Source organism: Nocardia sp. NPDC051756 (assembly GCF_040681495.1).
GTDB lineage: Bacteria > Actinomycetota > Actinomycetes > Mycobacteriales > Mycobacteriaceae > Nocardia.
Genome location: NZ_JBFAYV010000004.1, coordinates 1,089,315 through 1,145,269, shown reverse-complemented (window position 1 = coordinate 1,145,269; position 55,955 = coordinate 1,089,315). Strand labels below are relative to the sequence as shown.

General features: G+C 67.7%; 54 protein-coding genes (2 of these 54 cut by a window edge). 30 read left to right on the top strand and 24 right to left on the bottom strand.

Going from position 1 to position 55,955, the window contains the following annotated elements; genetic code table 11:
* From AB0M22_RS22185 to AB0M22_RS22170, 4 genes are all read left to right on the top strand, one after another.
* Window positions 1–167 carry the end of a bifunctional adenosylcobinamide kinase/adenosylcobinamide-phosphate guanylyltransferase gene (locus AB0M22_RS22185; protein WP_364729729.1) on the top strand. The gene continues 379 nt to the left of window position 1, outside the view, so 167 of the gene's 546 nt are visible here — the last part of the coding sequence; the start codon falls outside the window, past its left edge; its stop codon occupies window positions 165–167.
* Between the two features lie 103 nt (window positions 168–270).
* On the top strand, window positions 271–1,422 hold the full coding sequence (gene cobT, locus AB0M22_RS22180; RefSeq protein WP_364729727.1) for a nicotinate-nucleotide--dimethylbenzimidazole phosphoribosyltransferase: 1,152 nt from the start codon (window positions 271–273) through the stop codon (window positions 1,420–1,422).
* Window positions 1,423–1,546: 124 nt separating this feature from the next.
* A complete protein-coding gene (locus AB0M22_RS22175; protein ID WP_364729724.1) occupies window positions 1,547–2,293 on the top strand; it encodes an adenosylcobinamide-GDP ribazoletransferase in 747 nt (248 codons plus the stop codon).
* Between the two features lie 498 nt (window positions 2,294–2,791).
* Window positions 2,792–3,505: an MBL fold metallo-hydrolase gene (locus AB0M22_RS22170; RefSeq protein ID WP_364729721.1), complete on the top strand. Its 714-nt coding sequence runs from the start codon at window positions 2,792–2,794 to the stop codon at window positions 3,503–3,505.
* Between the two features lie 324 nt (window positions 3,506–3,829).
* Here the strand turns inward: AB0M22_RS22170 and AB0M22_RS22165 are convergent, their stop codons facing one another.
* The 3 genes from AB0M22_RS22165 to AB0M22_RS22155 form a co-directional block, all read right to left on the bottom strand.
* Entirely contained in the window at window positions 3,830–4,927 is a 1,098-nt protein-coding gene (locus tag AB0M22_RS22165) for a branched-chain amino acid aminotransferase (RefSeq protein WP_364729719.1), read from the bottom strand.
* A gap of 202 nt (window positions 4,928–5,129) precedes the next feature.
* Window positions 5,130–6,230, bottom strand: a complete 1,101-nt coding sequence (gene gcvT / locus AB0M22_RS22160; protein WP_364729716.1) for a glycine cleavage system aminomethyltransferase GcvT — start codon at window positions 6,228–6,230, stop codon at window positions 5,130–5,132.
* Between the two features lie 234 nt (window positions 6,231–6,464).
* Window positions 6,465–7,070 carry a GNAT family N-acetyltransferase gene (locus AB0M22_RS22155; protein WP_364729714.1) on the bottom strand — a complete coding sequence of 202 codons (606 nt, stop codon included), beginning with the start codon at window positions 7,068–7,070 and terminating at the stop codon, window positions 6,465–6,467.
* 110 nt (window positions 7,071–7,180) lie between these two features.
* Between AB0M22_RS22155 and AB0M22_RS22150 the strand changes: the two genes are divergently transcribed.
* On the top strand, window positions 7,181–7,978 hold the full coding sequence (locus AB0M22_RS22150; RefSeq protein WP_364729712.1) for a TetR/AcrR family transcriptional regulator C-terminal domain-containing protein: 798 nt from the start codon (window positions 7,181–7,183) through the stop codon (window positions 7,976–7,978).
* Complete coding sequence (locus tag AB0M22_RS22145; protein WP_364729710.1) at window positions 7,975–9,486, top strand: leucyl aminopeptidase; 1,512 nt, start codon at window positions 7,975–7,977, stop codon at window positions 9,484–9,486. Before AB0M22_RS22150 ends, AB0M22_RS22145 begins: the two co-directional genes overlap by 4 nt.
* A 110-nt stretch (window positions 9,487–9,596) precedes the next feature.
* Here AB0M22_RS22145 and AB0M22_RS22140 read toward each other — a convergent pair whose 3' ends face one another.
* A complete protein-coding gene (locus AB0M22_RS22140; protein WP_364729707.1) occupies window positions 9,597–9,959 on the bottom strand; it encodes an oxidoreductase in 363 nt (120 codons plus the stop codon).
* Between the two features lie 261 nt (window positions 9,960–10,220).
* Here AB0M22_RS22140 and sucB point away from each other — a divergent pair, with 261 nt between their 5' ends.
* From sucB to lipA, 5 genes are all read left to right on the top strand, one after another.
* On the top strand, window positions 10,221–11,999 hold the full coding sequence (sucB, locus tag AB0M22_RS22135; RefSeq protein WP_364729705.1) for a 2-oxoglutarate dehydrogenase, E2 component, dihydrolipoamide succinyltransferase: 1,779 nt from the start codon (window positions 10,221–10,223) through the stop codon (window positions 11,997–11,999).
* A gap of 13 nt (window positions 12,000–12,012) precedes the next feature.
* Entirely contained in the window at window positions 12,013–12,921 is a 909-nt protein-coding gene (locus tag AB0M22_RS22130; protein WP_364729703.1) for a TIGR01777 family oxidoreductase, read from the top strand.
* Complete coding sequence (locus tag AB0M22_RS22125; RefSeq protein WP_364729700.1) at window positions 12,918–13,454, top strand: N-acetyltransferase family protein; 537 nt, start codon at window positions 12,918–12,920, stop codon at window positions 13,452–13,454. Before AB0M22_RS22130 ends, AB0M22_RS22125 begins: the two co-directional genes overlap by 4 nt.
* Before the next feature lie 230 nt (window positions 13,455–13,684).
* Window positions 13,685–14,416 carry a lipoyl(octanoyl) transferase LipB gene (lipB, locus tag AB0M22_RS22120; RefSeq protein WP_364729697.1) on the top strand — a complete coding sequence of 244 codons (732 nt, stop codon included), beginning with the start codon at window positions 13,685–13,687 and terminating at the stop codon, window positions 14,414–14,416.
* Between the two features lie 24 nt (window positions 14,417–14,440).
* Window positions 14,441–15,457, top strand: coding sequence for a lipoyl synthase (lipA, locus tag AB0M22_RS22115; RefSeq protein ID WP_364729694.1), 1,017 nt, complete (start codon window positions 14,441–14,443; stop codon window positions 15,455–15,457).
* A gap of 111 nt (window positions 15,458–15,568) precedes the next feature.
* Here lipA and AB0M22_RS22110 read toward each other — a convergent pair whose 3' ends face one another.
* Window positions 15,569–16,909, bottom strand: a complete 1,341-nt coding sequence (locus tag AB0M22_RS22110; protein WP_364729691.1) for an MFS transporter — start codon at window positions 16,907–16,909, stop codon at window positions 15,569–15,571.
* 184 nt (window positions 16,910–17,093) lie between these two features.
* Here AB0M22_RS22110 and AB0M22_RS22105 point away from each other — a divergent pair, with 184 nt between their 5' ends.
* Window positions 17,094–17,504, top strand: a complete 411-nt coding sequence (locus AB0M22_RS22105; protein ID WP_364729688.1) for a RidA family protein — start codon at window positions 17,094–17,096, stop codon at window positions 17,502–17,504.
* 185 nt (window positions 17,505–17,689) lie between these two features.
* Window positions 17,690–19,843, top strand: coding sequence for an elongation factor G-like protein EF-G2 (locus AB0M22_RS22100; RefSeq protein WP_364729685.1), 2,154 nt, complete (start codon window positions 17,690–17,692; stop codon window positions 19,841–19,843).
* Between the two features lie 61 nt (window positions 19,844–19,904).
* Here the strand turns inward: AB0M22_RS22100 and AB0M22_RS22095 are convergent, their stop codons facing one another.
* The 4 genes from AB0M22_RS22095 to glnA form a co-directional block, all read right to left on the bottom strand.
* Window positions 19,905–20,804, bottom strand: a complete 900-nt coding sequence (locus tag AB0M22_RS22095) for a tyrosine-protein phosphatase (protein WP_364729682.1) — start codon at window positions 20,802–20,804, stop codon at window positions 19,905–19,907.
* Window positions 20,805–20,982: 178 nt separating this feature from the next.
* Window positions 20,983–21,423 carry a PIN domain-containing protein gene (locus AB0M22_RS22090; protein ID WP_364729679.1) on the bottom strand — a complete coding sequence of 147 codons (441 nt, stop codon included), beginning with the start codon at window positions 21,421–21,423 and terminating at the stop codon, window positions 20,983–20,985.
* Window positions 21,405–21,692, bottom strand: coding sequence for a hypothetical protein (locus AB0M22_RS22085; protein ID WP_364729676.1), 288 nt, complete (start codon window positions 21,690–21,692; stop codon window positions 21,405–21,407). The genes AB0M22_RS22090 and AB0M22_RS22085 overlap by 19 nt, the downstream gene beginning before the upstream one ends.
* Window positions 21,693–21,803: 111 nt before the next feature.
* Entirely contained in the window at window positions 21,804–23,240 is a 1,437-nt protein-coding gene (gene glnA / locus AB0M22_RS22080; protein WP_364729673.1) for a type I glutamate--ammonia ligase, read from the bottom strand.
* 252 nt (window positions 23,241–23,492) lie between these two features.
* Here glnA and AB0M22_RS22075 point away from each other — a divergent pair, with 252 nt between their 5' ends.
* Window positions 23,493–23,948, top strand: coding sequence for an RDD family protein (locus tag AB0M22_RS22075; RefSeq protein ID WP_364729670.1), 456 nt, complete (start codon window positions 23,493–23,495; stop codon window positions 23,946–23,948).
* Between the two features lie 181 nt (window positions 23,949–24,129).
* Entirely contained in the window at window positions 24,130–24,498 is a 369-nt protein-coding gene (locus tag AB0M22_RS22070; RefSeq protein ID WP_364729667.1) for a YrdB family protein, read from the top strand.
* 317 nt (window positions 24,499–24,815) lie between these two features.
* On the opposite strand, the gene AB0M22_RS22065 is transcribed toward AB0M22_RS22070, so the two are convergent.
* The 4 genes from AB0M22_RS22065 to AB0M22_RS22050 form a co-directional block, all read right to left on the bottom strand.
* Window positions 24,816–25,550, bottom strand: coding sequence for a DUF4191 domain-containing protein (locus tag AB0M22_RS22065; protein WP_191094453.1), 735 nt, complete (start codon window positions 25,548–25,550; stop codon window positions 24,816–24,818).
* 77 nt (window positions 25,551–25,627) lie between these two features.
* A complete protein-coding gene (locus AB0M22_RS22060) occupies window positions 25,628–26,077 on the bottom strand; it encodes a hypothetical protein (protein ID WP_364729663.1) in 450 nt (149 codons plus the stop codon).
* 151 nt (window positions 26,078–26,228) lie between these two features.
* A complete protein-coding gene (locus tag AB0M22_RS22055; RefSeq protein ID WP_364729660.1) occupies window positions 26,229–26,675 on the bottom strand; it encodes a DoxX family protein in 447 nt (148 codons plus the stop codon).
* Between the two features lie 125 nt (window positions 26,676–26,800).
* Window positions 26,801–27,655, bottom strand: coding sequence for a sigma-70 family RNA polymerase sigma factor (locus AB0M22_RS22050; protein ID WP_364729657.1), 855 nt, complete (start codon window positions 27,653–27,655; stop codon window positions 26,801–26,803).
* Between the two features lie 405 nt (window positions 27,656–28,060).
* Between AB0M22_RS22050 and AB0M22_RS22045 the strand changes: the two genes are divergently transcribed.
* Window positions 28,061–28,783, top strand: a complete 723-nt coding sequence (locus tag AB0M22_RS22045; protein WP_364729654.1) for a polysaccharide deacetylase family protein — start codon at window positions 28,061–28,063, stop codon at window positions 28,781–28,783.
* A 115-nt stretch (window positions 28,784–28,898) separates the two neighbouring features.
* Window positions 28,899–30,020, top strand: coding sequence for a glycosyltransferase (locus tag AB0M22_RS22040; protein ID WP_364729651.1), 1,122 nt, complete (start codon window positions 28,899–28,901; stop codon window positions 30,018–30,020).
* A gap of 648 nt (window positions 30,021–30,668) precedes the next feature.
* On the opposite strand, the gene AB0M22_RS22035 is transcribed toward AB0M22_RS22040, so the two are convergent.
* Complete coding sequence (locus tag AB0M22_RS22035) at window positions 30,669–31,595, bottom strand: DMT family transporter (RefSeq protein ID WP_364729648.1); 927 nt, start codon at window positions 31,593–31,595, stop codon at window positions 30,669–30,671.
* 306 nt (window positions 31,596–31,901) lie between these two features.
* On the opposite strand from AB0M22_RS22035, the gene AB0M22_RS22030 reads away from it, so the two are divergent.
* The 4 genes from AB0M22_RS22030 to AB0M22_RS22015 are packed head-to-tail and all read left to right on the top strand — an operon-like array spanning window position 31,902 to window position 36,312.
* Window positions 31,902–33,572 (top strand): CocE/NonD family hydrolase, encoded by a 1,671-nt coding sequence (locus AB0M22_RS22030; RefSeq protein WP_364729645.1) that lies wholly within the window; start codon window positions 31,902–31,904, stop codon window positions 33,570–33,572.
* A complete protein-coding gene (locus AB0M22_RS22025) occupies window positions 33,569–34,945 on the top strand; it encodes a M20/M25/M40 family metallo-hydrolase (RefSeq protein WP_364729642.1) in 1,377 nt (458 codons plus the stop codon). The genes AB0M22_RS22030 and AB0M22_RS22025 overlap by 4 nt, the downstream gene beginning before the upstream one ends.
* Window positions 34,942–35,850: a lysophospholipase gene (locus AB0M22_RS22020; protein ID WP_364729639.1), complete on the top strand. Its 909-nt coding sequence runs from the start codon at window positions 34,942–34,944 to the stop codon at window positions 35,848–35,850. Before AB0M22_RS22025 ends, AB0M22_RS22020 begins: the two co-directional genes overlap by 4 nt.
* 9 nt (window positions 35,851–35,859) lie before the next feature.
* Complete coding sequence (locus AB0M22_RS22015; protein ID WP_364729636.1) at window positions 35,860–36,312, top strand: 6,7-dimethyl-8-ribityllumazine synthase; 453 nt, start codon at window positions 35,860–35,862, stop codon at window positions 36,310–36,312.
* Window positions 36,313–36,316: 4 nt separating this feature from the next.
* On the opposite strand, the gene AB0M22_RS22010 is transcribed toward AB0M22_RS22015, so the two are convergent.
* Entirely contained in the window at window positions 36,317–37,771 is a 1,455-nt protein-coding gene (locus AB0M22_RS22010; protein ID WP_364729633.1) for a metallopeptidase, read from the bottom strand.
* Window positions 37,772–37,937: 166 nt separating this feature from the next.
* On the bottom strand, window positions 37,938–38,882 hold the full coding sequence (locus AB0M22_RS22005) for an endonuclease/exonuclease/phosphatase family protein (RefSeq protein ID WP_364729630.1): 945 nt from the start codon (window positions 38,880–38,882) through the stop codon (window positions 37,938–37,940).
* 284 nt (window positions 38,883–39,166) lie between these two features.
* Here AB0M22_RS22005 and AB0M22_RS22000 point away from each other — a divergent pair, with 284 nt between their 5' ends.
* Together AB0M22_RS22000 and AB0M22_RS21995 are read left to right on the top strand one after the other, a co-directional pair.
* The gene (locus tag AB0M22_RS22000; RefSeq protein ID WP_364729627.1) at window positions 39,167–39,988 is read left to right on the top strand and encodes a hypothetical protein; all 822 of its coding nucleotides are present in this window, start codon (window positions 39,167–39,169) and stop codon (window positions 39,986–39,988) included.
* 73 nt (window positions 39,989–40,061) lie between these two features.
* Window positions 40,062–40,340, top strand: coding sequence for a hypothetical protein (locus AB0M22_RS21995; RefSeq protein WP_364729624.1), 279 nt, complete (start codon window positions 40,062–40,064; stop codon window positions 40,338–40,340).
* Between the two features lie 69 nt (window positions 40,341–40,409).
* Here AB0M22_RS21995 and AB0M22_RS21990 read toward each other — a convergent pair whose 3' ends face one another.
* Together AB0M22_RS21990 and AB0M22_RS21985 are read right to left on the bottom strand one after the other, a co-directional pair.
* Window positions 40,410–41,051: a cysteine hydrolase gene (locus AB0M22_RS21990; RefSeq protein ID WP_364729621.1), complete on the bottom strand. Its 642-nt coding sequence runs from the start codon at window positions 41,049–41,051 to the stop codon at window positions 40,410–40,412.
* 10 nt (window positions 41,052–41,061) lie between these two features.
* The gene (locus tag AB0M22_RS21985; protein WP_150408215.1) at window positions 41,062–41,388 is read right to left on the bottom strand and encodes a hypothetical protein; all 327 of its coding nucleotides are present in this window, start codon (window positions 41,386–41,388) and stop codon (window positions 41,062–41,064) included.
* Between the two features lie 111 nt (window positions 41,389–41,499).
* Here AB0M22_RS21985 and AB0M22_RS21980 point away from each other — a divergent pair, with 111 nt between their 5' ends.
* Window positions 41,500–41,853, top strand: a complete 354-nt coding sequence (locus AB0M22_RS21980) for a helix-turn-helix domain-containing protein (protein WP_364729617.1) — start codon at window positions 41,500–41,502, stop codon at window positions 41,851–41,853.
* Between the two features lie 145 nt (window positions 41,854–41,998).
* On the opposite strand, the gene AB0M22_RS21975 is transcribed toward AB0M22_RS21980, so the two are convergent.
* The 3 genes from AB0M22_RS21975 to AB0M22_RS21965 form a co-directional block, all read right to left on the bottom strand.
* Window positions 41,999–45,010 carry a bifunctional [glutamine synthetase] adenylyltransferase/[glutamine synthetase]-adenylyl-L-tyrosine phosphorylase gene (locus AB0M22_RS21975; protein ID WP_364729614.1) on the bottom strand — a complete coding sequence of 1,004 codons (3,012 nt, stop codon included), beginning with the start codon at window positions 45,008–45,010 and terminating at the stop codon, window positions 41,999–42,001.
* A gap of 78 nt (window positions 45,011–45,088) precedes the next feature.
* Window positions 45,089–46,429: a glutamine synthetase family protein gene (locus AB0M22_RS21970; RefSeq protein ID WP_150408211.1), complete on the bottom strand. Its 1,341-nt coding sequence runs from the start codon at window positions 46,427–46,429 to the stop codon at window positions 45,089–45,091.
* Between the two features lie 95 nt (window positions 46,430–46,524).
* The gene (locus AB0M22_RS21965) at window positions 46,525–48,060 is read right to left on the bottom strand and encodes an alpha/beta hydrolase (protein ID WP_364729610.1); all 1,536 of its coding nucleotides are present in this window, start codon (window positions 48,058–48,060) and stop codon (window positions 46,525–46,527) included.
* Window positions 48,061–48,334: 274 nt separating this feature from the next.
* Here AB0M22_RS21965 and panB point away from each other — a divergent pair, with 274 nt between their 5' ends.
* From panB to AB0M22_RS21940, 5 genes are all read left to right on the top strand, one after another.
* Window positions 48,335–49,192 carry a 3-methyl-2-oxobutanoate hydroxymethyltransferase gene (panB, locus tag AB0M22_RS21960; RefSeq protein ID WP_364729607.1) on the top strand — a complete coding sequence of 286 codons (858 nt, stop codon included), beginning with the start codon at window positions 48,335–48,337 and terminating at the stop codon, window positions 49,190–49,192.
* Between the two features lie 10 nt (window positions 49,193–49,202).
* A complete protein-coding gene (locus AB0M22_RS21955) occupies window positions 49,203–50,057 on the top strand; it encodes a phosphotransferase (protein ID WP_364729604.1) in 855 nt (284 codons plus the stop codon).
* Between the two features lie 98 nt (window positions 50,058–50,155).
* Window positions 50,156–50,614, top strand: a complete 459-nt coding sequence (locus tag AB0M22_RS21950) for a hypothetical protein (RefSeq protein WP_364729601.1) — start codon at window positions 50,156–50,158, stop codon at window positions 50,612–50,614.
* The gene (gene pip / locus AB0M22_RS21945; protein ID WP_364729598.1) at window positions 50,614–51,591 is read left to right on the top strand and encodes a prolyl aminopeptidase; all 978 of its coding nucleotides are present in this window, start codon (window positions 50,614–50,616) and stop codon (window positions 51,589–51,591) included. Before AB0M22_RS21950 ends, pip begins: the two co-directional genes overlap by 1 nt.
* Before the next feature lie 2 nt (window positions 51,592–51,593).
* On the top strand, window positions 51,594–52,487 hold the full coding sequence (locus AB0M22_RS21940) for a CHAD domain-containing protein (protein ID WP_364729595.1): 894 nt from the start codon (window positions 51,594–51,596) through the stop codon (window positions 52,485–52,487).
* Between the two features lie 186 nt (window positions 52,488–52,673).
* Here AB0M22_RS21940 and AB0M22_RS21935 read toward each other — a convergent pair whose 3' ends face one another.
* Both AB0M22_RS21935 and AB0M22_RS21930 read right to left on the bottom strand, forming a co-directional pair.
* Window positions 52,674–54,107 carry an RNB domain-containing ribonuclease gene (locus tag AB0M22_RS21935; RefSeq protein WP_364729592.1) on the bottom strand — a complete coding sequence of 478 codons (1,434 nt, stop codon included), beginning with the start codon at window positions 54,105–54,107 and terminating at the stop codon, window positions 52,674–52,676.
* Window positions 54,108–54,123: 16 nt separating this feature from the next.
* Window positions 54,124–54,456 (bottom strand): hypothetical protein, encoded by a 333-nt coding sequence (locus AB0M22_RS21930; RefSeq protein WP_364729589.1) that lies wholly within the window; start codon window positions 54,454–54,456, stop codon window positions 54,124–54,126.
* 429 nt (window positions 54,457–54,885) lie between these two features.
* On the opposite strand from AB0M22_RS21930, the gene AB0M22_RS21925 reads away from it, so the two are divergent.
* Complete coding sequence (locus tag AB0M22_RS21925; RefSeq protein WP_364729586.1) at window positions 54,886–55,266, top strand: hypothetical protein; 381 nt, start codon at window positions 54,886–54,888, stop codon at window positions 55,264–55,266.
* Between the two features lie 193 nt (window positions 55,267–55,459).
* Here the strand turns inward: AB0M22_RS21925 and AB0M22_RS21920 are convergent, their stop codons facing one another.
* On the bottom strand, window positions 55,460–55,955 hold the 3' end of the coding sequence (locus AB0M22_RS21920; protein WP_364729583.1) for a slipin family protein. 509 nt of this gene lie beyond the right edge of the window; 496 of the gene's 1,005 nt are visible here — the last part of the coding sequence; the start codon falls outside the window, past its right edge; its stop codon occupies window positions 55,460–55,462.

The window sequence follows — 55,955 nt, the reverse complement described above, 5'->3', positions numbered from 1 at the left end:
CGCGGCACCTGGTCATCGTGAGCCCCGAGGTCGGCATGGGGATCATCCCCGCCACCCGCTCCGGTCGCCTGTTCCGCGACGAGATCGGCACGCTGAACCAGCGCCTGGCCCACGCCTGCGACGAAGCCTTCCTCGTCGTGGCCGGACTCCCCCTGCGGCTCAAGTGAATCGCACCGATTGGGGACGGGTGATGTGGGCCGCGTGGGTCGCGGCGGGCAAGATTGAGCGGCGTATGAGTGTTTGGACCGCCCTTACCGGAAAGGCTCGACAGTGACACACGGATTTGGACCGGTGACGCCTCCTGACGCACAGGTCCGGGTGGCGGCCGAGCAACGGCAGGCGCAGTTGACCAAGCCCGGCGGGTCGCTCGGGCGGCTGGAGGAGATCGGCAACTGGGTAGCGGCCTGTCAGGGTGTGTGCCCGCCCAAGCAGTTCGAGCGGGCCAGGGTTGTGGTGTTCGCCGGGGATCACGGCGTTGCGCGGCACGGGGTTTCGGCGTATCCGAGTGAGGTCACCGCGCAGATGGTGGCGAACTTCCTCGGTGGTGGGGCGGCGGTGAATGCGCTCGCGGTGGTCGCGGGGGCGACCGTTCGGGTGGCGGATATTTCCGTCGACGGTGAGACCGATTCGCTCATCGCCAAGCACAAGGTGCGGCGTTCCAGCGGGTCCATCGATCGCGAGGACGCGCTGACTGTCGAGGAGGTCGAGGCCGCCCTCGCCGCGGGCAAGGCGATCGCCGACGAGGAGATCGACGCGGGCGCCGATGTGCTCATCGCGGGCGATATGGGCATCGGCAACACCACGCCCGCCACCGCCTTGATCGCGACGCTGACCGACACCGAACCCGTTGCCGCTGTCGGGCGCGGCACCGGCGTCGATGATGCCGGCTGGGCGCGCAAGGTCGCCGCGATCCGTGACGCGATGCGCCGGGCACGCCCGGTCGTCAAGGACCCGGTCGAACTGCTGCGCGTCGCCGCGGGCGCCGACTTCGCCGCCATGGCCGCGTTCCTCGCGCAGGCCGCTGCCCGCCGCACACCGGTCATCCTCGACGGCGTGGTCGTCACGGCCGCCGCGTTGGTCGCCGAGGACCTGGCCGCAGGCTCGTCGGCGTGGTGGCTGGCCGGTCACCGCTCCACCGAACCCGCCCACAACCTGGCCCTGCAACGCCTCCGCCTCGACCCCCTCCTCGACCTGAACATGCGCCTAGGGGAAGCCTCCGGTGCCCTCACCGCCCTCCCCCTCGTCCGCGCCGCGGTCGCCACTCTCGCGGAGATGTCCACGTTCGCCGAAGCGGGCGTCAGCACCGCCGACACCGACACCGCCGAAAACACGGACCTCACTGTGCCCGCCGACATTGCGGAGAACACCGAAATCGGCACGCCCGCAGAGACTTCCCCGTCCACCCCAGACTTGCGCAAATGAGCGACCGGCCGTCGCTGATCGAAGCCTGCACCACTGAGTCTGGCAAGCTCATCGTCGGCCGTGGTTATCTCCTTGCAGCACAGCATCTTCCGAGTGCAGCAGAGCGTCGCCCGGGAGTACCCGGATGAACGGGTTGCGGCTCGCAGTTTCGTGGCTCACCGTTTTGCCGGTGCGTGGGCCGGACAATGTCGACCGGGCGGCGGCCGGGCGGGCAATTGCGTTGGCGCCGTTGGTCGGTGGACTGCTCGGGGCGGGGGCGGCTGGGCTGCTGTGGGTGTTGATGTGGGCGGGGGCCAGTTCGGTGCTGGCCGGGCTGCTGGTGGTCGGGGCGTTGGCGTTGATCACGCGGGGCATGCATCTGGACGGGCTCGCCGACACTATGGACGGGCTCGGCAGTTACGGTCCGCCTGAGCGCGCCAGGCAGATCATGAAGAGCGGTGGCGCCGGCCCGTTCGGTGTCGCCGCTCTCGTGTTCTCCATTGGTGTCCAAGCGTTTTCCTTCGCCGCCCTCGCCGAGGCAGACCGCTGGTTCGCCGTAGCTCTCGCCGTCACCGTGGGCCGCGTCGCGGTAGTCCTCGCCTGCCGCAAAGGAATCGACGCCGCCCCCGACGCCACCTTCGGCGCCCTCGTAGCCGGCACCCAACCCCCACTCACCGCCGGCGCCTGGTCCATCGCAGCCTTCGCCGCCGCCCTTCTCGCCACCCCCAACCACTGGCAAGGCCCCCTCGCCACCCTCCTCGCCCTGGCCGCCTCAACCATCCTCATCCGCCACACCACCCGCCGCTTCGCCGGCCTCTCCGGCGACACCCTCGGCGCCACCATCGAACTAACCGTCTCCCTAACCGCCGCCACCCTCTCCCTCAACCTCTAACGTCCGGCCACGCGAACGTCCGGCCACACGCCCAAAGGGGACACGACAGATCCGCCACCCACACCTCACCGCAACCAAGTCCCGCCGACCATGGTCCGGCTCGACTAACGGGACATCACGGCGCACCTTCTCGCACTCCGCCACGGCAAATGCCCGTCGAGCATGTTCTGACTCGACCAACGGGACACGACGGAGCACCTTCTCGTACTTCGCCGCGGTGACGTCCCGTTGAGCGTGGTTCGGCTCGGCATGTGGTGTGTGATTCGGGCACGGGCGTGGATCAGCGCTCGAATGCCTGTCTTGCTGACCGGCTTTCGTGATCGACGGCACATGTCGGCGGTATCGGGCGCGGGAGGTCTGGGGTCGTGTTTCGTTGATCTTGGTTTGGGGATTGGTGGGCGGATGTCCAGGTTTTCCGGGGGGTGGGGAGGAGGGCGCAGCAAACTATTTGCGGCTGCGGCGCGCGGATCGTCTGGGTCGGGCAATAAGGTGTGCGGTATGTCTTCTGAGCGCCTGTATTTTCGCCAGCTGTTGTCGGGGAGGGACTACGCCGTCGGCGATCCGATTGCGACGCAGATGCGGAATTTCGCGTATCTGATCGGGGATCAGGAGACGGGCGAGTGTTTGGTGGTCGATCCGGCTTATGCGGCCGGCGATCTGGTCGATATCGCAGAGGGGGACGGGCTACGGCTGACGGGGGTGCTGGCGACCCATCACCATCCGGACCATGTGGGTGGGACGATGCTCGGGTTCACCCTGGGCGGAGTGCGTGAGCTGCTCGAAAAGACAAGTGTCCCAGTGCATATCAACGCGCAGGAGCTTTCCTGGGTGGCAAATGTCACCGGCATCGCGCCGAGCGAACTCACCGGCCACGAGCACGGCGACAAGGTGAGCGTCGGCGCCTTCGACATCGAACTGCTGCACACTCCGGGCCACACGCCGGGCAGCCAATGCTTCCTGTTCGATGACCGGCTCATCGCGGGCGACACCCTGTTCGTCGACGGCTGCGGCCGCACCGACTTCCCGGGCGGCGACTCCGACGAAATGTTCCGCAGCCTGCGATATTTGGCCGAGTTATCCGGCGACCCGGTCGTCTACCCCGGCCACTGGTATTCGCAGCAACCCCACGCCCCGCTGTCCACTGTCCGGGACAAGAACTACGTGCTGCGCCCCAAGACCCTCGACGAGTGGCACATGTTCATGCCCAGCTGAGTTGGCGCGCAAGTAGGCATCGCCGGCACGATACCGACCCGCTCGAGCATTACGGCGGGTCGGGCCATGGACACTGGCCCGAGTCAACGGAGCAGGCACACACCCCGAAGAGGTCTCAACGGGTCGAAGCGAGCGCACAACGGGACGGCACGCGAGCACAGCGCCTCGGGACAAGTGCGCAACGCGTCGGCACGCGCGCACAACGCGTCGGCACGAGAGCACCTCAGCACGACAGCGCAACGCCTCAGCACGACAGCGGCTGAGCTGGATGGCACACCACGGCGGTAATCGCGAGAGACCCCCACCATGGCGTGCCCTCACGAACTACATTCCGCGCATCCACCCATGGATGTCGGCGAACGTCCCACGCTGGATCCCAGTAAGCGTGTCGCGCAACGCCATGGTGACCTCACCGGGCTCCCCACCGCCGATGGTGAACTCCCCATCATCAGAGCGAACCCAGCCGACGGGAGTAATCACCGCAGCCGTACCGCACGCGAAAACCTCGGTAATTTCACCGGATTCGGCACCCTTGCGCCATTCCTCCACCGACACTTTGCGCTCTTCGACCTTGAACCCGGAGTCGGCGGCGAGGGTGAGCAGGGAGTCGCGGGTGATGCCGGGCAGCAGCGAGCCGGACAGTTCCGGAGTCACCAGCCGCGCGTCCGAGCCGGAGCCGAAGACGAAGAACAGGTTGTTGGTGCCCATCTCCTCGACGTAGCGGCGCTCGCACGCGTCCAGCCAGACCACCTGATCGCAACCCTTTTCGGTCGCCTCGGCCTGCGCGAGCAGCGACGCGGCGTAGTTGCCCGCGACCTTCGCCTCGCCGGTGCCACCGGGCGCGGCGCGCACGTACTCGGTCGACAGCCACACCCGCACCGGCTTGACCCCACGCGGGAAGTAGGCGCCGGCCGGGGAGGCCATGAGCAGGTACTTGTAACCGGCGGCGGGCTTCACGCCGAGCCCGGCCTCGGTGGCGAACATGAAGGGGCGCAGGTACAGCGAGTCCTCGCCGCCCGCGGCGGGCACCCACTCGCGGTCCACCTCGAGCAGCTGACGCACGGATTCGATGAACAGTTCCTCGGGCAGTTCGGCCATCGCCATCCGGCGGGCGGACCTGCGGAACCGCGCGGCGTTCGCATCGATGCGGAAGCAGGCGACGCTGCCGTCGCTGTGCCGGTACGCCTTCAGTCCCTCGAAGATGGCCTGGCCGTAGTGGAAGACCATGGTCGCGGGGTCGAGCGCCAGCGGGCCGTACGGCTCGACGCGCGCGTTGGTCCACTCGCCGTCGATGTAGTCGATCGAGACCATGTGATCGGTGAAGAACCGCCCGAACCCGGGCGCCGCCAGTACCTCTTGTACCCGCTGCGCCGGGGCGGGCGCGGGATGCGGGACACGGGCAAACTGTGCAGCAACGGTCATGGCCCTGATCCTAACCAAGCCACTTTCAAGCTTTGCGGCCGATTGCCCCTCGGACCGCAGAACTTCCCGTCACCCCAGCCACTCGCGCACCAATGTGCACCCCGTGTCCCACTTCGCCGCAGGAAATCACACCGGGCAGTACGCACCTTGCGCACTGGGGAACGCGCCACGCCGCGACTTGCCGTACGACACGCCGTGTCGCCTACTTCGTGTTCGTCTCCACGAACGGCGGGCGGATGACCTCGCAGCGGAGGCGGCGACCGCGCACATCCACCTCGACCTCGGCGCCGGGTTCGATGCCCGCCTCGGTGTCGAGCAGGGCGAGGGCGATGCCGATCTTGAGGCTGGGCGAGAAAGTGCCGGAGGTGGTTTCGCCGACCGGTTCGCCGTCGCGCAGGACGTTCTGGCCTTGGCGCAGCACGCCGCGGTCGAGGGCCTTGAGGCCGAGCAGGGTGCGGCGCGGACCGGCCGACTTCTCCTGCTCCAGTGCGGCTTTGCCCCAGAACTCGGGCTTCTTCCAGCCGACCGCCCAGCCGGTGCGGGCCTGGACCGGCGAGATCTCCAGGGACAGTTCGTGGCCGTGCAGCGGGTAGCCCATCTCGGTGCGCAGCGTGTCGCGGGCGCCGAGTCCGGCGGCCTGGCCGTCGGCGGCCTTCACCTGCGCGACCAGGGCGCGGAACAGCGGCTCGGCGTCGGCCCAGCGGGGCAGCAGCTCGTAGCCGTGCTCGCCGGTGTAGCCGGTGCGGCAGACGCGCACGGGACGGCCGTCCCATTCGGCGTCGGCGTAGGCCATGTATTCCATCTCGGTCGGCAGGCCGAGTGCGGCGAGCACCTCGGTCGAGCGCGGGCCCTGCACGGCGAAGACGCCGTACTCGCGGTGCTCGTCGGTCACCGTGATGCCCTCGGGCGCCACCTTCTGCAACTCCGCGACCACCGACGCGGTGTTGGCGGCATTGGGGACCAGGAAGATCTCGTCGTCGCTCACGTAGTAGGCGATCAGGTCGTCGATCACGCCGCCGTCGGGCGCGCAGCACAGCGTGTACTGCGCCTTGCCCGGGCGGATCCGGCCGAGGTCGTTGGTGAGCGCCGAGTTCACGAATGCCGCCGCGCCCGCACCACGCACCGTCGCCTTACCCAGATGGCTCACATCGAACAGCCCGACCGTGGTGCGGACCGACTGATGTTCGGCCACCGTCCCCTCATAAGAGACGGGCATTTCCCACCCGCCGAACGGTGCGAAAGTCGCCCCCAGCTCGACGTGTACACCATGGATAGGGCCTTGCAGCAGGTTCGAGTCGGTCACCCGGCGAGCTTATCCGCCACACCCCCACTCCGGACCCGCTCCCTCACCCCCACCGTCTGATCCCCCAGACGACGGGCCGTCCGCACCATCATCGGCACCCGCCACCAACCACCACCAGAACCCATTTCGCCGCGCCCATGTCCCGGTCGGCGACTCACGAACCGGCGAACGGGACGTGGTGGAGGTGGCACTCGCCTTTGCCTCGACCATGTCCCGTTCGACAACTCCCGGCAGTTATCCGCGGAACCACATGGGGCGGAGGGTTGGGCCTCCGTCGGGGAGGTTGTGGTTGGTGCCGGTTTGGGCGAAGCCCATGCGGGTGTAGAGGCGGGCGGAGCGGTCGGTGCTGGCTTCCAGGTAGGCGGGGACTGCGGCGGAGGAGGCGGCTTTGGTTTGGGTGGCGAGGATGGCGGCGCCTGCGCCTTTGCCTCGGTGTTCGGGGACCGTGACGATTACTTGCAGATACCGGTGCGGGAATTCGCGGGGGTGGGAGTGTTCGAGCAGCTCGCTCACTGTTGCGGCGCGCTGGAGGGCGCGGATGTCGGGGACGGACTCGGCCAGTGCGCGGGCTTCGGCGGCCTCGCGCTCGACCCGGTCGGCGGACGTCACGTGCTGCCAGATCGATATCGCCCAGATTTCCGATTCGGTGCCGGCGATCCAGATCTCGTCGTCGTCCAGCGCGCGGTCGATGAGCGCGGGGACGTACTGGTCGCTGAACTGTTCGATCGGATGTCCCTCGAGGATCCAGGCCGTCACCACCTCGTCGGGGCTGGCGATCGCGAATGCCTTGATCACCGCATCGCGATCCTGCTTGCTCGCCTGTCGTACCGTGATCTCCATCCGCTGATCCTTTCGTCGTGAACGCTGTGTGCTCTTGCCAAGGTAGGCAGGTCAGGGCGGCACAGCTAGTATTTCGTCACAACTGTTCGTGTGTCGAAATGGAGGCCGGCATGGCCTGTGGGATCTGCGGGAACGCCCTCGCGCAACCGTCACGCGGCCGCAAACGCCGGTACTGCTCCCGCGCCTGCCAGGCCCGCGCCTACCGCGCCCGCCGCGACGAAGTGACCCCCACACCCCGCACCCCACGACCGGCCAAACTGACCACGATCGCCATCCTGCGCACCGCCGTCGACCTGGCCGATCGAGACGGCATCGACGCTCTCTCCATGCGCCGCCTGGCCAGCGAACTCGGCGCGGCCACCGCGGGCCTGTACCGCTACTTCCCCGACCGCGAGGCGCTACTCGACGGCATGGCCGAACTGGTACTCGCCGAAATCGGCCCGCCCGCAACCGATCTCACCGACTGGCGGGCCAAACTCAGCTACGAGGCGCAGGAGGAATGGCAGCTGTACCAACGTCACCCGTGGATGCTGCCGATCCTCGCCCGCACCCGCCCGCCGATCGGTCCCGCCCTCCTGGACATCCTCGAACGTTCCTTCACCGCACTCGACCAACGCGGCCTGACCCGCGAGCAGATGCTCGCCATCTACCTGTCCTTCTCCGGCTTGGTCCAAGGCCTCGCGCTGCTGACCGGTTCCGAACGCGCCGACCGGCAGCGCGGCAAGACCCCGGAGCGGCCCGCCGACCTCCCCGAGCTGCTCGACCCGGCCGTCCGCCCGGTCATGCACCGCCTGTTCTCCGGCGGCGAGCCGGGCCCCGACCTGGACTTGGACCGAATCCTCGACACCGGACTCGCGTTACTCCTCGACGGAATCGCAATCCGACTGCCCAGTAGCCTGAGCCCATGACCGCTGTTGCAGATCGCTCCCTCGGACCGGAGCTCGCCCGTACGCAGACCATCGCCGCGGATACCGATGTCCTCGTCGTCGGCCTCACCTCGTCCGAGAACGGCCCGGCCATCGTGCCCGAGGACCTGTTCGGCGACGTGCTCCCCGCCGACCTCCGCGCGGAACTGCTGGATCAGCTCGGCGCGGTCGGCGCGAAGGGCAAGGCCGAGGAGCTGACCCGGGTGCCCGCCCCGGCCGGGCTGGACGGGGTGACGAGCGTGCTCGCCGTCGGTCTCGGCGCCGCGGACAAGATCGACGCCGAGCAGATCCGTCGTTCGGCCGGTGTCGCCGCGCGCACGTTGTCCGGCACCGAACTGGTGGCGACCACACTGTCCGGCCTCGACATCGGCGCCGCCGCAGAGGGTTTCTACCTCGGCGCCTACACGTTCACGCCGTTCAAGTCGGACAAGTCCGCGCCGAAGCCGGACGAGCGCCCGGTGGCCAGGGTCGAATTCCTGGTCCCCGAACCGGAATTCGGCGAGGAGGCGCTGTTCCGCGCCCAGCTGATCGCCGAAGCCGTCGCCACCGCAAGGGATTTCGTCAACACCCCGCCCAGCCACCTCTACCCCGCCGAATTCGCCGCTCGCGCGCAGGAATTGGCGGAGGCGGCCGGCCTTGAGGTCGAGGTGCTCGACGAAACCGCCCTGGACGCAGGCGGTTACGGCGGCGTGCTCGGCGTGGGCAAGGGTTCCTCGCGCCCGCCGCGGCTGGTCCGGATCACCTACGCGGGCGGCCCGAAGAAGGTCGCGCTGGTCGGCAAGGGCATCACCTTCGACACCGGCGGCATCTCGATCAAGCCCGCGCAGAACATGGAGAACATGACCTCGGACATGGCCGGCGCCGCCGCGGTCGTGGCCACCGCGCTGCTCGCCGCGCGGCTGAGCCTGCCGGTCACGGTCACCGCGACCGTGCCGATGGCGGAGAACATGCCCTCGGCCACCGCGCAGCGCCCGGGCGACGTGCTCACCCAGTACGGCGGCACCACGGTCGAGGTGATCAACACCGACGCCGAGGGCAGGCTCATCCTGGCCGACGCGATCGTGCGGGCGAGCGAGGACGAGCCCGACTACCTGATCGACGTGGCCACCCTGACCGGCGCGCAGATGGTGGCACTCGGCACCCGCACCCCCGGCATCATGGGCACCGAGCAGTTCCGCGACCGGGTCGCCGAGATCTCCCGGGCGAACGGCGAGAACGGCTGGGCCATGCCGCTGCCCACCGAACTGCGCGCGGACCTGAACTCGAAGATCGCCGACCTGGCCAACGTCGCGCCGCACCGCTGGGGCGGCATGCTCTCGGCCGCGCTGTTCCTGAAGGAGTTCGTCCCGGAGGGCGTGCAGTGGGCGCACCTCGACGTCGCGGGCCCGGCGTACAACACCGGCGGCCCGTTCGGCTACATCGGCAAGGGCGGCACCGGCGTGCCGGTCCGCACGCTGATCGCGGTCATCGAGGACATCGCCGCGGAGTGATCCGGCGCGCCGCCCGGAGCGATCCGGGCGGCGCGATCACCCGCGATTCCGGGCACGAAAAATCAGGACATCTGCGACACGAAATACGGTCGCCCGACGGTAGCCAGCAGCTATAGGTCGCGCAGATCATCCTCGAACGCGCGCTGCCGCTCGATCCGTTTGCGCGCGTCGTAGTCGCGCATCCGCTGCGGATATCCGGTCTTCGCGACCTCGTAAACCGGAATGTGCAAATCCTTGGCAAGCCGCTGCGCTCCGCGCTCGCCGACGATCCGGCGGGTCCACTCACCGTCGGCCGCGATCAACACGACAGTGACATCCGTCACGGTCGTTTTCGGCTCCAAATAGCCTTCGACGCCGACGTGAGCACGCACCCACTCGGCCAGATAACGGGCATCCTCGCTACCCCCGGAACCCGCACGTAACGCGCTGCCACCCCGGGTCGCGCCGCCCCGGAAACGATCCAGCAAACCCAACGACGCGCACCTCCTTTCGCACCCCGATACCTCGAACGCATCGGCACCTCTATCTTGCCAGCTCTGTGGAGTTCGCCGCCCTTGTGCTACGCGCCGAGCGGACGAGTGCAAGGATGGATCGCGGTACAAGAACCACACAGATCTCCGGTGCCACGCACAATGATCGGTGGCTTTCGGACTCGCGCCGCAACCCGCGTCGGGGGTCCGCAGAGAGATCAACTGTTGTAGAAACCCGTCGAGCAGTCAGAGGAGTCAGAGGACATGGCCTTCTCCGTCCAGATGCCAGCTCTTGGTGAGAGCGTCACCGAGGGAACGGTCACCCGGTGGCTGAAGCAGGAAGGAGACACGGTCGAGGTCGACGAGCCGCTGCTCGAGGTCTCCACCGACAAGGTCGACACGGAGATCCCGTCCCCGCAGGCGGGCGTGTTGTCGAAGATCGTCGCCCAAGAAGATGATGTGGTCGAGGTCGGTGGTGAGCTCGGCGTGATCAGCGATGCCGGCGAGGCGCCCGAGCCGAGTTCGGCTCCCGCCCCCGAAGCCGCTGCCGCGCCCGCGCAGGAAGCTCCCGCCGAGGAAGCCCCCGCCGCCGAGCCCGAGCCCGCCGCTGAAGAAGAAGCACCGGCGCCCGCCGCCGAAGCCGCGCCCGCGTCGTCCGGCGACGGCACCTCGGTCAAGATGCCCGAGCTGGGCGAGTCGGTCACCGAGGGCACCGTGACCCGGTGGCTCAAGGCGGTCGGCGACGACGTAGCCGTGGACGAGCCGTTGCTCGAGGTCTCCACCGACAAGGTCGACACCGAAATCCCCTCGCCGGTGGCGGGCAAGCTGCTCGAGATCACCGCGCAGGAAGACGATGTCGTCGCTGTGGGTGGACAGCTCGGCGTGATCGGCAGCGGTTCCCCCGCCAAGGCGGCACCGGCGCCCGCGCCGAAGCCCGAGCCGAAGCCGGAACCCAAGCCCGAGCCGAAGCAGGAAGCGGCCCCCGCGCCCAAGCCGGCTCCCGCACCGGAACCCAAGCCCGCCGCACCGGCCCCCAAGGCTCCGGCGCCCGCCGCGGCCAAGGCCCCGGCCGAGTCCGGCTCCAGCGGTGGCAACGGCGCGACGCCGTACGTCACCCCGCTGGTTCGCAAGCTGGCCGACGAGAACGGCGTCGATCTGTCCGCGCTCACCGGTTCCGGTGTCGGCGGACGCATCCGCAAGCAGGACGTGCTCGCCGCAGCGGAGGCCAAGAAGGCGCCGGCTCCGGCCGCCGCACCGGCCGCGGCTCCCGCGGCGAAGGCACCGGCCGCCCCCGCGGCCGCGAGCGCGAAGCTGGCCCATCTGCGCGGCACCGTGCAGAAGGCGAACCGCATCCGCCAGATCACCGCGACCAAGACCCTGGAATCGCTGCGCACCACCGCACAGCTGACCCAGGTGCACGAGGCCGACGTCAGCAAGATCGCGGCGCTGCGCACCCAGGCCAAGGCGGCGTTCAAGGAGCGCGAGGGCGTCAACCTGACGTTCCTGCCGTTCTTCGCCAAGGCCGTCGTCGAGGCGCTCGGCGTGCACCCGAACGTCAATGCCAGCTACGACGATTCGAGCAAGGAAGTCACCTACCACGCCGCGGTGCACCTCGGCATCGCCGTCGACACCGAGCAGGGCCTGCTCTCCCCGGTGATCCACAACGCGAGCGACCTGTCGCTGGCCGGCCTGGCTCGCGCCATCGCCGACATCGCCAACCGCGCGCGCAACGGTGGCCTCAAGCCCGACGAGCTGTCCGGTGGCACGTTCACCATCACCAACATCGGCAGCCAGGGCGCCCTGTTCGACACCCCGATCCTGGTTCCGCCGCAGGCGGCCATGCTCGGCACGGGTGCGATCGTCAAGCGCCCGGTGGTGGTCAAGGACGACACCGGCAGCGAGTCCATCGGCGTGCGTTCGATGTGCTACCTGCCGCTGACCTACGACCACCGCCTGATCGACGGCGCGGACGCGGGTCGCTTCCTCACCACGATCCGGCACCGGCTCGAGGAGGCGGCGTTCGAGGCCGACCTCGGGCTCTAACCGTCGTGTTCACATGAAGGTCGTGATCGCCGGCTCGTCCGGGCTGATCGGGACAGCGCTCGTCGCGGCCCTGCGCCGCGACGGGCACGAGGTCGCCCGCCTGGTTCGCCGGCGGGCGGCCGGACCGGACGAGTTCACCTGGGATCCGGTCCGGGCCGAACTGGACGAGCGGTCGCTGCGCGGCGCGGACGCCGTGGTCAACCTGTGCGGCGCGAGCATCGGGCGCCGCCGCTGGAACGGCAGCTTCAAACAGGAGTTGCGCGACAGCCGGATCACCCCGACCGACGTGCTGGCCGCCGCGGTGGTCAAGGCGAGCGTGCCGACGCTGCTGAACGCCAGCGGCGTGCACTTCTACGGCGGCGACACCGGCGACCGGGTGGTCGACGAAACCTCCCCCGCCGGTTCGGGTTTCCTCGCCACGCTGTGCCGCGACTGGGAGTCCGCGACCCGGCCCGCCGCCGACGCGGGCGTGCGCACGGTGCTGCTGCGCAGCGCCGTCGTCCTGTCCCGCCACGGCGGACTGCTCAGCATGTTGCACCCGCTGTACTCGCTCGGCCTCGGCGGACGACTCGGCAGCGGGCGGCAATACACGCCGTGGATCTCCCTGGCCGACGAGATCGGCGCGATCGTCTTCGCCCTCGGCACCGAAACCCTCGCCGGGCCGCTCAATGTCGTCGGCCCGGCGCCGGTGACCAACGCCGAATTCAGCCGGGCGCTCGGCCGTTCCGTGCACCGGCCGACCCCGCTGGTGGTGCCCGCGTTCGCGTTGCGGGCGCTCATCGGCGAGTTCGCGCAGGAGGCGATCCTGCGCGGCCCCAGAGCAATACCCACGGCCCTCGAGGAGGCGGGCTACGAGTTCCAGCACCCGACCATCGGCGCCGCACTGGCCGCTACGGCGGGCCGACCCGGAGACGATCGATGACCGACCAGCTCGACACCCGCCCCGCCACCCTTATCCGGGACGCGCACCGCGACGACCTGCCCGAGATCCTGACGATCCACAACGCCAACATCGCCACCTCGACCGCGATCTGGGATCTGGAACAGGTCGGCCTCGACGAGCGGGTCGCCTGGTTCGAGGCGCGCACCGCGGCGGAGCTGCCGATCCTGGTCGCCGAGATCGACGGCGTGGTCGCGGGTTACGCCAGCTACGGCCCGTGGCGGCCGAAGGCGGGTTACCGCTTCACCGTGGAGAACTCGGTCTACGTCGACGACCGATTCCAGCGCCGCGGCATCGCCACCGCCCTGCTCACCGAGCTGCTCGACCGCGCACGCCGGTCCGGTCACGTGCACGCCGTCATCGCGGGCATCGAATCCGGCAACACCGGCTCGATCGCGCTGCACGAACGCTTCGGCTTCCGCACGATCGGCGAGTTCCCCGAGGTCGGCCACAAGTTCGGCCGCTGGATGGACCTCACCCTCATGCAGCTGACGCTCCCCGTCCACGCACACTGACTGAATTCATATCCAGTGGCACACCATGGCGGGGCCTTCTTGGACTTTGCCGCCACCATGTGCCACTGAATCTCGATTCGTCGCCGGTGGGCGGCGTTGCGCTGCCGGACCCGAGCCCGTTGGGCACCGCGCACACTGACGGTCGGCCCTGCCGGCAGTCCGCTACCTTGTGGTACTCCCCACAGGACACAGCTGGAATAGAACAACCCGTCCGGCGTACCGTCGACCTCGTGAACGACACGCGCACCACGTGGTCCGCCCGATTCGATACGACCCCGATCGTGGTCGAGGATCTCGGACTCATCGACTACCACAGCGCCTGGGAACTGCAGCGAACCATCGCCGCGGAGCGGGCCGACGGCATCGGATCCGATCGCCTGCTGCTGCTCGAGCACCCCTCGGTCTACACCGCGGGCCGCCGGACCGAGACCGAGGATCTGCCCATCGACGGCAGCCCGGTGGTCGAGGTGGACCGCGGCGGCAAGATCACCTGGCACGGCCCCGGCCAGCTGGTCGGCTACCCGATCGTGCGGCTCGCCGAGCCGGTCGACGTGGTGCATTACGTGCGCCGGCTCGAGGAAGCACTGATCACCGTCTGCACCGACCTCGGCCTGACCTGCGGCCGCATCGAGGGCCGCTCCGGGGTCTGGCTGCCCGCGACCGACGTGTTCGCCGAACGCAAGATCGCCGCGATCGGCGTGCGGGTGCAGCGCGGCGTTGCCCTGCACGGCATCTCGCTCAACTGCAATTCGGCCATGGACGGCTTCCAGGCGATCATCCCCTGCGGCATCCGCGACGCCGGCGTCACCACGCTGTCGCGCGAGTTGGGCCGTGAGGTGACGGTCGAGGAAGTGAAGCCGCTCGTCGCCGACGCCATCGCCAGGGCCCTCAATGGCGAACTGCCGGTAACCGCGCACGATATTACGCGCGTCACACCGGCAGGAGGGGACGCGAGCGCCTGATCCGGTAGGCGTAATGTCGATCAAGTGACCTCAGCTTCAGCACCGGCAGGACGCAAACTGCTACGCATCGAGGCGCGCAACGCGGAGACCCCGATCGAGCGCAAACCTCAATGGATTCGTACCAAGGCCAAGATGGGCCCGGAGTATTCCGAGCTCAAGGGCCTGGTCAAACGCGAAGGCTTGCACACGGTGTGCGAGGAAGCGGGCTGTCCCAACATCTTCGAATGCTGGGAAGACCGTGAGGCCACCTTCCTGATCGGCGGCGAGCAGTGCACCCGCCGTTGCGACTTCTGCCAGATCGACACCGGCAAACCCGCCGCACTCGATCGGGACGAGCCGCGCCGGGTCGCCGAGAGCGTGCAGGCGATGGGCCTGCGCTACTCGACCATCACCGGCGTCGCCCGCGACGATCTGGAAGACGGCGGCGCCTGGCTCTACGCCGAAACCGTGCGCGCCATCAAGCAACTCAACCCGAGCACCGGCGTCGAACTGCTCATCCCCGACTTCAACGCCGTCCCCGACCAGCTGGCCGAGGTCTTCTCCTCCCGCCCGGAGGTCCTGGCGCACAACCTGGAAACGGTGCCGCGCATCTTCAAGCGCATCCGCCCCGCCTTCCGCTACGAGCGCTCCCTCTCGGTGCTCACCGCCGCCCGCGAGGCCGGCCTGGTCACCAAGTCCAACCTGATCCTCGGCATGGGCGAGACCCCGGAAGAGGTCACCCAAGCGATGCGCGACCTGCACGAAGCAGGCTGCGACATCCTCACCATCACCCAGTACCTGCGCCCCTCCCCGCGGCACCACCCGGTGGATCGCTGGGTCAAGCCGCAGGAGTTCGTCGACCACTCGAAGATGGCCGAGGAGATCGGTTTCGCGGGCGTGATGGCCGGGCCGCTGGTCCGCTCGTCCTACCGCGCCGGCCGCCTCTACAGCCAGGCGATGCGCCACCACGGGCGCGAAATCGCACCCGCCATGGCGCATCTCGCCGAGGGCGGCGCGGCGTCCCAGGAAGCCTCGTCCGTCCTGGCTCGCTTCGGCAACTGACCATGGTGCGCGCACCGGATCACCTCCGGTGCGCGCCACCATCGGATCCTGCTGGGTCTGCGAAAGCCCCTTCCAGGCGGAATCCCGCCGGCACCTGATCCGGTTGCGCCCTCACTCCTGCTTGTTCAGCGAGACCGAATCCTCCGGTGCGCCAACGCTGGTCCGTTTCCACAGCACCAGCGCACCGATGGCCGAGGCAATCATGGCGAATCCGACCACCCACAGTCCCGCACGCTGGGTTCCGGTCCAATCCTTCAGTCCACCGGTGATATACGGCGCGGCGAAGCCGCTGATATTGCCGATCGAGTTGATCAGGGCGATACCACCAGCAGCGGCGGCGCCGGTGAGGAAGGCGCTGGGCAGGGCCCAGAAGGTGGGCAGGGCGGCGAGAACACCTACGGCACAGACGGTTACGGCGGTCATCGCGGCGATCGGATTCCCGAGATAGAGGGCCACCGGGATGGCCAACCCGCCGAGCAGCGCGGGAAGCGCTACGTGCCAAGGACGTTCACCGGTCCGGTCACCGTGCCTGCTCCACCAGACCATCACGACCGCACCGATGACGTACGGCACCGCGTTGATCAAACCGCGCTGCACCACCGAATAGTGCGTCCCGTACTGCTGCTGGAATCCGTTGATGATCGTCGGCAGGAAGAAGCCGAGTGCGTAGAGCCCGTAGACGATTCCGCCGTAGACGAGGGCGAGGCCGATGATCCGGGTATCGGTGAGCGCCTTGCGCAACGTCCAGTGCTCGCCCTTCTCCACCGCGGCCTGCTCGGCGGCGAGTTCGGTACTGAGCCACTGACGTTCGGCGCTGGTCAGCCACTTCGCCTGTGCGGGACTGTCGGTGAGGTAGAACCAGGTCACCACGGCGAGCAGCAGCGCGGGCACGCCCTCGACCAGGAACATGAATCGCCAGCCGCTGAGCCCGAATACACCGTGCCCGTACTGAATGATCAAGCTGGACATGGTCGAACCGAGCGCGGTGGAGATCGGCACGGCGACCATGAACAGCGCGACGAACTTGGCCCGCTGCTTCTGCGGGAACCAATACGTGAGGTACAGCAGGATGCCGGGGAAGAACCCCGCTTCCGCCACACCCAACGCGAATCGCAGGATGTACAGGACGGTTTCGTTGGGCACGAACGCCATGCCGGTCGCGATCACGCCCCAGCTGGCCAGGATCCGGGCGATCCAGCGGCGCGCCCCGAACTTGTGCAATGCCAGATTGCTCGGCACCTCCAGCACCAGATAGCCGAGGAAGAAGATCCCCGAGGCGAACCCGAACGCCGTCTCGGTCAGCCCTAGATCGGCCTTCATCCCGCTGGGCCCGGCGAACCCGATATTGACCCGGTCGAGGTAATTGACGAAATAGAGCAGCCCGAGAAACGGCACCAGGCGAAGCGTGACTTTGCGCAGCGTCGCGCGCGGCACGTCCTGTGTGACAACCATGCCGCACTCTCACCCCGCGAGCACCCGCCGGTCAAGCCCCCAACCGGGGGTCCGCATGTCTCGAACTCGCCGGCCCGCATCCGTGATGTCGAGTTCGGACATTCGCCAGATACGCGTAAGTCATAGCAGGACTGCAAGATTCAGACTCACGCCGCTCCCCGATGAGGCCGTCTACGCTGTCCCCATGGCGAAGATCAACGAACGGCTCACCGACATCCCCGGCGTCGCGCCCGGCTTCGGCTACGCCCACGCGATCACCACCTCCAACGGCCTCGCCTACGTGTCCGGCCAGATCGCGGTGGACGCCGACGGCAACGTGGTCGGTGCGAACGATATGGCCGCGCAGACCAGGCAGGCGCTGACCAACCTGGAGAACATCCTGCACGCCCTCGGCGCCGACTGGACCGACCTGGTCAAGTTCACCTGGTTCGTCACCGACACGAGCAGGTTGCAGGATCTCCGCGACGTCCGCGACGAGTTCCTCCGCCCCGCCCTCGGCGACCTGCCCAACCCCGCCAGCTCGCTCATCCAGGTGGCCGGATTGTTCCGCCCCGAGTTCCTGGTCGAGGTGGAGGCCGTGGTCGCGCTCGGCTGAGCCCCGCGCTCCGACACCGCGCGTCCGGCCAGGTACGGACCGGGCAGTCCGTCATATCGGATCTCCCGATCCGGGCACGCGCGGCGACCGCCGGTGGGAAGCTCGAAGGACCGCAGGTGTCGGGGCGCGAGGAAGCGAGACGCACAGTGGACAAGGCGAGTGGAACCGTAGGGGGCAACGGCAGAGTGTTTGCGGCCGAGCGGCCGGAACAGATTCGAAATGTGGTGCTGGTCGGGCACAGCGGGTCGGGGAAGACGACACTGGTCGAGGCGATGGCGCTGACCACGGGGACGGTGAATCGGGCGGGGCGGGTCGAGGACGGAACCTCACTCTCGGACTACGACGAGATCGAACATCGACAGCACAGGTCTGTGCAGTTGTCCGTGGTTCCCCTGGCCTGGTCTGGGATGAAGATCAATCTGCTGGATACGCCCGGGTACGCGGACTTCGTCGGTGAATTGCGGGCCGGCCTGCGAGCGGCGGACGCGGCGCTGTTCGTCATCTCGGCGGCCGAGGGCGCGGAGGGCGTGAGCGGCGCGACCAGGGCGCTGTGGGAGGAATGCGCGGCGGTCGGTATGCCGCGCGCGATCGTGCTCTCGCACCTGGACACCGCGCGGGCGGACTTCGAGGAGATGACCGAGACCTGCCGCACCGTGCTCGGCGGTGGCGCGTCGGAAAACGTTCTGCCGCTGCATCTTCCGGTGTACGGACCGAAGAGTGCGGACGGCCATCGCCCGGTCACCGGGCTGATCGAATTGCTGCCGAACTGCGTGGTCGACTACTCCTCCGGGGAGCGGGTGGAGACCGCGCCGACCGCCGAGCAGCAGCCGATGCTGGAGGAGGCGCGCAACCGGCTCATCGAGGGCATCATCGCCGAATCCGAAGACGAAACCCTGATGGACCGGTATCTCGGCGGTGAAGAGATCGACCTCGCCACCCTCGTCACCGACCTCGAACGGGCCGTGGCCAGGGGTAGCTTCCATCCGGTCCTGTTCGGCGCGCCCGCGCCGGAGGGCGCCAAGCAGGGTCTGGGCACCGTCGAACTGCTCGACCTGATCACCGGCGGCTTCCCGACGCCGTCGGAGCACATCGTCTCCGCCGTCACCGCCACGGGCGGCAACACCCGGCGCGATCTCGACTGCGATCCGGACGGCGCGCTCGCCGCGGAAGTGATTCGTACCGCGTCCGATCCGTATGTCGGCCGGGTGTCGCTGGTGCGGGTGTTCTCCGGCACGCTGCGTCCCGACGACACGGTGCACGTCTGCGGGCACGGACTGGAGGAACGCGGCCACGAGAGTCACGATGTCGACGAGCGGGTCGGCGCGGTCTCCTCGCCGTTCGGCAAGGGGCAGCGCCCGCTCGGCCAGGCCATCGCCGGCGACATCGCCTACGTCACCAAGCTCAGTCGCGCGGAAACCGGCGACACCCTCTCCGGCACCGACAAACCGCTGCTGATCGAGCCGTGGCAGATGCCGGATCCGTTGCTGCCCATCGCGATTACCGCGCACAGCAAGGCCGACGAGGACAAGCTCTCGCAGAGCCTGGCCCGGCTGGCGGCCGAGGATCCGGCCGTGCGGCTCGAGCACAACGCGCACACCCATCAGCTGGTGCTGTGGTGTCTCGGCGAGGCGCATCGCGATGTCGCGCTGGAGCGGTTGCGGACCCGGTTCGGGGTGCAGGTGGATGTGGTCGAGCATCAGGTCGCGTTGCGAGAAACGTTCGCGGGCAAGGCAAATGGACGTGGTCGGCATGTGAAGCAGTCCGGCGGGCACGGGCAGTACGCGGTGTGTGAGATCGAGGTCGAGCCGCTGCCCGGTGGGTCCGGGATCGAGTTCGTGGACCGGGTGGTCGGCGGAGTTGTTCCGCGCCAGTTCATTCCGTCGGTGGAGAAGGGCGTGCGCGCGCAGGCGACGCGCGGGGTCGCCGCCGGCTATCCGCTGGTGGATGTGCGGGTGACGCTGTTCGACGGCAAGGCGCATTCGGTCGACTCCTCCGATGCCGCGTTCCAGACCGCGGGGGCGCTCGCGTTGCGGGAAGCCGCGGCGAGCGCCGGTGTTTCGCTGCTGGAACCGATCGCCGAGGTGTGGGTGGTGGTTTCCGACGACTACGTCGGACCGGTGCTGAGCGACCTCTCCAGTCGCCGCGGGCGGGTGCTCGGTACCGAGCCGCACGGTGTCGGCCGTACCCGAATCCACGCCGAGGTACCGGAACTCGAACTCAGCCGGTATGCCATCGATCTGCGTTCGCTCTCGCACGGCACCGGCGATTTCACTCGCTCCTACACCCGGCATGAATCGATGCCCGGCCAGCTCGCCGCCGCACTACGGTCCAAAAAGTAGCCCCGGCAACGACATCAGGCCCACCCACGGGTAAGTGGATGGGCCCGAACGTCTTTCGTTCCTAGGTGACCAGGTTCTTACGCAGCTTCAAGATGGTGCCCGCGTCCAGGCCGAGTCCCTTGGTCAGGAACTTGCCGAGATCGCCGTAGTCCTGCTCCATCTTGTTCACCGCGGCCTCCAGGTACTCGGTCCGGACCTCCTGCAACGGGATCAGCAGATCCGGGTTCTGCATGAGGCCGGCCTGCTGCACCTGCTGACGCAGGGCGGCGTCCGCGGCGGCGCGGTACTGGTTGGACAGCAGATAGTCCTGCCGCGCAGTACCTTCCGGCACGCCGACCGCGCGCAGCAGCACGTAGGTCAGCCAGCCGGTGCGGTCCTTGCCCGCGGTGCAGTGGTACAGCGTGGCCTTGTCGGTGTTCGCGAGATCCTTCAGCGTCTGCCCGAACGCGGTGCGCGACTCCGCGCGGCTGATGAACGTCGTGTACATGTTCAGCATGATCTGCTCGGCCTTGCCGTTGCCGAGCGCGGCCTCCTGCTTCTGCGGATCGCGCGTCTGGATCACCGCCAGCATCTGCTGGAACAGCCCCGTGTCGTCGATCGGCCGCGCCACCGCCTGCGCTCCCGGAATCGGCTTGTCCGCACCGGCGAACTGCACCTCCCCCGGCGTGCGCAGATCGATCACCGTCTTGACCTTCAGCCCCGCCAGCTTCTGCACATCCGCGTCGGTCAACTTCTCCAGCGAGTCCGACCGAATCGCCTTGCCCGACTTCGTCTTCTCCCCGTCATAGGTCCGATACCCCCCGATATCCCGGGTATTCACCGCCCCCTGCAAATCGATCTTCCCACTGGCCACCGCCAACTCGGCCTCCGGCTGCGCGGTAGCAAGGGGTGGAGCGGTAGTCATCGTCACGGCGAATATCGCCAAAGCCGCAGTTATCAATGAAATTAACGAAATCTTCATGACGCCGGACAGTAGAACCTGTTCCAGTCAGGTATCGGCGTTCGCCCCATCTACCCCACTCACCGAACCATACCCAGCAGTCAACGAGATTCCCCCTGGACACGGTGCCCAATCCCCGTAACCTGCGCGCCGCAGCGGACAATACCGCCGCGAATCCGCCGGCATTCAATGGATAGAACTAGGTCGAGATCAAACGCACAGACGCGCCGCACAACTTGCGCATGTCATCGAGATCGCTGGTGAGCATGACCACCGGAATCTGCTGCCGCTGCGCCATTTCCGCGAAAACGGCATCGATCGCGTATTTGTGCCCATGCAGTCCGGCGTCGAGCAGCAGTGCCGACGCGGCCTTTGCAGCCGCGTCATCGACCGGCTCGACGCGCAACGCGGACAACAACCAGGCGAGTCTGGCCTTGTCGGTCTTGCGATGGGTCGCCTCGACGATGGTGAGCGCGCTGATCACGACTTCCATGCCGCGAGAACGTGCTTCGGCGACGATCGCGACGACTGCCACGGAATCGTCTACGAGGCGGGACAATCCGTCACAGTCCAGCACCAACGTTCCCTGCTGCCCGGACGCCGGACTGTCGCGCCCGGATTTCAGCTTGCCTCGTGCCATTGGCCCGGCTCACCGAGAGCTTGGTCGAACATGTCTCTGGCACGCTGCCGGTCCGCCTCCGGCAGCGGCCCATTGCGCCGCTCATGATCGGCGAGGTACTCGTCGAGCAACATCCCCCGCAACTCGCGCTCGACGGCCGAGGTGACGAACGCCGAGAACTCGCGCCTGCCCACCCGCCGGCGAATCGCCTCGGCGGTGCCTTCCGGCAACGACAGACTCACCCGCGTCGCGGGGCCTTCACCGATCCGATGCTCGGGTTCGTCGCTCACCGAACCAGATTATCAATCGAAGTAGGAAACCTCAACGATCGGCCGGAAACGGGCAACGGCCCACCCGCGGTGCGGATGGGCCGTTGCCGAACGACTCTGGGTACGAACGACTTACACGTCGTAGTACAGCTCGAACTCGTAGGGGTGCGGGCGCAGGTTGACGGGGGCGATTTCCTGCTCGCGCTTGATGCTGATCCAGGTCTCGATCAGGTCGTCGGTGAAGACGTTGCCTTCGGTCAGGTAGTCGTGATCCTGCTCGAGGCGGTCGATGACCGTGGCCAGGCTGGTGGGGGCCTGCGGGATGTTCTTGGCCTCCTCCGGCGGGAGCTCGTAGAGGTCCTTGTCGACCGGGGCCAGCGGCTCGATCTTGTTCTTGATGCCGTCCAGGCCTGCCATCATCATGGCGGCGAAGGCCAGGTACGGGTTGCCCGAGGAGTCCGGCGCGCGGAACTCGATGCGCTTGGCCTTCGGGTTGTTGCCGGTCACCGGGATACGCACGGCCGCGGACCGGTTGCGCTGCGAGTACACCAGGTTGATCGGCGCCTCGTAGCCCGGAACCAGGCGGTGGTAGGAGTTCACCGTCGGGTTGGTGAACGCGAGCAGCGACGGCGCGTGGTGCAGGATGCCGCCGATGTAGTGCCGCGCCAGATCCGAGAGCCCGCCGTAGCCGGCCTCGTCGTGGAACAGCGGCTTGCCGTCCTTCCACAGCGACTGGTGCACGTGCATGCCCGAGCCGTTGTCACCGAAGAGCGGCTTCGGCATGAACGTGACGGACTTGCCTTCCTGCCACGCGGTGTTCTTCACGATGTACTTGAACAGCTGCAGGTCGTCCGCCGCACCGAGCAGCGTGCCGAACTTGTAGTTGATCTCGGCCTGACCGGCGGTGCCGACCTCGTGGTGACCGCGCTCCAGCTCGAAACCCGCGTTCTGCAGGTTGGTCGAGATCTTGTCGCGCAGGTCGACGTAGTGGTCGTACGGGGCGACCGGGAAGTAACCACCCTTGTTGCGAACCTTGTAGCCGAGGTTCGGGGTGCCGTCCGGGTTCGTCCGCGAACCGGTGTTCCAGGAGCCGGAGACCGAGTCGATCTCGTAGAACGCGCCGTTCATCTTCGAGTCGTAGCGGATCGAGTCGAAGATGTAGAACTCCGCCTCGGCGCCGAAGTACGCGGTGTCGGCGATGCCGGTCGAGCGCAGGTACTCCTCGGCCTTACGCGCGATGTTGCGCGGGTCGCGGCTGTAGGCCTCGCGGGTGAACGGGTCGTGCACGAAGAAGTTGAGGTTCAGCGTCTTGGCGGCGCGGAACGGGTCCAGGCGCGCGGTGCTGAAGTCGGGCAGCAGGAGCATGTCCGACTCGTCGATCGACTGGAAGCCACGGACGGAGGAGCCGTCGAACGCGAGCCCATCCTCTACGAGGTCGGTCGTGAAGGCCTTCGCCGGGATCGAGAAGTGCTGCTGAACGCCGGGAAGGTCGCTGAAACGGATGTCGACATATTCGACCTCTTCATCAGCGAGGAATTTGATGACCTCGTCGGCCGTGCTGAACGTCACTTGTTCTCCTTACGGATCGGTTCCCAGCGAGTGTCGATTGCATGGGTTCGTCGCGTCCAGACGGTATGGACGCGGTGTTTCCCGGCAGTCAAGTCTGTGTTTCGCCAGTGTTACACGTACGGCTGGCCGGGTGACTAGGCCCACCCGGGCTCGAACAGCATGCTAATCCTGCCATCCGTACCAATGCGCGCTGACGTGAACTCCCCTTATGCGGTGCCGGGCGGCCGGTCGGTCCCGCATATTGTGGGAGGCATGGCACGCATGACGGGATCGTGGCTCTCCGGCCCTTCGGAGGGTGCAGGCGATCCGGCAACCTCCGAGTTCCCCGGCGAACAGCTGGGGCTGCCGAAGTCCGGGGCGGGATCGTTGTCCGGGATGGCTCGGCGGATCGCCGCGCTGTTCGTGGACTGGTTGATCGCGCTCGGGATCGCGGCGTTGATCATGCGTGGCGGGTCAGCGTCGAGCCTGACGTTGCTGATCTGGTTCGTGATCGGGGTGGCGGCGGTGGCGTTGTTCGGGTTCACGCCAGGGCAGTACTTCTTGCGGTTGCGGACGGTGCGGATTGATGCGCCGGTGACCGTTGGGTTTGTGCGTGCGCTTGCTCGGCAGGCGTTGCTGGTTTTCGTGGTGCCCGCGTTGTTCACGGATGCCGATGGGCGTGGGATGCATGATCGGGCGACGGGGACGGCACTGGTTCACTCGCGCTGACTCGCACGTCTCGGGTTCGGCCGCACCCGTCACGCGACGGCAGCATGCCCGGCCGCACCATCACGGCCGTCTGCGCAACCGAATCTGCCACGGTCCCGAGGCAAGCATCTACTCCCGGCCCGCCCACGGCAATGTGCTCGACGGCAGATGCTGTCCGACGCAGCCGGGTTACGCTCCGGCGGTGTCACTCAATCCGGCCATGCTCGCGATCCGGTTTCTGCTCGAGCTCGTCGCTATTGCTTCCTTCGGTATCTATGGCTGGCGTGCCTTCGATTCGCCGTGGAAGTTTCTGCTGGTAGTCCTGTTGCCCCTGGTCGCAGCGGCCGCGTGGGGCACGTTCGCCGTACCGGATGATCCGAGTCGCAGCGGTGAAGCGCCGGTTCCGGTGCCTGGATTGATTCGCTTGGTTGTCGAACTCGCCGTCCTCGGCGGCGGTGCCGTGGCGCTCTGGGCAGCGAGCCTCTCCAGGTGGGCGCTCATCTCCGTCATCGTCCTGGTCATCTACCAGGCCCTCGCCTACGACCGCGTCCTCTGGCTGGTCAAAGCATGATCATCGGGAACTGGTGCAGGCATCCGTCGGGTAGCGAAGTGCACCAGTTCCCCCTGATCTTGAAGTCGCGAACTGTCCTCGCAGCCGCCCACCGTCCGATCTCCCCGCACGCCGGTTTCCCGCACGCCTGCCGGTTTCCGCACACCTTCTGATCTCCCGCACGCGGACTTGCCGCCCTGACACGCGTGCGTTTGCCAGAAGGCGTGCGGCTGCGCGCCGCGCCGTGCGGACCGGCGACTCCAGGGCGCGACCTGCCCGCGATGGACACGCGAAAGGCCCGCGTCCCAGGGACACGGGCCTTTCGTCGAAGGTCTAACTCAGCGCCGGCGAATGGTGCGCTGTACGCCGCGCATCTTGGCGCCGGCGGGCATCGGGCCCTTCGGCAGCGCCGGGCCGGTGCGCGAGCTCAGCGCGGTCAGGCGACCTTCGATGAGGTCCATGCGCTTGGCGTCGATGTTGCGGGGCAGCTTGGTCAGGTAACGCTGCAACTCCTTCAACGGCACCTGACCTTCGTCGTTGCCGATGACGACGTCGTAGATCGGGGTGTCGCCGATTAGCCGGGCGGTACGCTTCTTCTCCTGCGCGAGCAGCGATTTCACCCGCTGCGGGGAGCCCTCGGCGACCAGCACCACGCCGGGCAGGCCGATCACCCGGTGCACCGCGTCGAGCTGGGTGGTGGCGGCGATGCCGTTGGACACCCGCCACTTGCCCTGCAGGTTGTCCAGCACCCATGCCGCGGCGCCGGCCTGGCCCTCGGCCTTGCCGTAGACGCTCTTCTGCACCCGCCGGCCGAAGATGATGAACGCCGCCAGCGCGCCGAGTACCACGCCGAGCGGGACGAGGAACCAGGTCAGACCGAAGATCAGGCCGATGACCAGGAAGACGGCGGTGATGCCGAGCAAGGCGCCGATCATCAACGGCAGCAGCAGCTTGTCTTCCTTGCGCTGCATCTGGAACGCCTGCCAGAGCTGCTGCCTGCGCTCTTTCGACTGCTGCTTGCGGGCCGCTTTCGCCGCGGCCTTCGCTTCCTTGGTGGGCTTACCTGCTGCCATGCCACTCAGGATAGTGCCCATGTCGTGCGAGTTTCGCCACGCCTACCTCGGCGGCCGATATCGCCGTCGCGTCGGCGTCAATTCCAACCGCGCCTGGCCATCGATCCGAGCACGGTGAGATCCAAATCACCGGACGCCTCGGTCCACCCCATTGCCCGCAATTCCACCGGCGCGGCGACACCGAGCGCGTGCCGGAATCCGATGGCCACCGAGCGGGCGAACTCGATCAGGCTGCGCGGGGAGATGGGCCAGAACATCGTCCGGGTCCAGTTGTCCACCTCGCGGCGCAACATCGGCTCGTTCCAGCCGAGGTCGCGCAACTCCTGCGCGGCGGCATCCGGAATGGGCTGGGTCAGATAATGATCACCGGCCAGTTCCGCGGACAATTTGATGTCGTACTGCATGAACTGGACGTACCGATTTCCGGGCGCCGCGATGATCAACGTCGCCCGCGAAGGTAGCTCAGACAGACACTGCGCCAGTGCTTGAACGAACTGCTCCCAGTCCGCGGTCACCGGCTCGTTCATTCTTCCCCCGGGCGCTCGCACTGGCCCGATCATACGCCGCCCCGCCTCAGACACCAGGTGAATCCTGTTGTAGCCCCTTGCACTTCGCGATGTCCATAGCGAAAACGAATGGCCCGTCGTTCATCCAGAACGCGGGCCATTCTTCGTGATTTCAGACCGTCGCCGGCGCCCCTGCGCTAGGCACCTTCTCGAACTCCGGCGCCCGTCCGTAATCGCGGAACACCGGCACCGCGAGCTTGCGGCCTGCCGGTCGCAGCGCCCACGAAACCACCACGCACAGCGCGAAAAACCCGGTATAGAACAGGTGATTCACCCCCGACCCGTGCGCGGCGTGCGAAACCAGCCCACCCGTCAGATCGAAAAACGCACCGGCATACGCCCATTCCTTCACCAGCGGAAAGCGCGGAACGGCAATCGCCATAGCGCCCAGTACCTTCCAAAATCCGAGAATGCCCATCACATACGTCGGATACCCCAGCTCGATCATGCCGTCGGCGGTATCACCGCGCTGGATCAGATCGGCGACACCCCCGGTCGCCAACACGAAAACCACCGCCCCGGTAGTCACCCAGTACCCGATCGATCGTGCGTTGCCCATCATCCTGCTCCTCGCTGATCCCTGGGCGCGATCCCTGCTACGCCGTCACCTCCCTTGACCGACGGGTTGGCAGAAATGTGACGAGGTGCCTTACGACGCCGTCGAACAGGCAGGGCGTGCGGTCGTCAGTTCTGCCGGCCTTGGACCTCCAGTTCCAACTGATCGAGGGTGTCGGTGTCGGCGAGGAGGTCGATGGCGACGATCCGGCCGTTGGAGACGATGAACTCGAAGACCACCCGGGGTGTGCCGCGCACCGACCAGACTGCGCCCGCGCGGCCGTCGATGAGCGCGAGGCGCGCCGCCTGTGCGCGGCCGGAGAAGGTCTGGGCGACCGCGTCCGCGCCGAGGGCACCGATCGCGCCGGTGGCCATTGCGGCGGCGTCCACGCGGAGCACCACGTCCGGGTCCAGGAGGGTCAGCAGTGCACCGAAGTCGCCGCCGCGGGAGGCGGCGAGAAACGCGCCGACGACTTCGCGCTGTCGATCCCGGTCGACGCCGGCCCGCGCGCCCTGCACCCGCCGACGGGCCCGGCTGGCCAATTGCCGTGCGGCAGCGGAGGTTTTGCCGACGATCGGGGCGATCTCGTCGAACGGCACCGCGAACATGTCGTGCAGCACGAACGCGAGCCGCTCGGCCGGGGTGAGCGTGTCGAGCACCACCAGCAATGCAAGGCCGATCGAATCCCCCAGCACCGCTTCGTGTTCCGGACCGGTGACGAGTTCGGCCGGATCGTGGTCGTCCAGCGGCTCCTCACGGCGAGTCTTGCGCGATTGCAGCATGTTCAGGCACACCCGCGCGACCACCGTGGTGAGCCAGCCGACGAGATTGTCGATCTCGTCGGCATCCGAACGGCTCAGCCGCAGCCACGCCTCCTGCACCGCGTCGTCGGCTTCCGCGCCGGTACCGAGGATCCGGTACGCCACCCCGTGCAGGTGCGCCCGCTGCTCCTCGAACCGCGCGGCCAGAAAATTCGCGTCCATCTGTCACATTCCTTCGATAGCTCCGGTCAAGCAAACGAACCGGGCCGCACCGGATCGAGCCGACAAGGAGCACACCATGACCGCTGGACTGCACACCATCGTCTACCCCGTCACCGACCTGGTCAAGGCGAAAACCCTGTTCAATTCGATGAATAGGCGCGGGCCGAACGGGACATAGGCGTGATGGGGCGCGAGTAGGGGCGCTGTGATGTCCCGCTCGGCAGATGGTTGGGTTCAGTGTCTGGAGCTGACTCAACTGTCAGCGAGTAGGGGCGGGTGACGGGGTCGTGATGTTCTAGGCGAGGGCGGTGGGGCGGTACTGATCCGTTGGGTAGCGGCATCGCGCTGTTCAGCTGGTGGTCATTGGGCGGTGTTAGTTTGCGGTGCGTGTGTGCGCGGTTGGTGGTGAGCGTCCATGACGTCGCACCGGCGAGTGCGGCTGAGACGGCACGGTGGTGTGCTGATGCCGACGGGTTCGGGATTCCGGTGTCGCTGCTGGTGATTCCCGGGCCGTGGCGGGGTGCGTCGCTGGCCGAGCAGCCGGATTATGCGAGTTTCCTGCGGGAACGCCGTGACGGTGGAGACGAGATCATGGTGCACGGATGGTCGCATCGGGCCGGACCCGAGGGCGGGTGGCCGCGGCGTGCGCTCGGCCGGGCGGTGGCGCGTGGCGCCGCGGAATTCGCGGCGCTCGACGTCGACGAGGCGGCCGCCAAGTTACGTGCGGCCAACGCGGTGATGGCCGAATCCGGGCTGTCGACAACAGGTTTCACCCCGCCGGGCTGGCTGGCCTCGCCCGCCGCGGAACGCGCACTGCGCGCGGCCGGCTTCTCCCACACCACCGACCACTTCGGCGCAAAAGACCTACGCACCGGCCGCCGCCACCGCGGCTTCGCCCTCTCCCACCGCCCCGGCGGCGGCTGGTCCGAACGCTTCGGCGCCGCCATGCTGGAAACCCTGGCCCGCCGCAACGCCACCCGCGGCGGACTGGTCCGCCTCGCCCTGCACCCCGACGACCTCCACCACCCCGGCCTCCGCGAAGCCACCCTCCGCGCCATCGACGCCGCCCTGCAAGCCGGCGCACACGCCACCACCTACGCCGACCTCGTCGAATCGGCGGTGAAGTAATGCGAACAATCAACCGCTGCACCGCAGGGCAAATAGTCAACTGGCACAGCACGGCTCGTAATCTCTCGGCTCCCCCGATTACTTGCCCCGACCCGGCTGGATTGGTGGTCCGCTAGTGCGCATCGTGCAGATCGCGAACTTCTACACTCCGGCGTCCGGAGGGTTGCGGACTTGCCTGGACGAGATCGGGCGGGGGTATTTGGCGGCGGGGCATAGTCGGGTACTTGTGGTTCCCGGGCCCGCGGATGGGGATGAGCTGACGGGGTCCGGTCGGCGGATTACCGTGCACAGCCCTAAGTTCGGGGCGGGCGGGTATCACGTTTTGACGGCGCGGCGGACGCGGGCGGTGCTCGATCGGCTGCGGCCGGATGTGCTGGAGTGCAGTGACAAGTTGAGTGTGCGGTGGTTGGCGCCGTGGGCGCGTGGGGCGGGGGTGCCGCTTGTGTTGTTCTCTCATGAACGTATCGATGCGATCCTGCGGACCCGCGTCCCGCCGGGCTTTCCGTTGACGACGGCCGCCGACCTGGCCAATCGCCGTCTCTGCGTGCGAGCCGAAAAGGTCGTGGTCACTTCGAGTTTCGCAACGGCGGAGTTCGCCCGCATCGGGGCGACCAACGTGCGGCGCGTCCCGCTCGGCGTCGATCTGACGACCTTCCGCCCAGTCGATCCCGAAGACGAAACCAACTGGGCCACAAACGAACCCGTCCGACTGGTGCTGGTAAGCAGACTCTCCAAGGAGAAACGCGCCGAACTCGCCGTCGAAGCAATCCGCGTCCTGGTCGAATCCGGCCTGCGTTGCGAACTGTCCGTCATCGGCGACGGCCCACTACGCCCCCGCCTCGAACGCCTCGCCACCGGCCTCCCCGTCGCCTTCCACGGTCACCTCACCGACCGCACCACCATGGCTACCCTCGTGGCCGAAGCCGACATCGCGGTATTCCCCTCCCCCGCAGAAACTTTCGGCCTGGCGGTCCTCGAATCCCTCGCCTGCGGCACCCCCGTCGTCGTCCCCGACGCAGGCGCCGCCAGCGAACTGGTCGACGCCCCCGGCTCCGGCATCATCTCCGACGGCTCCCCCACCGGCCTCGCCGACGGCATCCGCCAACTCCTCACCGTCCCCGCCCCCCAGCGCCGCCGAGCCGCCCGCGCAGCCGCAGAACGTTTCCCCTGGTCAGCCACAGTCGCAGGCATGCTAGCCCTCTACGCCGACTACGACACCCCCGCCCGCACCGCCTGACCCCATGGCAGCAGCAATACCCGAGTCCCCGCCATCACCGTCCCGTCGATCATGAACCGCCTCCCGCCCGCAACACCCGCACCAACTCTCGGGATCCGCACCCAGTACGGGCACCCACTCCGGGTGCAAATCCCAAGAGCGAGTGCGGATCCCAGCACCGCGCCCAAGAGCTGGCCGTTTCGCTCACCGGGCGCCCAGAGCCACCACGCCTCAACGCCTAAGAACCCGACCGCGACCGGCCACCCCCCTCGTCCGCCCGATGAGCTGACTTGACGTACGCACCACGCTCTTGACGTAGGTTGCAACGTACGTCGAGAGCACATTCCGTACGCCAAGTCGGACTGATCACTTCTGACCGTGATCGGCTCAAGCAGGGCGAATCCGTCGAGGTGCACAGCGTGAATGCAGATCCCGATGATCGCTGCATTTGTACGCCGCCAGTAGCTGAACGTGGCACGCACGAACTCGGGAATGCCTGTGACGCAACCACAGCCGGTCTCTCCGTCAGAAACCGACGCCCTAAGTACCCGAGCCGCGGAAGAGGAAGCGGTACGGCTCGCGACGCGCTCAGCACTACCCGGGCATCACACGGACCGTAGACGTTGTTGGAGGCAAACCAGAAGCCGCTCGAAAGCCCGCTTGCAAGGACTATGGAACAGCCTCGGGTACAGGCATTTTCGCCTCAGCCTGGTCCAGCTCGTCGTGCAGGGTCGGGGAATTCGCCAGTAACGCGATTCCGGTGATAACCAAGGCGGCGGCTAGGGCCAGGAGCGTGGGGCGGGGGTGGATGGTTACGGCGAAGAGGGTCAGGCCGGCGGTGTAGCTGAGGACCGGGTCGGTGATGGTCATGGCGGTGAGGGCGGTGGGGAGGGAGCCGCGGGCGTAGGCCTCTTGGGTGAGCAGGCCGCCGAGGACGGTGGAGATCGGGATGCCGAGGAGGGCCCCGCTCAGCTGGGGTAGGGCCGAGGTGGCGATCACCACCAGTACCGCGGTGGTCGAGAAGCAGCAGCCTGCGGCGATCGCGACGAGGGCTGAGCGCAGTTGCGTCGAGTGGGTCAGTCGAGAGGCGGCGATCAAGGTGAGGATCGCGGCGAACACGCCTGCGCCGACGCCGGGCAACATCTCCAATCGCACGTCCGCGTGCCCGGGCGCGCTCTGCCCGACGAGCAGGATCAGCCCACCGCACACGAAAACCGTCCCCGCCCAATCCCGTCCGAGCAACGCCCGCTTCCGCCGAGCCGCCGCGAACGGCAAGGCGAACAGCAACTGCACCACGAGCAGCGCCTGCACCACCGCGATCGCACCGAGCCGCAGCGCGACCGCGTGCACGACGAACCCGGCCACATTCGCGCCCTGCCCGGCCAGCCAACGTCGATCGGTGATCAGCCGACGAGCGATCCCGGCGATCACCAGGAACCGTCCCTGCGCCGCTTCCGTCGCGGCCTGCCGCGCCGCCCCCTGCTGCAACGCGGCCGAGACGGCGAACAAGAGCGCGGCGAACAGCGCGAGGGAGATCGTCCCCACCGCGAGCACGTCCACGGACGCGGGGCCAAGCGTGTCGGCGGCATCCGGCATACCGTCCATGCTCGCGGGCGGGAGTGAACATCGGATGGCATCCGACCGGCGGCTCGGCAACAGCTCGGCAGGCCGGCTGAGTACCGAACGCCCGGCGCTCCACGACCGACGTCCCGTCCGACCATCGACCCACACAGCAAGGGCGAACGCCAGCTCTTGCCCGTCGGCGCGTGCATCGGCGCGGTGGAGCCGTAGCCACTCGACACAGCCAACGGGCAATCACCGGCTGCTCGACACCCGGGCAGGGCCGGCCGGCCACCCCGGTTCCAGGGGCTGGACGGTCGTCCGGGCACACTCGATAGTCCTATGGTGAGCGAACGAACCGTCGTGCTGCGGGTCCTGTGTGGGCTGTTGCTATTGCTGGCTGTGGTTACTCCGGTCAGTGCGGCGGCGGAGCCGCTCGGGGTACCGTTTCAGTGGAAGCAGGCGTTCATCGATGCCCCGGACGGCACGCGGTTACACGCGGACATCCTGCGGCCGGAGGGCATCGCGGACGACGTGCGCACCCCGGTGATCCTCACCGTCAGCCCGTACCGCGCACACCTCGCGTATCTCAGCGAACCACGGTTGAGCGGCGGCCCGTCCACCGACAACCTGCAAGCGGACATGTTCCTGAAGGCCAGCTACACCTACGTCATCGTCGACCTGCGCGGCTTCGGCGGCTCGTCCGGCTGCCCGGATTTCGGCGGACCGGGCGAACGCTCCGATGTCGCGACCGCGGTCGAATGGTCCGCGAACCAGCCGTGGTCCACGGGCAAGGTCGGCATGTTCGGCGTCTCCTACGAGGCCTGGACCGGCCTGATGGGGCTGGCGACCAAGCCGAAGGGCTTGGCGGCGGTCGCGTCGTTCGAACCGGTGGTCGATCCGTACTCGTACCTGTACATGCAGGGCGTCTCGTGGAAGTTCTCCGGCAAGCCGATCACCGAGAGCGGTGTGCGCCCAGCCGATTTCGCCGGACTGGAACACCTGCTGATCGCGTCGACCCCGGCCCGTCCGGACGATTCGCCCGAATATCAGGCCGACGCAGCACAATTGCCGATCCAGTGCTACCAGCAGTACCTCGCCGACATGACCAACCACGACGGCAACTCCCCCTTCTGGCGCGACCGCGACCTGCTTCCCCGGTTGCGCGGCAACACGATTCCGCTGTTCCTCGGCCAGGGCTTCGTCGACTACAACACCCGCCCCTACCGCGTCTTCGACCTGTGGAACGGCCTCGGCCCCGGCGAGCACAAGGCCTGGTTCGGTCAATGGGGACACCGCACCTGCCACGACAAGTGCGACACACCGCATTTCGACACCGAGCTGCTCGCCTTCTTCGACAAGCACGTTGCCGGCCGCGACGTCCAGGTGCCGGGACCGCGAATCACGGTGGGCCAGTTCGACGGTCGCTGGCGCGCCGAAACCGCTTGGCCGCCCGCCGATGCCGCCCGAGTCCCGGTCGACCTGCGCCCCGGCGGCTACACCGACCGCGGCCTGCTGCCCGGACCGGATCGCGAATTCTGGTCCGTCTCCGAACCTTTGACCCAGGACCAGCACCTGGCCGGTCTGCCGTCCGTGTCGCTGAAGGTGACCGGCCCCACCAATGCCACTGTCGCGGTCGAGCTTTACGACATCGCACCCAGCCAGCAGGCCACCGTCATCACCCGCGGCATCGCCCCGATCAGCGGCGACACCGCCGAAGTGCGCCTGCTCGCCCAGGATTGGCCGATCGCGGCCGGACACCGGATCGGCGTGCGCGTCACCGACGTCGTCGACGACGTGTGGTCACACTCCCCCGCCTTCGCCCCGGTCACCGTGACCGCGGCCCGCCTCGAACTCCCGATGCTGACCGCACCCCGCACGCCGGACCTGCCGGGCGGCGTCACCGAGGGCATCGTGAAGTGGCGAAACGAAAAGACCATACCGGTCGCCCCCGGCATGCTGGACAATGCAGTGGTGTCCATGAATTTGCCGAACCGCACCGGTAACCGATGACAGAACCCGTCGACGACCGCACCGCCGAGCGCCTTGCCGTGGCATTGCGCTGCGCCACGGTGTCCACCGACACCAGGGGCGAGGTCGACGACCCGGCCTTCGCGCAGCTTTCGGCACACCTCGAGCAATCCTTTCCGCGGGTGCACGCGGAGCTGGAGTTGGAGCGATTCGGATACAGCCGGCTCTACCGGTGGCAAGGCATCGAGCCGGACGGCGTCGCCGCGATCCTGCTCGCGCATCAGGACGTGGTCCCGGTCGACGACCCGCACCGCTGGACCCATCCACCCTTCGCAGGCGTGGTCGATGACGAATTCATCTGGGGCCGTGGCGCAATCGACGACAAGAGCCGGGTGCTGGCGATCCTGGAGGCGGTCGAGGCCGCCCTCGCCGAGGGAATTCGCCCGCGCCGCACCATCTTCCTCGCCTTCGGACACGACGAAGAGGTGTTCGGCGACACCGGCGCGATGCACATGGCCGACCGCCTCCGTCGACTCGGCGTGCACGCCGACCTGCTGCTGGACGAAGGCGGCATGATCACCGAGGGCGTCGCCGACGGCGTGGACCAGCCGGTCGCCAACATCATGCTCGGCGAAAAGGGTTATGCGACAGTGCAACTGTCAGTCACCGCGGTCGGCGGACATTCGTCCATGCCGGGCAAGCAGACCGCGGTCGGCCGCATCGCCCGCGCGGTGAGCCGCATCCAGGACAATCCGATGCCGTTGCGGATGACCCCGATCACCGCCGACATGCTCTCCCGCTTACGTCAAGCGATGCCCGCGTCCCGCCGCCATCTGCTCGGCGTCGCCGGTTTCGCCGCACCGCTGATCACCCGGGTGATGGCGCTGCGCCCACACACCGAGGCGCTGGTCCGAACCACCACCGCCCCCACCGTGATCCGCGGCGGCGTGAAATCCAACGTGCTCCCCCAACACGCCGAGGCCGCCGTCAACTTCCGCATCCTGCCCGGCGATTCGGTCCGATCCGTGCTGGAACACTGCCGGAAAGTAGTGCGCGACAAGGGCGTTCGAATCGAGGCCGAAGGCATGTCCTCCGAACCGACGGTGAACCTCGACCCCGGCCCGGCCTTCGAACTCGTCGCGAACATCGCCCGCGCCATCGTGCCCGGCATCGTCGTCACCACCGGCATCGTCCCCGGCGCCACCGACTCCAGGCACTATCACGACCTCGCCGGCACCCGCTGCAACTTCGCCCCGATCGTGCTCGGCGAACGCGATCTGGCCACGATCCACGGAACCGACGAGCGCCTCTCCCGGCTCAACTACGCTCGACTCATCGAGTTCAACCGGCGGCTGATCGCCCAGTTCGCACAGTCGCCGACCACCGTGCCGCAGACGTCAGGAGCCGATGCATGACCGCCGAGCCCGAGGCGACCGGAAGTTCCGAGCCGCAGGCGACCGCCGCCGAGCCGAGCACCCCGCAGATCCGTACCGAAACCGGCCGATTCGACGGCACCGGCAGCGGAATCGCTTGGCGCGCATGGCTCCCCGAATCATCGGCTCGCGGCGTCATCGTCCTCGTGCACGGCGTCGCCGAACACTCCGGCCGCTACATCCACGTCGGCCAGCGCCTCGCCGGCGCCGGATTCGCCGTCTACGCCCTCGACCACATTGGCCACGGCAAATCCGCAGGCAGCAAGGCCAACATCGGCTCGATCGACGGCGCCGCGGACAACGTGTCGGCCATGCTCGACATCGCGACCCGCGAACATCCCGGCATCCCCCGCTTCCTGATCGGCCACTCGATGGGCAGCCTCATCGTGCTGCACCTGGCCACCCGCGCCCCGATCGACGTCACCGGCATCGTGCTCTCCGCCCCGCCGCTGGACATCTCCGCGGGCAACGCCGTACAACGCGCCCTCGCCCCCGTGCTGACCAGGCTCACCCCGAACCTCGGTGTGCTGCAACTGGATTCCACCCACATCAGCCGCGACCCCGAGGTCCGGCGCGCCTACGACAACGACCCGCTGGTGTATCGCGGCAAGCTCCCCGCCCGCACCGCCACGGAGATCCTCAACACCACCGTCCTGGTCAAGGGCCGGCTGGCCAAGCTCACCGTCCCGGTGCTGGTCCTGCACGGCACCGCCGACGCCCTCGCCGCACCGTCGAGCACCGACCTCATCGAGCAGGGCGCCGGCTCGAAAGATCTCACCGCGATCCGCTACGAAGGCCTCTACCACGAGATCTTCAACGAACCCGAGCAGGACAAGGTGCTCGGCGACGTGGTGGACTGGCTGGAAACGCACGTTACCGGCAAGTAAGATTCGGGGATGGGAACCACCGGATCCGTCGCGTTCATTCGCGCCAGCTGGCACAGCGCCATCGTCGGCAAGGCCTACGAGGGCTTCACCGCGGAGTACGCCGATCTCGGCTACGACCCGGCCACCGTCGAGGTCTTCGACGTGCCGGGCGCGTTCGAGATCCCGCTGCACGCGCAGCGGCTCGCCCGCTCGGGCAGGTACGCGGCGGTCGTGGCGGCGGCGCTGGTCGTGGACGGCGGCATCTACCGGCACGATTTCGTCGCGTCCGCGGTGATCGACGGGCTGATGCGGGTGCAGCTGGACACCGATGTGCCGGTGTTCTCGGTCGTGCTCACCCCGCACCACTTCCACGAGCACAGCGAGCACGTCGGCTACTTCACCGAACACTTCGTGACCAAGGGAGCCGAGGCCGCCCGCGCGCTGGCGACGACGCTCACCTCCCTGCGTTCACTGCCGGTGTAGCGACTTACTTGTAGCGAGACAGGCAGGCCTTCTCGCCCTCGAGCACGCCGGTGCGGAACGCCTCGACGCGCTGATAACCGCTCGGCACCACCTTGCCGTTCACGTCGCCTGCGGCCAGGCCGTCGGAGAGCAGTTCGGAGACGGCCTCGTCCAGGTCGCCCGCCGACAAGCGCGGGTCGCTGCCCGGCTCACTCAGCTTGGTCGTCACCACGCCGGACAGGCATGCCGTGCGCAGCCCCGCGGTCTCGGCGCCGGTCAGGCCGAGCTTGCGATCGTTCTGCACCGCAAGGACATACCGCGACACGAAGATGACGAAGGCGTTGTAGTCGCCGTTCACCACGGCCGAGAGCGGGTCCTCGCGCCCCTGCACCGGCGCGCCGCGCTTGGCCAGCGCCGGTACCGCGGTGCCGATCATGTTCGCGCTCGGGCAATACGAAACCGGTTCGGTAACAGTGACATTCGCGCAGTTCCGCACCACGCCCCGGTAGTCGAACTGCGGCTTCGTGCTGGTCGGGAAGATGGTGGTCAACGCCTGGCTCACGCTGTTCAGCGACTCGGCGGTCACCGGAAGCTGCGCGAACTCCTCACCCGGCTCGAACGACACCGGCAGCGTGCCGCGGCGCTGCGCGATCTGCTGCGTGGTGATCGACTTGCAGCCTTCCGCGCCATCGGAATAGCCGATCTGCACCGCGGTGACCCGCTCGAACGCTGAGCCGTGCGCGTTCTTCGGATCGCTCGGATCCTGATCGCGAATCGCCACCGTGGCGCCGAGAACCGCGTTGAGCCCGTCGGTGGTGTTCAGCGTGAAGTGCGCCGAATCCCCTTCTGCCACATGCCGTAAGAACACGCCGGCCAGACAATCGGCCTGCTGCTCGAGCACCAGCGTCGGCGTCCGCATGCCCGCGAGCCTGGCTTGTCCTTGAATCGCGTGACCGTATTCGTGCGCGAGCACCATCACCACGGCCATCTCGCCGAACTTCTCCACCACCGCGGGCAGCAGCACGCCGCGATCCCAGCCGATGGTGTGGTCGAGACTGCAATAGGCCGCGTTCACCACGTGATAGGTGGACTCGCCGCAGAACTCGATCGCCTGCTGCTTGGGCGCCTTCGCGTCCCAGGAGTCGAAGAGGGAGACCGGGGTGAACTTGCCGGGAAAGTTCTTGGGGTAGGCCGCGGTCCAGTACTCCTGGAGATCGGCAATGGAGTTCAGCGCGAGCTTGTCGTACTTGCCGCCGTCGCCGTTGATCGCGGTGAGCGGCGCGTCCGGCACGCCCTTGCGCGGCCCGTTCGGCCCGGTGGCCGTCATAGACCCCGCGACCTCCCACACGGTCTCGGCTCTCGGCGTCTCGGTACTCGACCCGCGCGGCGGCTGCACGCCTTTGTCACACCCGGCCAGCACCGCGCCGAACATCGCGAGCACGGCGACCGCACCGAACCGCAACCGTTGTGTCTTCCTCATCCACGGGCCTCCCCGACCTACCGGTGCGCGCGCCCGCGCACACTAGGGGCTCGGAGCACTGCCCGCGCGCCGAGCGTTCACACGGTAATCGCCGTGCATCCCGCGCGCGCATCATCCTGTCCGAAAGATCCACGCGCAGTGACCGGTACAGACCGTGCCTGCTGGATCAATTGAATCGCACCCGGGCGATCAACGCGCGGTGATCGGACCCCGGAACGCTCAGCGTGCGCACCTCCTGCGCGGTGGCGTCGGCCAGCAGGATGTGGTCGATGCCGATGATCGGGCCCCACGACCGGTCGTTCGGGAACGTCGGCAGCAGACCTGCCCCCACCTGGTCGGCCGCCGACTCGAACCGGCCGTGCAGCAGATCGCGGTACGCCGCGTGATCGCGGGTCGCGTTGAAGTCCGCGCCGACGATCGCGGGACCCGTTTGCGCGTCGAGGATTTCGCGGATCCTGGGCATCTCCACGAGCCAGTCGGCGAAGTTGAACGGGGGCGGGATCGGATGGAAGGCGAACACCGTGATCGGTCCGCGCGCAGGGTGATCCATGATCGCGGATACCTGGTTCAGCACGAAGCCGTCGTATTTCTTGGTGTCGCGCAACGGGTATCGGCTGTAGATGCCGGTGCCGCCGCCACCGTCGGCGGTGGGCTGGAGGTAGGCGTAGGGCAGTTGCTCGCCGAGTTTCGCGGCGGCGAGCCGGTCGACCGCGCCGTTCGTGAGTTCGTCGACGGTGAGCACGTCGATGCGGTTGTCCCGCACCGCTCGAACCACGGCCTCGACATCCGCCTGCCCGAACAGCAGGTTCGACTGCATCACCATGACCTCGGGTCCGCCGGCCGCCCGGCTCTCCGGCACGAACGTCGGCACCAGCGTCCACAGCACCACACCCACCAGCACCCCGGCCACACCCGCACTGCGCCAACCACGCGCGATCAGGAAAATCACCAACCCGATCACCGCACCGATCATCAGGTACGACGCCCCCGACTGGACCAGGACCAACGACCGATCTTGCCAAGCTCCGAAATGCAGCACGACCCCGGCGACCCCCGCCGCCAGCGCGCACCATCCCACCCCGAGCACCACTCGCTCCAACCATTTAGGCATGCCCCGACCCTATGCGGCGGTTGTGGAGATGCTGTGTGCCGACCGTGGAGGTCCCGGGCGACGGCGCGGAGTTGGCAGTCCGCACTGCCACCGCGGGCCCCGAGTGGCAGGCCGCAGGTTTATCCATCCAAGACGCTCGCGGGTCCGAATATCCGTCGTGCCGTGCATCGATCGGTAGTCGACCAGGCCACTCCGCCCCACGGCGGGATCGCACGACGCTCCCGGAAAACCGCATTGTGCCGTGATCAGATATCCCAGTACCGAACAACGAACCTGGAGGGTCCATGCTCGTACGTTCACGCGTCCTTGTACATTCCGCGATCGCCCTGGGCGTGCTCGCGGTGATTCCCGCGCACGCCGTCGTTCGCGCGGAACCGCCCGCCGCACCGACACTGTGTTCGAAACAAGAAGAAGTAGACGCCGACAAGAAGCACGCCGAGACCGGCGATGAATCTGCCGTCAAGAAGTGCGTGCATCTGCGCATACAGAGCGCACTGATCCGAAAAGCGAACGTGCCGGTCGTACAGGGTCCGAATGGACCCGAAGATCCAGAGAAGATCACCCCCTTCGTCTTGAAGACGGATATCGGGGTTTCGCCGAAAGAACGGAAACGAATGTTCGGCGAAGGTGGATTGAACGAGAACGGAACCGACTACGACTATGCGACGGCAGCGACCAGCGCTGCTTTCTACACCTGCTACTACGTTGCCCGATCAGGGGGCGCCCTGTGCTCCACCGCCACGGACGAGCAAGCGATGGGCAAGACAAATCAAGATGAACAACTAAAAGAATTCCTGATCAAAAAACGCGGCGGCAACGACGGTCAAGAGCACGACGACAGCAGAATTGATCAGGTTTTGGTCAGCGCCAAGACAACCGCGCTCACTGCCGAGGGCTGTGCCCGGGCACTCGCGAACTATGGCACGTGCGCCCAGCCGGATGAATCGGAGGCGCCGGACACATCGGCGAAGCCCGGCACATCGGACGAAATGGACGACGAGAAAGAGTACGAAGATGTTTCTTCGCTGGTGCACAAACGCATCGCCGCCGACAAGGCCGAGGCCGCAGCGGTAGCCGCCGCAAAAGCAAACGGCTGGCTCGAGTAGGCCGATTCGTCGGCGGCCTCGCCACCTGGACCCCTCCGCCTAGAATGAACCGCACGCGTAGGAGGAGGGCCTGATGTACGTCGAAGAGTTCCGTGTCGCTGGCCCGCTCACCGTCGACAGCGCCGAAGAGCTCCTGCTCGCGATGATGGGTTACACCTCGCGAATCACAGTCAGCAGCAATGGGCGCAGTGTGAATGCCCCTTTGCTGCCGACCTGCTTGGACGTGTTGCGACTGCGTGCGGGCAGTGTGGTGACGGTGACCGTCGAGCACGGTCACCGCCCCGAGATCGACGAAGATCGCCTCGCCCTTCGCGAATTCGTCGACCGGTTCCAGGAACTCGCCGACGGGTAATCCCCTAGCGCACAGGCACAACCCTCGTCCCCACACCCGCCCATGTGGGGTGCCTGTGAGCTAGGGAAATCAGCCCCGGTTCATCAGATCGATCAGCGCGTCGGTCTCGGTCATCAGCGAGCCGCCCGCGAATTCCAAAGTGGCGTGCGATCTTTGGGCCGCCGCCGGATGGCCCGCGCCGCACGCGTCGGTGACCATGATCGGCAGGTAGCCGAGGTCGAGGCTGTGCCGGACCGTCGGTTCGATGCCGACCTCCATGGCGATGCCCGCGATCGCGTAGGAGTCGATTCCGCAGTCGCGCAACGCGATATCGAGCGGGGTCGCGGCGAAGGCGGACATGGTGATCTTGTCGAAGACCATCTCGTCGGCGTTGGGGGCCAGCTCCGGCGTGAGCTGGTATTGCGGCGAGCCCTGCGGAAAACTGGCGTGCAGTTCGTCCAGGTCGTCCACCCGCTGCCATTGCATGGCGGTGCGCAGCTGGGAAACACCGGATGCGGCGATCGGCAGCGATACGTGCCGGGTGTAGAAGACCCGGAAACCGTTGGCCCGTGCGGCATCTCGCAACCGGACGCACGTCTTCACGATCTGCTCCCCGTCTGGGATCTGACCGACGATGCCGACCTGCATGTCATAGATCAGCAACGCCATGCGTTTCGGATCGCAGGCGTCGGCCACGGTTTGCGGAATGCTCAGGCCGAAGGCGTTTCGCATGGCAGCGCCCTCACTTGGTCCGGTCGTAGGGCTCGGCGACGTCGACCTTCGGATCCATCAGCGCCTCCAGCGGCAGCGGGGCCTGCACCGGGACATAGGTCCACTCCAGGTAGCCGGCCTTGGTGAGCGGGAAGTCGGCGACGTACTTCTGCGCCTCCTCGACGCTGTCCACCTCGAACACGATCACCACGCCCGGCTCGTCGGCGCGCGCGTAGTTCTCCCGCACGATGCCCGCCTTCCACAGCCGCCACACATTGGCGACCTCCTCGGGCAGGTACGGGTTGATGGTCTCCAAGGTCACCCCGGGCTTGAAACGGTCGAAAACGATGACCTTCATAGGGATTCGGGCTCCATGTCTGCGGTAGGAATGCGTGGTCCCGTCCATGGAATCGCGATGATTACAGTGTTACAAGAACGCACTTTTTGGTGAGTACCCGAAAGGCCAGCCATGCCGGAGAAGCGCTACCACTGCGCGGTGGAGGTGACCGTCGACCTCATCGGCGGCAAGTGGAAGCCGGTGATCCTCGCCCACCTCAAGGAAGGTGTGCGGCGCTACGGCGAGTTACGCCGGTTGATGCCGACGACCAGCGAGAAGATGCTGGTTCAGCAGCTGCGCGAGCTGGAAGCGGACGGTCTGGTGCGCCGCACGGTCTTCGACACGGTGCCGCCACAGGTCGAATACGACCTGACCGATGAGGGCTGGACCCTCGTGCCCGCCCTCACCGCGCTCTACGAGTGGGGCGAAAAGCGCGCCGAGCGAACAGGTTTGCTCATCGAACCCGCCCCGTCGATCGCGCACTAGCCCTCGCACACAGGCACCGCCGCGGCCTGTTCCGAACGCAGCGCGTGGAAACCTGCACAGCCGCACACCTTTTGACAAACGCACGCGTGTCAGGGCGGCGATTCGCTGTGCGGGAAATCAGAAGGTGTGCGTGTGTTGCCAACTCTTACTGGCCGAACACCCGTTCCACCACAGCTTTTGCCCGCCGCGTCACGCGCATGTAGTGATCGAGGAACTCACTACCGTCGTCATTCGGCCACCCGGCCACCCGCGCGACCGCGGACAACAGCAACCCCGGACCAGGCAGCTGATCAGTGGGCTTCCCACGTACCAGCACCAGCGCATTACGTGCCTTGGTCGCCGTAAGCCAGGCATCCCGAAGCAGGGCCACATCGGCCGCGTCGAGCAGTTTGGTCTCCTCGATGACGGTGAGCGACTCCAGCGTCGAGGTGTTGTGCAAACCGAGCACATCGTGCGCATAGCGCAACTGCATCAGCTGCACCGTCCACTCGATGTCGGCCAGACCACCACGCCCCAGCTTGGTGTGCGTCGCCGGATTGGCGTTGCGCGGTAGTCGTTCCGCGTCGATGCGGGCCTTGATCCGGCGGATCTCCCGCACCGCCTCGTTCGATACGCCGCCTTCCGGATAGCGCACCTTGTCGATGACGTGCAGGAAGCGCAGGCCGAGCTGCTGATCGCCCGCGACCTGGTGCGCCCGCAGCAGCGCCTGCACCTCCCACGACTGGGCCCACTGCTGGTAGTACGCGGCGTACGCCGCCAGCGTGCGGACCAGCGCGCCGTTGCGCCCCTCGGGTCGCAGCCCGGCGTCCACCAGCAGCGGCGGGTCGGTGCTCGGTGCGCCGAGCAGCTTCTGCACCTTGTCCGCGACGCTGTTGGCCCACTTCACGGCCTTGGTCTCGTCCTCGCCGGGACGCGGATCGCAGACGAACAGGACGTCCGCGTCGGACCCGTACCCCAGCTCGTGCCCGCCGAGGCGGCCCATGCCGATCACCGCGAAGTCGGCGGGCGCGGGTGCGCCCATTTCCGCCTCGCTCGCCCGGATCACCGCTGCCAGTGAGGCTTCCAGCACCGCGACCCACACCGAGGACAGCGCCCGGCAGACCTGTTTGACCTCGAGCATGCCGAGCAGATCCGCCGAGGCAACCCGGGCCAGTTCGTGCCTGCGCAACGAACGAGCCGCGGCCACAGCACGTTTCGGATCGTCGTAGCGCGCCGCGGCCGTCATGATCCCGCGCGCGACGTCTTCCGGCTGCGGGCTGAGCAGCAGCGGACCGCCCGGCCCGTCGGCATACATCCGAATGGTGTCCGGCGCGTTGATCAGCAGGTCCGGCAGGTACTCCGAGGAGCCGAGCACGATCATCAACCGCTGCGCGATCGCGCCCTCGTCGCGCAGTTCGCGCAGGAACCAGGTCTGGTCGCCGAGCCCCTCCGACACCCGCCGGTAGGCGAGCAGCCCTGCGTCGGGATTCGGTGTCTCGCCGAGCCATTCGAGCAGGGTGGGCAGCAGCAGCGCCTGGATCCGGCCCTTGCGCGACACCCCACCGGTGAGCGCCTTGAGGTGACTCAACGCGTGTTCGGGCGCTTGATAACCCAGCGCGGCCAACTGCCGGACCGCCGCCTCGGGGCTGAGCCGCAGCGCGTCCGGCTCCAGCTTGACCACCGATTCGAGCAGCGGACGATAGAAGAGCTTGGCGTGTAATCGCCGCACCCGCACGGCATTTCGGCGGATCTCGTTGCCGAGCACGCCGACCGCGTCCTGCCTGCCGTCGGGCCGGATGTGCGCGGCGCGGGCCAGCCAGCGCATGCCCTCCTCGTCGTCCGAGGCGGGCAGCGTGTGCGTGCGGCGCAACCGTTGCAGTTGCAGGCGGTGTTCGAGCAACCGCAGAAACTCGTACGACGCAGTGAGATTCGCGGCATCGTCGCGGCCGATGTAGCCGCCGGCGGCCAACGCCGTGAGCGCCTCGACGGTGCCCTGCACGTGCAGCGACTCGTCCACCCGGCCGTGCACCAATTGCAGGAGCTGGACGGCGAATTCGACGTCGCGCAGGCTGCCGTGCCCGAGTTTCAACTCGCGCTCGCGCATGTCGGCGGGGACCAGGTCTTCCACCCGGCGGCGCATGGCCTGCACGTCGGCGACGAAGTCGGGGCGCTCGGAGGCGGTCCACACCATCGGCATCAGCGCGGCCTTGTACTCCTCGCCGAGCTCCAGGTCGCCGGTCATCGGCCGGTTCTTCAGCAGCGCTTGGAACTCCCAGGTCCGCGCCCAGCGCTTGTAGTAGGCGACATGCGAATCCAGCGTGCGCACCAGCGCACCGGCCTTGCCCTCCGGCCGCAGCGCCGCGTCGACCTCGAAGTAGGCCGCGCTGGCGACGCTCATCATCTCGGCGGCCAACCGGGTGGCGGTGGCGTCGGCGGGTTCGGCGACGAACACCACGTCGACATCGCTGACGTAGTTCAGCTCGCACGCGCCGCTCTTGCCCATGGCGATCACCGCGAGCCGCACCGGCACCGGGCCGTCCTTGCAGACCCTGGCCACCGCCACGGACAGTGCCGCGGTGAGCGCGGCATCGGCCAGCGCGGTCAGATGCCGACCGACCACCTGGTACGCCAGTACCGGTTCGTTCTCGACGGTCGCCGCGAGATCGAGCGCGGCCAGCAGCATCAGCTGATCGCGATACCGCTTGCGCAGCAGCGCGACCACCTCGGGCCCGGACTCACCGGCCCGGAACAGGAGCGGGCCGGCGTGCGGCCCCTCCTCCGGCACGGCCTGCACCGCGTCGAGCAGATCGGCGATCAGTTCGTCGCGGGTCGGCAGGTCCTTACGGCGCAGGATCTGCCAGGCCGCCGGATCGACGACCAGGTGATCGGCGAACGCGCTGGACGAGCCGAGCAGCGCGAACAGCCTGCCGCGCAACGCCGTTTCCGCGCGGATCGCCGAATCGAGTGCGGCCCAATCGCTTTCCATCCGCTCGCGCAGCTTGACCAGCGTGTTCAGCGCCAGATCGGCGTCGGGCGCGCGGGACAGCGCCCACAGCAGCGGGATACTTTCGACGTTGTCCCAGCCCAATTCGTGCAGCGAGGCAGCGGCGGTGGGCTCGAGCAGTCCGAGCCGACCGACGCCGGGGACCGCGGAGCGGGCAGTCGGTGGCCGGACCATAGGTCTCAAATTACAGGTTCGAAGCCAACGGCTTATCCCCACCTGGACATACGTTCGGTTGCAAAAACGCGCCTTGTTCTACAAACCGAGGTATTCCTTGAGCTCGTACGGCGTGACCTGGCTGCGGTAGTCCGCCCACTCCCGGCGCTTGTTGCGCAGGAAGAAGTCGAACACGTGCTCGCCGAGGGTCTCGGCGACCAGCTCGGAGCGCTCCATCGCCTGCAACGCCTCGTCCAGCGTGCCGGGCAGTTCGCGGAAGCCCATGGCGCGGCGCTCGGCGACGGTCAGCGACCAGACGTCGTCCTCGGCCTCCGGCGGCAGCGTGTAGCCCTTCTCGATGCCGCGCAGGCCGGCCGCGAGCAGCACGGCGAAGGTCAGGTAGGGGTTGCAGGCCGAATCTGGGCTGCGGATCTCGACGCGGCGCGAGGAGGACTTGTTCGGCGTGTACATCGGCACCCGGACCAGCGCGGACCGGTTCGACCGGCCCCACGAGGCCGCGGTCGGCGCTTCGCCGCCGTGGATGAGCCGCTTGTAGGAGTTCACCCACTGGTTGGTGATCGCGCTGATCTCCGGCGCGTGCTCCAGGATGCCCGCGATGAACGCGCGCGCGGTACCGGACAGGTTGATCGGGTCGTCCGGATCGTGGAAGGCGTTGGCCTCACCCTCGAACAGGCTCATGTGCGTGTGCATCGCCGAGCCCGGGTACTGGGCGAACGGCTTGGGCATGAACGTCGCGCGCACGCCCTCGTCGATGCCGACTTCCTTGATCAGGTAGCGGAAGGTCATCACGTTGTCGGCCATGGACAGCGCGTCGGCGTAGCGCAGGTCGATCTCCTGCTGGCCGGGCGCGCCCTCGTGGTGGCTGAACTCGACCGAGATGCCCATCGACTCCAGTGCGTCGATCGCGTGCCTGCGGAAGTTCGGCGCGGAATCGTGCACGGCCTGGTCGAAGAAGCCGCCGGAATCGGCCGGGATCGGCTGCGAGCCGTCCACCGGGCCGTTCTCCAGCAGGAAGAACTCGATCTCCGGGTGCACGTAGCAGCTGAAGCCGACGTCGGCCGCCTTGTTCAACTGACGACGCAGCACGTGCCGCGGGTCGGCCCAGGACGGCGAGCCGTCGGGCATGGTGATGTCGCAGAACATCCGCGCGGAGTGCTGGTGCCCCTTGCTGGTCGCCCACGGCAGCACCTGGAAGGTGGATGGATCCGGACGGGCGACCATGTCGGCCTCCGACACCCGGGCGAAGCCCTCGATGGCCGAGCCGTCGAACCCGATGCCCTCCTCGAAAGCGCCCTCTAGCTCGGCGGGAGCGATGGCGACGGACTTCAGGTAACCCAACACATCGGTGAACCAGAGCCGCACGAAGCGGATATCCCGCTCTTCGAGCGTCCGCAGCACGAATTCCTTCTGGCGATCCATGTCCGCGAGAGTAAGCACCCGGCGTTAAATCCGTGTTACATACACGCTGAGTGTGCTGACCTTGTTGTGCGAAAAAGACATCACCGCCCGTCGGGTCAACAGGTGAGGCCGGGCTCCGGGTCGGTCAGGTCGACCAGGTAGTCGATCACCGCGTCGTCCACGCACGACGATCCACCCGACAACGCGATGGTGTGCCGGTTGCCCTTGTAGGTCAGCAGCGAGGCGCCCAGCTGCGCCGCCAGGTCCACGCCGGCCTGGTACGGGGTCGCCGGGTCCTCGGTGGTCGAGACCACCACCACCTTCGGCAGCCCGGTCACCGTGATCCGGTGCGGCTCACTGGTGTTCGGCACCGGCCAGGCCGTGCACGCGTCCAGCGGGGCCGCGCCGGTGCCGCGACCGTCGTCGAGGAACGGGGCCGCCTTGCGGTATTCGGCGTCCTGCTTGCCGGTGATGCCGCGGTCGCTGATCCGCGGATCGTCCACGCAGCGAATGGCATTGAACGCGTCGGTGGTGTTGCTATAGCTGCCGTCGTCGCGGCGGCCGTCGTAGAGGTCGGCCAGTTGCAGCAGGGTGTCGCCGCGGCCGTCGCGCAGTTCGGACAGGCCGAGGGTGAGCACCGGCCACAGATCGTTGGTGTAGAGGGCTTGGCGCACGCCGGTGAGCGCGTCGCTGTAGTTGAGCCCGCGCGGGTCGGTGGTCGGTACGGTCTTGTCCCACAGCGGATTCACCAGCGCGCGGAACCGCTGCACGGTCTGGGTCTTGTCGGTGCCGAGCGGGCAGTCCGACTTGTTCGTGCAGTCCGCGGCATAGGCGTCGAACACCTTCTGGAAGCCGGCCGCCTGGCGCAGCGACTCCTGCACCGGGTCCTGCGAAGAGTCGATGGCGCCGTCCAGCACGAGGGCGCGGACGTGGTCCGGGAACTTCTCGGCGTACGCCGAACCGATCTTGGTGCCGTAGGAGTAGCCCAGGTAGCTGAGCTTCGCGTCGCCGAGTGCGGCCCGCATCACGTCCAGGTCCTGCACCACCTCGCGGGTGCCGACGCGGGCCAGGAATTCCTTGCCGGTGCGTTCGGTGCAGCGGTCCGCGTACTGCTTGTTCTCGTTCTCCGCCGCGGCGATGCCCTCGGGCGTGTTGTCCTTCTGCGGTTCGGCGCGCTCGGCGTCCTGCTCCTGCGCGGTCTCGCAGACGATGGCCGGGGTCGAGGAGCCGACGCCGCGCGGGTCGAAGCCGACCCGGTCGAAGCGCTGGGCCAGCGGGGTCTTGTTGCCGAGCGAGGACATGGTCAGCCCGGACTCCCCCGGGCCGCCCGGGTTCATCAGCAGCGAGCCGATGCGTTTGCCGGTCGCCTTGATCCGGGAGACGGCGATCTGCGCGGTCGGGCCGTCCGGGTTGGCGTAGTCGACCGGCACGGTGATCCGCGCGCACTGTGCGTTGGGCGCGAAGCGATCGTCCTGCGCACCGAACCCGGCGCACCCGCCCCATTGCACGGTCTGCGAGTAGAACTTGGTCAACTCGGCGGGCCCCGCGGGCATCGGCCCCGTCGGGTGTCCGTTGATCGTGCACCCCGCCGCCACCGACGCCAGCACCGCCACCACCAGCGCACCAGCGCGCCCACTCCGAACCAAAGCCATCCACTGATAGTGGCAGCTCGTCGGCTCGAGGAAGACAACACACCGGTCAGACGCCCTATCGACGGCCGGCCTGACGTAGCAAACGCGCTCCTGACCGACGTTGCAGCATGCGTCAGGCGCGCGCGCCGTGCGTCGAGTGCGCTCGAAATGTGTGATCAATCGCATCGGTCCAAGGTCTTAATACGGCCTGGTAAGTGCTGGCACACTGGATTTCGTCAGACGAACCCGGGGACCCGGATGGGCCCCGAGGAGACACCAGACGAAAGGGACGAAGATGTCCGTATCCGATTCGGAAACCCCTGCCTACGGTGCGGCACCCGCCCAGCCCAAGAAGGCTATGCGCAAGACCAGGGTGCACCATCTCCAGCAGATGAAGGCGGACGGCCAGCGCTGGGCCATGCTCACCGCGTACGACTATTCCTCGGCCCGGCTGTTCGAAGAAGCGGGCATTCCGGTGCTGCTGGTCGGTGATTCCGCGGCCAACGTGGTCTACGGCTACGACACCACCGTGCCGATCACCGCGGAGGAGCTCATCCCGCTGGTCCGCGGCGTGGTGCGCGGCGCACCGCACGCGCTGGTGGTGGCCGACCTGCCGTTCGGCAGCTACGAGTCCTCGCCGCAGCAGGCGCTGGCCACCGCGACCCGGTTCATGAAGGAGGGCCAGGCGCAGGCGGTGAAGTTCGAGGGCGGTGAGCGGGTCGCCGAGCAGATCGCGCTGATCACCTCGGCCGGCATTCCGGTGATGGCGCACATCGGGTTCACCCCGCAGAGCGTCAACACCCTCGGCGGGTTCCGCGTGCAGGGTCGCGGCGACGGTGCCGAGCAGCTCATCGCGGACGCCATCGCGGTGCAGGAAGCGGGCGCGTTCGCCGTGGTGATGGAGATGGTTCCGGCGGAGCTGGCCGCGCAGGCGACCCGCAAGCTGACCATCCCGACGGTCGGCATCGGCGCCGGCGTGGAAACCGACGCGCAGGTGCTGGTCTGGCAGGACATGGCCGGCTACACCAGCGGCAAGACCGCGAAGTTCGTCAAGCGGTTCGGCAACATCGGCGATGAACTGCGCGCCGCCGCGGCGGCCTACGCTGATGAGGTAACCCGGGGCACCTACCCGGGACCTGAACACAGCTTCTAGTGGAGTAACGATGACCGGCCGAGCAGTGCACGCACCAGCCGCACTGCTCGGCCAGCCACCCGAGCCGCTGATCGATTGGGCCTCGGGTGTGCTCAAGGCACACGAGATCGAGGTGACCGGCGCGCCGACGGTGACTCGCCGCCGCGCCTGGTCGCTGATCGTCCGGCTGCCGACCGAGACCGGCCCGGTGTGGGCCAAGGCCAACGCCCGCGCCTTCGCCCACGAGGGCCCGCTGATCCAGCTGCTCGCTCGTTTGCGTCCTGGCAGCGTGCTGGAACCCCTTGCGGTGCAAGCGGATCACGGCTGGTTACTCAGCCCGCACGGCGGCGACACCGCCCGCGACACCGATGCCGAATGGGCCGGTCTGTTCCGCTCCTACGCCGAACTCCAGCAGTCCGTCGCCCCGGACATCGACGCCCTGATCGCCACCGGCACCCCGTACCTCCCGCCCAGCCGCCTCGTCACGGTCTACCGGCACTTCGAAGCCCGCATGCCCGGTCTGGGCCGCCGCATCGAGGAGGCCGCCGCCGAACTGGCTGAATACGGCAGGCTCACCATCGAACACAACGACGTGCACACCGACAACGTGTTCGCCGGCGCCACCCCCGGCGCCGGCCGGCTGTTCGACTGGGGCGACGCGGTGATCACCCACCCGTTCCTGTCCCATCGCATCCTGCACAACCCGCATCGCGACGACTATTTCGCGCAGTGGCCGGGGCCGGTCTCCCGCGCCGAGATCACCCTCGCCGAACGTCTCGCCCCGCTGATCGCGCTCAATCCGTGGCGAACCGTCGACACGTCCATCCCACGCTTCGCCCGTTTCGTCGAAGCATTGCTCGACGAGCTGCGCATCACATTCCGCTAGCGCCGAACAGGGGTGTGAGAGCCACACACTCCGGGCCACGACGGCGAATCAATGGCAGACTCGATGCGGACATTAGCGATCAAGAAGCAGAGGTACCGATGCCGCACAGCCGTTGGATTTCACGCAGCACCCTGCTGCTGGCGGGCGTTTTCGCCGCCGCAGCACTGACCGCCTGCGGAAGCGAGTCGAACCCGGCTCCGACCGGGAGCTCGAGCTCGACAACGGGCTCGGCGACGGCGACCACCAAGCCGGGCGGCACTGCGGGCACGCCCAAGCCGGGCACCACCCCGGAGATCTCCGATGCCGCGGCCGCCCAGCTCTGCGACATGATCAAGCCCGAGCTGTCGAACTGGCGGGTACAGGGACCGACGCTCGGCCGGATCGGGCTCAACGCGCTGGTGCACGAGTGGGCGCTGCGCAACGGCGGCATCAACGGCGCGGTGCTCGCCGACAAGCCGATCGTCGACCGGCTGACCACCAAGAGCTGCCCGGACGTGCACAAGGAGGCGATCCAGGCGCTCGAACTCCCTGACCTCGCCTCGGGATTGGCGTTCTGATGAGCGACGCCAGGTTGCGCACGCTGTACCCGGAGATCGAGGCCTACGACTCCGGCAAGCTCGACGTCGGCGACGGCCAGTCGATGTACTGGGAGGTCAGCGGCAACCCGGACGGCAAGCCGGTGGTCTTCCTGCACGGCGGCCCCGGCGGCGGCACCTCGCCGGCCCAGCGGCGGTTCTTCGACCCGGCGGCCTACCGGATCGTGCTGCTCGATCAGCGCGGCTGCGGGCGCTCCACCCCGCACCTCGCCGACAACCCGGACCTGGCGACCAACACCACCCAGCATCTGATCGCCGACATCGAGGCGCTGCGTACCCATCTCGGCATCGAACGCTGGCAGGTGTTCGGCGGCTCGTGGGGTTCGACCCTCGCGCTCGCCTATGCCGAGACGTACCCGGATCGGGTGACCGAGCTGGTGCTGCGCGGCATCTTCCTGTTGCGCCGCAAGGAAATCGACTGGTACTACAACGGCGCCGCCGGCTACGTGTACCCCGACGAGTGGGAGAAGTACCTCGCGCCGATACCGGAGGCCGAGCGCGGCGAAGACCTGGTCGAGGTCTATCACCGGCTGCTGCACTCCGCCGACGAGGAGGTCGCGCTGCGGGCCGCCATCGCCTGGTCCACCTGGGAGGGCTCGACGAGTTCGCTGCTGCCGCAACCGGATCGGGTCGCCGAGTCCGCCGATCCCCGGTTCGCGCTCGCCTTCGCGCGGATCGAGAACCACTACTTCCGCAATCACGCCTTCCTCGACGAGGGCCAGCTGCTGCGCGACGCCGGCACCATCGCGCACATTCCGACGGTCATCGTGCAGGGCCGTCACGACATCGTCTGCCCGACGGTGAGCGCCTGGGATCTGCACAAGGCACTGCCCGGTTCGCAGCTGCACATCGTCGAAGACGCCGGACATGCCTCCTTCGAGCCCGGCATCACGCATCATTTGATAGAAGCCACCGATAGATTCGCGAAGGCGGGATAACCATGACGGCCACCGCAGGCAAGGCCATCGTCGCGGCACTCGGCGACAATGTGGACCGGCTGCTGGCCGCTGAACCCGAGGTGCGCGCGGACGAACCGGATTCGGTCCATCAGATGCGCGTGGCCACCCGCAGGTTGCGCAGCGTGCTGCGCTCCTATCGCGGGCTGTTCGAACGGACACCGGCCAGGACGATGGGCGATGAGCTCAAATGGCTGGCCGGTGTGCTCGGCGTCGCGCGCGATGCCGAGGTGCGGGCGGAACGCTTCGAGACGCTGCTGACGAAACATGGTCAGCAGAGCGAGCATTCGGCTGAAGACCTCGAACTGGTGACCGCCCGGTTGGTCACCGCGGAGAACAACAAGTACGCCGCGGCGCACGCGGATGTGCTGCTCGCGTTGGACAGCGTGCGCTACCGCGAGTTGCGCGATGAGCTCACCGAGTGGCGTACCGAACCGCCGCTGCGTAAGTCTCGTGCCGAGGTGCCTGCCGCGGAATTCTTCGGCGTCGTCCTGGAGCGCGACCGGGAACGCGTCCTGGGCCTGATCGAGCGGGAAACCACCGTCACGCCGGCCGAGCGAGTCGAGCTGCTGCACGATATTCGCAAGAGCGCCAAGCGGTTACGGTACTCGTGCGAGGCCGCCGAAACCGTCCTCGGCACCGACGCCGGCGAACTCGGCAGCCGCGCCAAACGACTACAAACCGTGCTCGGCGACCACCGCGACGCCGTCGAATCGCAGCACGCCATCTACGGCATCGCCGCGGACGCCGGCGCCGCAGGCGAAGACACGGCCCTCTACCGAATCCTGGCCGGCGCCGAAGACACCGCCGCCCGCCAAGCCCTCAGCCGCTACCCCGACGCCGCGGCGGCCCTGTGCGAGCAGCCGCACCACTCTTGATTTCCCGCACCGAAATTCGCATGCGATTCCTGGTGCGGGAAGTCAGAAGTAGTGCGGCTGCAGGTCGCGAAGTGTGCATCTCGTGCGCAGCCGCACACGTGTTGATTTCCCGCACATGGAATTGCATGCGATTCCATGTGCGGGAAATCAGGAGGTGTGCGGCTGCGTGTGGAACGGTGGGGTGCCTTACGCGGGGTAGGCGAAGCTGATCTTGCGGGTGGTGGGGTCGGCGGAGACGAGGCGGACTCGTACGGTTGCGCCCTCGGGCGGTTCGCCTACGCACGGCCCGAGCACCGGGGGGTCGGCGATGAAGATTTCTGCGGCTCGGTTGCCGTTGGCTTCGCGGATGACCACGGCGTCGAACTCGGTGCCTGCTCGTTCGGCGAGCAACGTGGATTCGGTGAGGTCGATGCAGGAGCGTTCGACCTTGTTTGCTATCGAGTCGCTGCGGCGCATACTGTCGGCCGTTTCGGCCAGACCGTCCTGAACCCATTGAGGCACTTCGGTTCCCGCGCAACGGGCCAGGCAGATCTCGGTGCTGAACCGATCGGTCAGCCGGCGCAACGGCGCGGTGACGTGCGCATACGGTGCCCGGATCGCACTGTGCTGCAAGCTTTCCGGCGTGGTGACCTGGGTGTCCCCGTTCACCACGGTGTAGGAGGCACCGCGGAGCAGGCTGGTCGCCTCCGACATGAGCACAAGTGCGGCAGGGGTATTCGGATCCAGCCCCGCCAGCATCTGCCCGACAGACAACCCCTCAGGCCACTCGACCCCCAACGCGGCCGCCGTGCGATGCATGGACGCTATCGCCGACTCGGCGGGCGGCGGCATCGTGCGCAATAATGCCGGCGCTCCCGCGTCGATCATGATCCGCGCCGCGCACATCCCGGTCAGCAGTGAAACCTGCTCGTTCCAATCATCCGCGGCCGTGCGCGGTTCGACGATCAGCCGCCAATGCCCGTCCGACTGATCGTCGCGAACAATGCTCTGCGCGGGCAGCCGCAGCCCGATCGCGCCGCGCAGCAACCCGGCTTCGATGCGCCGCGTGCCGAATTCCGGCAGGGCCGCGATCGAAGGGTGCAGTCGTCCCGCGTCGGCATCGGCTTGCACGCCCGCGTAGTCGAGCCTGGCCCGCGAACGCACCAGCGCCCGCTGCACCGAAAACCGTTGCGGTTCGGCCTTTTCGTCGAGCTCGATGGTCCACAACGCGACCGGCCTGGTCTGCTCGGGCAGCAGGCTCGCGGTGCCTTCCGACAGCACCGGCGGGTGCAGCGGCACGGTGCCGTCGGGTAGATAGAAGGTTTGCCCCCGCGCGCTCGACTCTTTGGCCAGCGCGCCCTGTGGATCGATCACGGCACCGACATCGGCGATGGCGTAGTGCAGCAGAAAGCCGCTGCCGGTGCGTTCGAGATGCAGGGCCTGGTCCAGATCCATGGCCCCGGGCGGGTCGATCGTCACGAACGGGATGTCCGTGCGATCGGCCCGGTCGCCCGCGAACGCGTCGGACGCGTCGCGGGCTTCCGCGGTGGCCTCGGCGGGATACGCCGAGGCCAGACCGAATTCGGAACGGATGGCGCCGAAATCTACCGGCGCCGAGACGATCCGCTGATGCAATTCCACGCTGGGGGTGCCAGACCTACTGCAGCGCCAGCATGGTGCCGTTCAACGAATCGAACGGGCCGTACACGGTGAAGGTGACATGTCCGCCCGGAACCGCGGCCGACACCGCGGCCGCCGCGTCCAACGCCTCACCGAACGAAGCTGCCGAAGGATGAGGCAGACCACCGAGGGTCTGACCGAAACGGTTCTGGGCAACCCAGACCGTGTCAGCCGGGCTGAGGTCGACCTGCACCCCACCCGGCAGCGGCGTCACCGCTACGGCACTGGCGGAGCCAGCGCCCATCATGGCGAAAACCGAAGCAGCCCCGGCGATCAACGCGCCGGCGACCAGTGAGCGAACAATCCGCATAGAGTTGAGACCTGCTTTCCCGCATTCGAAGTGTGAAGGGCTCGTTGCGGCCACGCAACGGGCCGTGCCAACGCGCACTACTTTATGACGTCGATCACGGTCCGGCTAGTTACCGGCAGATACGCACGGCGAGTTCACCGCCCCGACATGGCCGCGACGTGGCTGCTAACGTGGGCCGCCGTAGCGGGTCTCACACTTCGACCGCACATTCCGAAACGTCCTGTACGTCGACAATTGGGAGTTCCACGGCTATGTCATCGATTCTGTACGACTACCTGTTGCCGCTCATCGGAGCAGACCAGGCAGCGTATTGGGCCCAGGTCTTCGTCATCGCACCGGTCTGACCCACAAGTCTTCTGCCACAAGACGTCGCCTCCCGTTCACCGGACGGGAGGCGACTTTCGTCCCGGACCGCTAGCATCCCGCTCCGTGATCAGAACTACCGCCGCTATCGCGGCCAGCGCCACCCTCGTCGCCCTGCTGCTCACCGGTTGCGGGGACGACAAGGCAAGCAGTGCCACCCCCTCCTCCTCGGCTCCCGCGGCGGCGTCGAACGGCGACGCGCAAGTGGTCGACAACGTGAAGGCGGGCGCGTTCGTCGTCAGCTTCCGCGGCGCGTTCCCGAAACTGGCCGACGGCAAGGACGACCCGAAGATCGCCACCATCCTCAGCGACACCTGCAAGGAGATCAAGGCGAACAAGTCCGAGGACGACGTCGTCAAGAGCATCGTCAAGCGGTCCTCCGGCAAGGTCGAGGCCACTCCCGAGGAGGCGCGGGCCATCTACCAGATGGCCAAGATGATGTGCTGAGTCAGCGCTCCTTCAGCCACGGCAGGTAGTCGGGCAGGTATTTCAGCAGGTATCCGATGGTGATCATGCTGATGATGGCGATGACGGGAATGAGCACGGACATCGGTCCGGTCCTAACGTTGTGCTACCGGTGCGGGTCGTACGGCGCCGAAAACGGTGTCGGCGGTACCCGTATCGGTATACGCCGGTCGAGTTACGCGCGTGTGCCGTTTTCCGTCGTCGTCGGCGATTCGTCCCGCGGATCGAGTTGCCGCTGCTCCGGGCTCGCAGGAATTGCCGCGGGCGCGTCGGGTGCGGGGACTGCCGCGGGCTCGGCGGGCGGGGGGACCGCCGCAGGCTCGGCGGGTGCAGCCACCGCAGCGGGGGCAGCAACCGCGGCAGGCTCGGCGGCGGGCGCCGACTGCTGTTGCGGCGGTGGCGAATTGGGCGCCGCGGACGGTGTCGCGCGCTCGAGGAAGCGCAGCAGCTCCACCGGGAACGGCAGCACCAGCGTCGAATTCTTTTCCGCCGCAACCTGAACCACGGTTTCCAGCAGCCGCAGCTGCAACGCGGCCGGCGATTCCGACATCTGCGCGCCCGCCTGCGCCAGCATCTTCGAGGCCTGCAATTCACCCTCGGCGGAGATCACCCTGGCCCGGCGTTCGCGTTCCGCCTCGGCCTGGCGCGACATCGAGCGTTTCAGCGAATCC

What these genes read in the sequence shown, in the direction of transcription:
- AB0M22_RS21930 (WP_364729589.1), bottom strand. Translation starts at nt 54,456, where the DNA reads ATGCGGATTGTTCGCTCACTGGTCGCCGGCGCGTTGATCGCCGGGGCT.
- AB0M22_RS22005 (WP_364729630.1), bottom strand. Translation starts at nt 38,882, where the DNA reads ATGCCTAAATGGTTGGAGCGAGTGGTGCTCGGGGTGGGATGGTGCGCG.
- AB0M22_RS21950 (WP_364729601.1), top strand. Translation starts at nt 50,156, where the DNA reads ATGCCGCACAGCCGTTGGATTTCACGCAGCACCCTGCTGCTGGCGGGC.
- AB0M22_RS21965 (WP_364729610.1), bottom strand. Translation starts at nt 48,060, where the DNA reads ATGGCTTTGGTTCGGAGTGGGCGCGCTGGTGCGCTGGTGGTGGCGGTG.
- AB0M22_RS22065 (WP_191094453.1), bottom strand. Translation starts at nt 25,550, where the DNA reads ATGGCAGCAGGTAAGCCCACCAAGGAAGCGAAGGCCGCGGCGAAAGCG.
- AB0M22_RS22155 (WP_364729714.1), bottom strand. Translation starts at nt 7,070, where the DNA reads ATGGAGATCACGGTACGACAGGCGAGCAAGCAGGATCGCGATGCGGTG.
- AB0M22_RS21975 (WP_364729614.1), bottom strand. Translation starts at nt 45,010, where the DNA reads ATGGTCCGGCCACCGACTGCCCGCTCCGCGGTCCCCGGCGTCGGTCGG.
- AB0M22_RS21995 (WP_364729624.1), top strand. Translation starts at nt 40,062, where the DNA reads ATGTACGTCGAAGAGTTCCGTGTCGCTGGCCCGCTCACCGTCGACAGC.
- AB0M22_RS22090 (WP_364729679.1), bottom strand. Translation starts at nt 21,423, where the DNA reads ATGGCACGAGGCAAGCTGAAATCCGGGCGCGACAGTCCGGCGTCCGGG.
- AB0M22_RS22010 (WP_364729633.1), bottom strand. Translation starts at nt 37,771, where the DNA reads ATGAGGAAGACACAACGGTTGCGGTTCGGTGCGGTCGCCGTGCTCGCG.
- AB0M22_RS22095 (WP_364729682.1), bottom strand. Translation starts at nt 20,804, where the DNA reads ATGAAGATTTCGTTAATTTCATTGATAACTGCGGCTTTGGCGATATTC.
- AB0M22_RS22130 (WP_364729703.1), top strand. Translation starts at nt 12,013, where the DNA reads ATGAAGGTCGTGATCGCCGGCTCGTCCGGGCTGATCGGGACAGCGCTC.
- AB0M22_RS22035 (WP_364729648.1), bottom strand. Translation starts at nt 31,595, where the DNA reads ATGCCGGATGCCGCCGACACGCTTGGCCCCGCGTCCGTGGACGTGCTC.
- AB0M22_RS21990 (WP_364729621.1), bottom strand. Translation starts at nt 41,051, where the DNA reads ATGCGAAACGCCTTCGGCCTGAGCATTCCGCAAACCGTGGCCGACGCC.
- AB0M22_RS21970 (WP_150408211.1), bottom strand. Translation starts at nt 46,429, where the DNA reads ATGGATCGCCAGAAGGAATTCGTGCTGCGGACGCTCGAAGAGCGGGAT.
- panB (WP_364729607.1), top strand. Translation starts at nt 48,335, where the DNA reads ATGTCCGTATCCGATTCGGAAACCCCTGCCTACGGTGCGGCACCCGCC.
- AB0M22_RS21955 (WP_364729604.1), top strand. Translation starts at nt 49,203, where the DNA reads ATGACCGGCCGAGCAGTGCACGCACCAGCCGCACTGCTCGGCCAGCCA.
- AB0M22_RS21940 (WP_364729595.1), top strand. Translation starts at nt 51,594, where the DNA reads ATGACGGCCACCGCAGGCAAGGCCATCGTCGCGGCACTCGGCGACAAT.
- AB0M22_RS22050 (WP_364729657.1), bottom strand. Translation starts at nt 27,655, where the DNA reads ATGGACGCGAATTTTCTGGCCGCGCGGTTCGAGGAGCAGCGGGCGCAC.
- AB0M22_RS22025 (WP_364729642.1), top strand. Translation starts at nt 33,569, where the DNA reads ATGACAGAACCCGTCGACGACCGCACCGCCGAGCGCCTTGCCGTGGCA.
- AB0M22_RS22145 (WP_364729710.1), top strand. Translation starts at nt 7,975, where the DNA reads ATGACCGCTGTTGCAGATCGCTCCCTCGGACCGGAGCTCGCCCGTACG.
- AB0M22_RS22055 (WP_364729660.1), bottom strand. Translation starts at nt 26,675, where the DNA reads ATGGGCAACGCACGATCGATCGGGTACTGGGTGACTACCGGGGCGGTG.
- pip (WP_364729598.1), top strand. Translation starts at nt 50,614, where the DNA reads ATGAGCGACGCCAGGTTGCGCACGCTGTACCCGGAGATCGAGGCCTAC.
- AB0M22_RS22150 (WP_364729712.1), top strand. Translation starts at nt 7,181, where the DNA reads ATGGCCTGTGGGATCTGCGGGAACGCCCTCGCGCAACCGTCACGCGGC.
- sucB (WP_364729705.1), top strand. Translation starts at nt 10,221, where the DNA reads ATGGCCTTCTCCGTCCAGATGCCAGCTCTTGGTGAGAGCGTCACCGAG.
- AB0M22_RS22030 (WP_364729645.1), top strand. Translation starts at nt 31,902, where the DNA reads ATGGTGAGCGAACGAACCGTCGTGCTGCGGGTCCTGTGTGGGCTGTTG.
- AB0M22_RS22075 (WP_364729670.1), top strand. Translation starts at nt 23,493, where the DNA reads ATGGCACGCATGACGGGATCGTGGCTCTCCGGCCCTTCGGAGGGTGCA.
- AB0M22_RS22170 (WP_364729721.1), top strand. Translation starts at nt 2,792, where the DNA reads ATGTCTTCTGAGCGCCTGTATTTTCGCCAGCTGTTGTCGGGGAGGGAC.
- AB0M22_RS22020 (WP_364729639.1), top strand. Translation starts at nt 34,942, where the DNA reads ATGACCGCCGAGCCCGAGGCGACCGGAAGTTCCGAGCCGCAGGCGACC.
- AB0M22_RS21980 (WP_364729617.1), top strand. Translation starts at nt 41,500, where the DNA reads ATGCCGGAGAAGCGCTACCACTGCGCGGTGGAGGTGACCGTCGACCTC.
- AB0M22_RS21985 (WP_150408215.1), bottom strand. Translation starts at nt 41,388, where the DNA reads ATGAAGGTCATCGTTTTCGACCGTTTCAAGCCCGGGGTGACCTTGGAG.
- AB0M22_RS22060 (WP_364729663.1), bottom strand. Translation starts at nt 26,077, where the DNA reads ATGAACGAGCCGGTGACCGCGGACTGGGAGCAGTTCGTTCAAGCACTG.
- AB0M22_RS22175 (WP_364729724.1), top strand. Translation starts at nt 1,547, where the DNA reads ATGAACGGGTTGCGGCTCGCAGTTTCGTGGCTCACCGTTTTGCCGGTG.
- AB0M22_RS22015 (WP_364729636.1), top strand. Translation starts at nt 35,860, where the DNA reads ATGGGAACCACCGGATCCGTCGCGTTCATTCGCGCCAGCTGGCACAGC.
- AB0M22_RS22110 (WP_364729691.1), bottom strand. Translation starts at nt 16,909, where the DNA reads ATGGTTGTCACACAGGACGTGCCGCGCGCGACGCTGCGCAAAGTCACG.
- AB0M22_RS22125 (WP_364729700.1), top strand. Translation starts at nt 12,918, where the DNA reads ATGACCGACCAGCTCGACACCCGCCCCGCCACCCTTATCCGGGACGCG.
- AB0M22_RS22165 (WP_364729719.1), bottom strand. Translation starts at nt 4,927, where the DNA reads ATGACCGTTGCTGCACAGTTTGCCCGTGTCCCGCATCCCGCGCCCGCC.
- AB0M22_RS22000 (WP_364729627.1), top strand. Translation starts at nt 39,167, where the DNA reads ATGCTCGTACGTTCACGCGTCCTTGTACATTCCGCGATCGCCCTGGGC.
- AB0M22_RS22105 (WP_364729688.1), top strand. Translation starts at nt 17,094, where the DNA reads ATGGCGAAGATCAACGAACGGCTCACCGACATCCCCGGCGTCGCGCCC.